Here is a 52,385-nt window from a genome sequence, read left to right as displayed (position 1 = left end):
AAAGAACAAATTGAAAACGAATTAAAGAAATTGAAAAGTCAAATAGATAATGAAAAAACATCTAAAGAAAAAATTGAAAATGAGCTAAATAAATTAAAAGAAGAAATGTCTAAAAAGTCTTCTAATCAAAATGATGAAAAATTAGCAAAATACAAAGAAAAAATCGAAAACAAAATAGCAAATTTATTTGAATATCTTGAAATTCATGAATATCTTGAAATTCAAAAAGAATTAGAAGCTATACAAAATGATCTTAAAAAACAAATGAACAATGTAGTTTCAAAAGCTAAAATAAAAGATAAAGTGGTAAAAGTTTTTGAACAATATGAAAAACTAGAAGAAAAAACAAGTGAAATTTTTGAAAACTTAGTTAATGATATCCTTAAAGGTGTTGATGTTAATTCTGATAATTTTAACAATAAATTAGAAGTAATTAAAAAATTATTAGATAAAGAAAATAAATTTGATGAATTAGAAGTAGATCAAACATTGAAAAATATAGATGAAATTCAAAAGCTAAAAGAAAACTTGGATGGTAGAATTTTAGAATTACTAGTCATATCATCTTCTTTATCACTTCCTTATAATCCGCTTATATTTCCTGAAAATCTTTTCAATGAAATAAGAGGAGAAATTGCTAAAGAAAAAGAAAAAGCTGAAAATGAACTTACAAAATTAATTGAATATTTTAAAAACAATAAATATAGCACTATTCAAAAACAAGTTGAAAAATTAAAAAATGAATTTAATCAATATTTAGATCTTGTAGATCAAAAAATGCAATTAAATCAAATAGCAAAAACAATTGTTCAAAATCAAGGAAAAATAAATAAAATTACAGCAGATTTAATAGAAAACTTTTTATTAAAACAAGAAAAGATTAACAATATTAGTTTAGAAGGTTTTGATAATAAAATCAAAAAAATTGAAGAAGAAATGAAAAATCTTGAAAATTTTGATGAACAAAAATTACTTGAAGCTTTTAAAAATATAGATAAAATCACTGAACTAAAAGAATCAATAGATAAACTTAATAAATTAGTAGACAGTTTAGGTGATGCTTCCAACTCAGAAAAACAAACCAAAAAAGAACAGTTATCTAGTGAAAATAATACTCTTGAACAAAAAATTCAAAGTATTTAATATATTTAAAAATTAAAAACTTTAAAATTAGTAAATAATTTATAGAATTTTATTTTTGAAAAATTTCAAACTATTAAACTTAACTAAAAAGTTAATAAAATAAATGATAACACTAAATATTTTGTACAAATTCAAATTTTAAAAATGTTTTAAATTTAAAGACTATCAAATAAATCAATAACAATCAAAACAATTATGTTAAAAAACCTCACAATTAAAAATTTTTTTAATTGTGAGGTTTTTTAAATTAAAAATTACTAAAAACTTGATATTTTTTTCAAAATAAATAATTAAATTAATTGTTAAATTTTTGTTTTTGTTTTTTATTACTATTAATTGCTTGAATAAATAATTTTAATAAATCAAACTGTTATTTAAATTAACAAATTTTTAATTTTAAAATATGTAGGTTCAATAAATATTAATAATTTTTTGTCATTCAATGATAATTGAATTAAATTTAATTTTAAATGTGAAATAAAAGTTAAATTTATTCCAATTACTTCTTTTTTTTTTTTTTTTATTAACATAAAAACACATTAATTCTTTAAAAAGAAAATGTGGAAAGGAAATAGTAAATGAAAAATTCATTAATTAAATTTTTTTTTAAAACAAAAGTAAAATTTCAAGTTTTTGGTGGATTTTTAGCGGCAATGATTATGCCAATTATTGGTATTTTTATTGCGTGAGGATTGGGAACATCTTTTTTTATTCCTACTGGATGACTTCCAAATAAAGACCTTTCAGGCTTTGTTGGAGTTGGAATTATTTACTTAATACCAATTTTAATTGGTTTCTTAGGTGGTAAAAAAATATATGGAACTAGAGGAGCTGTTATTGGAGCCTTAGTTACAGCATCAGTAATAGCTGCTGGACAGTCAAATATTTACAAATCAATTATTTACAATATTGACATTAAAAACACTATGGAATTAGAAAAACAAGGTGGTTCAATAATGATTTTAGGGGCAATGATTTTTGTTCCACTTGCTGCTCTTACTTTAAAACATACTGAAAAATATTGAATTAAATCAATTAAACCTGGATTTGAAATGCTAATTAATAATTTTTATCTAGGAATTTTAGGATTTATTTTAGTGTGTATATCATTTTATAGTTCAACTTACTCTTTATCTTATCTAACTAAAGGTCTTGGAATTTTAGTGAAGTCCATGGAAAAATACAAGTTATACCCAATTTTATCTTTTATAATCGAACCTGCTAAAGTCTTATTTTTAAATAACGCTATCAATCATGGAGTATTTACGCCAATTGGAACAGAAATTGCAAAAGAAACAGGTAAATCAATTTTATTTTTACTTGAAAGTAATCCAGGACCAGGTTTTGGAATATTAATAGCATATATTCTATTTTCAAAAGATAAAACTAGCAAGGCTCAAGCAGGTTCTTCAGGCATTATTCATTTATTTGGTGGAATTCATGAAGTTTATTTTCCATTTATTTTAGCTAAACCAATGCTTATTTTCGCTGCAATTGGAGGTGGAGTTGTTGGAAATTCTATTTTCCAGCTATTTGATGTTGGTGCAGTAGCTCCTGTATCTCCAGGTTCAATTATTGCACAATTTTTACAAGTAGAAAAAACTGGTCTCTCAGTTTCCGGTCTAGTTATTGGAATTGTATCTTCAGCTACTGCAAGTTTATTTATTTCATTTTTAATTTTTAAATTTCAAATATTCAAAAAGTTTATTTATAAACTTCTCAAAAAGGAATATCATGAAAAAGAAATTGACATTAAGCAAGCAATAAATAAAACAACTCAAATGAAAAATGAATCAAAAAATATCTTAAATTCAACAAAAAAAATTGATTATTCGCAAATTTATTTTGTTTGTGATGCTGGCATGGGTTCTTCAGCTATGGCTAATGGAATTTTGAGAAAATTGCTTAAAGAAAATAACTTAAATGAAATTGAAGTAAAGCACAAAAGCATCACTGACATGAATGGAAATGAAAAAGTAGTTGTAATCAATGAAACTTTATACCAACGTGCACTAGAAAAAAATAAAAATGCTAAGTATTTTATTTTAAAAAATTTTTTAGCAAAAGAAGAATATCAAAAAATAATTGAGCAAATTAAAAATGAAAGCAATTAAAGTTGTTCATTTTGGTGCTGGCAATATTGGACGTGGACTAATTGTGCCATTATTTTTTGAAAATGAAATTGATATTGTTTTAGTTGATAAAAATTTAAATTTAGTCAATCAAATAAATCAAAAAAATAAATATAATGTTAAAAATTTATCTGATGAAATTTTATATAAAATTGAAAACATTAAAGCAATTCAAATTGATGAAAATCAATTATTTAATCAACTTGCAGATGCTGATTTTATTACCACTTCAATTGGGTCTAATAATTTAAAATACTTAATTGATAAATTAACAAAACATTTTTTAAATTCCAATAAAAAGCAAACAATTATTTGTTTTGAAAATGGATATAAAATTTCTTCTCAATTTAAAAAAATGTTTAATTCTAAAATTACACAAAACATTAATTTTGTTGATGTAGTGGTTGATAAAATTATTTCAAATCAAAATTTAAATAATAATTTAAATGTTAAAGGTGAAAATTTTTTTGAAGTAGTATTTGACCAAAATAATTGACCAAGCTCTATTGATAAATTAAAAAAATGTATTTATACAGATAATTTAGATGCCTATGTTAATAAAAAACTTATTTTAGTTAATTTGCTCCATTCCTGTTTGGGATATCAAGGTTTTAACAAAAAAATAATTTACACTTATCAAGTACAATCAAATGCTGAAATTATGACTTTAACTAATGACATTTTTAAAAAATTAATTATTGCTTTAAATAAGGAATTTAAAGAGCTAAGTTTACTAGAATTAAACAAATACTATCAAGTTTCATTAAAAAGAATTTTTGATTTAAATTTAAGAGATAACAATGAAAGATTAACTCGAAATCCAATTTTAAAACTTTCTTCAACTGAGAGATTTGCTTTAGCTTATAAATTGTTAAAAAAACATAATTTTTCTGTTAATGATTTATTAAAAATAATAGCTCATGTAATTATTTATAACAATTTAAATGATCAACAGTCACAACAGTTACAAGAATATATCAATGATACAAACAAAATTGAGGAATTTTTAAAAAATAACACTTTATTTGAAAATTTGGATATAAAGTTAATTGTAAAATACATAAAGGAACTAAGACATGAAACACAAAAGTAATTTTACAATTAATGATATTTTTGTAAATCAAAATTTACAAAATAAACAAGATTGTTTAAAAGCTGTTTTTAATTATTTTTTTAAAAATAATGCTGTTACAGAAGAATATTATAATGAAATGATCTTAAGAGATCAAAAAACATCAGTTGCTCTTGGAAATTATTTAGCAATTCCTCATGGTACAGAAAATTCAAAACAATTCATTAAAAATAGTAAATTAGTTATAATGCATTTAAAAGAAACTATTAAATGAGACAATCAAGATGTTAAAATTGTAATTGGTCTTGCTGTGTTTCCTAATGAACAGATAAACTTTATTTCTAAAATTGGAATTGCTTTTTTAGATGAACAAAAAGTTAAACAATTACTTTTTAAAAAAGATATCAAACCTGAAGATATTTATAATTTTTTGATTTAACAATTAAAAATTAAAAAAACAAAATCTTTTATCCTCTACTTTTCAAGTAGTAGTTTTATGAGATTTTGTTTTTTATAATATATTAAGTTGAAAAACCAAATGAAAATTAAATTATATCTATTTGTTTGTTTTATCTTTTAAATTAAATATCTCAGCACCAGCTGCCATATATTGAGCCACATTAGTTAAATTAGGTGGCAAAATAATTTTAGTTGCTTGTCCATTCCCAAGTTTCCCAAGTTCTTCAAGTGAACGAAGAGTTAAAACATTTGAACTAATTTGAACTGAATTAATCAATTCAAGTGCTTTTCTTTGTCCTTCGGCTTCTAAAATTTTAGCTTGTTTAACTCCTTCAGCTTCTAAAATAGCACTTTCTTTGTTAGCTGAAGCATTCAAAATTAAAGCCTGTTTTCTACCTTCAGCTTCTAATATTAATGCCCTTTTTTCTCTTTCTGCACGCATTTGTTTTTCCATTGCTGTTTGAATTTCAAAAGGTGGAATAATATTTTTTAACTCAACACGATGAACCTTAATTCCTCATGAATCACTTGCTGTGTCCAAAATAGAAGTTAATTTTGCATTAACATTATCTCGCGATGTCAATGTTTCATCCAATTCAAGTTCACCAAGCAAGTTTCTTAATGTAGTAGATGATAAAATTTCAATTGCACGAACTGGATTTTCAGCTCCATAAGCATAGAGTTTAGGGTCTGTAATTTGATAGTAAATTACAGTATCAACTTTGATAGTTGCATTGTCTTTTGTAATTACATCTTGCGCTGGAAAATCAAGTACTTTTTCTTTATAATTTTCTCTTAATATCACCCTATCTATAAATGGTATTAAAACGCTAATTCCTGTTTTTAAAGTTTTATGATATTTACCCATTCTTTCAACAATATAAAAATCTGATTGGGATACAATTTTAATTTTACTTGCAACAATAACTATTATTGCGAATAAAATTGAAAAAAGAATTGATAATCCAATAATTAATCCTATCATTTTGACTCCTGTTTATTTTTGAATTCATTTGCTTTTTTAATAATTAAGGTATTGCCTTTAATTTCAACAATTTGCACATACTCTCCAGCTTTAATAATTCCCTCACCATGTTGAGAAAGAGTACGATATTTTTTGTTATCTAAAATAATTTCTCCATAAATTGGATTTTTTAAACCATATTCATAACTATCTTTTAAAAGTTCGGTAGGAGGTGTATATTCCAAATCTTCAACTGGTCCACGAAATTTAGTTTTATTTAATCGTTTTTTAATAAATTTATAACATGATATTTCTAAAATTAAAACACTGACAATAAAAATAGTAATTTCACCAAAAACTAATCCAATTGAATTATCTGAAAAAATTGCTATAAATAAAGGAATAATTGCACTAATACCTACCAAAAAACTTCAAAAACCCGCAGTAAAAAATTCTAAAATTAAAAATGCAACTAAAATGGTGACTCAAATAACAATTAAAACTATTTGTTGAATTTGCATTTATTATAACCTCTTTTTTATTTACTACAATTATATACAATTAGTTAAACTTAAATAATATTAAAATTATATAAACAAATGATTAATTAAAAAAACAGCTTTGTAGCTGTTTTTAAGTAAATTATTCTACAACTGTAGCTTCATCTTCATTTGGTGAAGCATTTTCATTTGATGTTTCTTCATTTGCTTTAGCTTGTGCTGCATAATTTGCAAAATTTTTCATTACATTTTCAACTTCATAAAGTTTAGTTTTTAAAGTTGGAATGTCTTTTTTATTAATTAACTCTTGTAATTCTTTAACTAATTTTTCAGATTCTTCTTTTGCTTTTGCATCTAATTTATCACCTTGTTCTTTATTTGCTTTTTCAATTTGAGAAATTAAAGTTTCAGCACGCACTATAGTTTCAGCTTCTTCTTTACGTTTTGCATCAGCTTCTTTGTTTTCTTCAGCTTCACGAATCATTCTTTGAATTTCATCATCTGTTAGTTTTGAAGAATTTTGAATGGTAATGGTATTTGATTTATTAGTTTTTAAATCTTTAGCTGTTACTGTAGTAATTCCATTAACATCAATTGAAAAAGTAACTTCAATTTGTGGAATTCCAGAAGGAGCTGGTTCAATTCCTCCTAAATTAAATTGTCCAAGTAATTTGTTATCATCTGCCATTTCTCTTTCACCTTGAACTACACGAATAGTAACTTCAGTTTGATTATCAGCTGCAGTTGAAAAAATTTGTGATTTAGTTGCAGGAATAGTAGTATTTCTTGCAATTAATGGTGATGAAATTCCTCCTCTTGTTTCAATTCCAAGAGTAAGAGGAGTTACATCAAGTAAAAGCACTTCTTCAATATCACCAGCAAGAACAGCTCCTTGAATTGCAGCTCCAATTGAAACAACTTCATCTGGATTAATTGAACGGTTTGGTTCTTTGCCTAAAGTACGTTTAACCAAATCTTGCACTGCTGGCATACGTGTACTTCCACCTACAAGAAGCACTTCATGTAATTCCGCTGCTGTTAACCCAGCTTCTTTCATTGCATCTTCAATTGGTTTTCTTGTACGATCTAAAAGATGCGCTGTCATAGCTTCAAATTCACTTCTTTTAAGTTCAAGTTCAACATTAACTGGACCATTTGCTGTTACTGCCAAGAATGGTAAACTAATAGTTGCAACTGATTGTGCAGAAAGATCAATTTTGGCTTTTTCTGCTGTTTCTTTTAAACGAGCCATTGCCATTTTATCTGATTTAGCATCAAAATCATATTTAGTTTTAATTTCCTTGATCATTCAATCAACAATTGCATGATCTCAATCATCTCCTCCTAAATGATTATCTCCGCTAGTTGAAAGCACTTGGAAAGTTCCATTTTCAAGTTCAAGTACAGAAACATCAAAAGTTCCTCCACCAAGATCATAGACTAAAACTTTCATTGATTTATCAGTTTTTTCAAGTCCAAATGCTAAAGCAGCAGCAGTTGGTTCATTAATAATTCTAAGAACATCAAGTCCAGCTATTTGCCCTGCAATTTTAGTTGCTTCACGTTGAGAATTATCAAAATAAGCTGGAACTGTAATAACTGCTTTTTTAATTTTTTGACCAATTTTTGCTTCTGCATAATCTTTTAAATATGAAAGAATCATTGCTGAAACTTCTTCTGGTTTATAATCTTTATTGTTTGCCTTAACAGTTTTATTTGTTCCCATTAAACGTTTAATTGAAACAATAGTATTTGGGTTGGTTTCTACTTGACGTTTTGCAGCATCTCCAACAATAATTTCTTGATTTTTAAATGCAACAACTGATGGGGTTGTTCTTTTTCCATTTGGATTTTCTAAAACAACTGGTTTTTTATTTTCAATAAATGAAACAACTGAATTAGTTGTTCCAAGATCAATTCCTAATACAATTTCTTTTGCCATTTTAACTCCTTTTTAAAATTTTTTATGTAACTAACAATTTAATTATAACACAATTTTTAGCAGTACAATTATTTTATTGCTAAAAATTATTTAACATTTACTTTTACTTGTGCTGGAACCACTACTCGACCATTTAATTTAAAACCAAATTTTGTAACTTGCAAAATTTCTTCATTTTGGTGTTCTTCACTTGTTACTGTCTCGATTACCTCTTGTTCCTCTGAATTAAAAATAGTGCCAATTTCAGGGTTAATAAATTCCACATTGTTATTATTTAAAGCATTCTCAAATTGTTTAATAACTAAATTGAATCCATAGCAGTAATTTTTTACTTGATCAATTTCAGATTTTTCACCTGCTTTAACTGCTAGAAGTAAATTATTTAAAGGTGTAGCAATTTCTTCAAGCATATTTTGAAGCACAAATTTTTTATTTTCCTCTTTTGAGATTTTATATTTTTCTTCTATTTCTAATTTTTTAGCTTCAATTGTTTCATTTGCTTTTTTAGTTGCCTCCAAAATTTTCTCTTTAAATATAAATTCATTTGCAGTTAACTTTAAATTTAATTTATTTATTTCTTCTTGCAATTGTTTATTTTCATTTATTAATTTTTCATTTTCTTGCTTCAAAGTATCCTCTAAAGATTCTTTGGGTTTTTTAGTAATATTTGCATTTTCAATTTTTAATTTGATTGTTTGTCCAGCTCAAGTTTGTTCTAAATGTTCTTTATCTATTTTGATTTCAAAACTATAACTACGTTTGTATTTTTTACCAATCAATAAATCATCTAATTTAATTTTTAAATCATCATCTCCAATAACAATACTTTTAAATCCTGATAATTGTTCGATTATTTGTTCATTTAGAGTTGCTTTAAAATCTCCATTTAAAACATCTCCAATTTGTATTTGTTTTAATTTCATTATTCTCCTTTTTTAATATATTTTTCAAAAACAAATAGTGCTGCTTTCATTTCTTTAAAATCACTATTTTGTGGTCCAACTACTGAAATTTCAGTAGTTCCATTTGAACTTTTGATTCTTTTTGTAATGAAAGCACTACTATCATTGACTAAAATTTTTAAATCATCTTGTTTGTCTAATTGTTCTTCTATTTTTTCTCAAATTGAAAAATTTTCTGCAAAATCAATAATTTCTTTTACTTGTTCTCTTGTTAACTGTTTGCTTAAAATCAATTCATTGCGACCATAAATGTTATTTTTCTTTTTTATATTAAAAATATTTTCAATAAATTGATTAATTACTGCTAGATAATTTGAAATTTGTTCTTTTAAAATTTCTTTTAATTCTAAAGTTTTTTCAACTAAATCTTCAAGTGGAACTCCCACTAAATAATCTTTAAAAACTCTTACAGCAATTTGTAACTCTTTAATTTTAATTTCTTCTTCTTTAATTGAAATTATTTTCGAATGTACCTCCCCATTTGAAAGCACCATAACAGTAGTAGCTGTAAAATTATTAATTGGAACTAAATCAATGCTTTTCAAAATTAAATTTTTGTCAAATTTAGTAGTAATTAAAGTTAGTCCGGTTACATCTGAAATTGTTTCAGCAGCTTGTGAAATAGTAATATTTGCTAGTTGTTTTTTTTCATAAAAAGTTGTTTTTATTTTTTTCTCAAGTATTTTTTGATTTTCATTAGCTTTAGCTATATATTTTGCATAATAACTAAGTCCTTTTGGTGTTGGAATTCGGCCAGCTGATGAATGAGACTTTTTTAGATATTGTTGTTTTTCCAAATCATTCATTAGGTAGCGAATTTTAGCACTAGAATAAGTTATTCCTTTGCTTTTAATTAGTTTGTCGCTACTTACTGGTTGGTTGGTTTCAATATACAATTCAATGGTTGCACTTAAAATATCTTCAAGCTTAATACTAAGATTGCTCATGTTAAAATTTTAGCATAAATTAGCAAAACCATAATTAAATTGCTAAATTTTTTAAACATAAAAGAATTAACGTTTAATAATAAAAATTGAAAAGTAATATAATTATTAAACAATGAGCTTAGCATTTTAATTAAATTTTTCAAATTTTACATTACAAGCAATAACTTAATAACTGTTGTTGTTTTTTGAATGATTTTTTAAAAATATTTAAAAATACTAAAAACATTTTATTTAAACAGATATTTTTTTAATTATTATTACTATTAGTTTAAAAACTTTTTTATGTTAAATTTAGATTAATAAAAAATATTTTTTAATTTTATTATTTTATTTTTGCAAAAGTACTTTTATATATATTTAAAAAATCACTAAATTTAATAAAAAATAGGAGCACCATGCAAAATAAAATTTTCAAATTTAAATGAAATGTTGGAGCTTTATCTTTGTTATCTTTACTTAAAAATTTAATTTTTGGATTTTCATTTTTCTCAACTTATCAAATATTTACTTTAATTTTCAAAAATGAAAAAAACATTAAAGCAATTTTATTATTTTCATTAATTTCATTAATTTTTATTACATTTAATATACTTTTAAAATATTGATATAAAATTAATTACAAAAAAATATTAATAAAAATTAAATTAGAAATTACAAAAGAAACAATTAAAAACATTTCAACAAACACACCTTTTCAAATTTCTCATAAATCTCAAGAAGAAATTCTTTATTATTCTGAGGAAATTCCACAACAAATTTCAAACTATTTTTATGAACCTATTTTTTTGTTAATTGAAGATTGTTTGAAATTTGCTGTATTAATTGGATTACTTTTTTACTTTAATTGAATTTTGGGTCTTATATCAATTTTTATTGGAATTTTATTAATTTTATATTTTAACTTTACTATTTTTAAAATGTCTCAATATGAGTACCAGACAATTGATTTAGAAGAAAATAATCGATACAAAATTGAATTTTTTCTTAAATTACATAACGATTTTTTTTACTTAAATAAAAGTAAAAAATGATTTATAAAATTATTTAAAAAACTAAAAAATAATCATAAAAAAATTCAATTAAGTAATTTAAAATTTTCATGACTTGATTTTTTTAATCAAATCTTTTTGAGTGTTTGTATTGCTATTCCAATTATTTTAATATCTTATTTTATTCATTTTAAACTTTTTAATTTTACTTTTTCAATTTATTTTATTTCATTTATTTTAATTTCTTCTTGATCTAAAATAATTATAGATATTTTTAGAACCTTCCCTGCTTTTAAAATTGCAAAACAAGTTATAAATGAACTTAATGATTTTTATCAAAAAGAAGAAAAATTAAATACTAAATGAAAAATTGATTTTGAAAATTTAACTCTTGAAAATTTATCATTTAAAATTAAAGAAAAAACACTTAAACCACTAAATTTTAAAATTCAAAAAAATGATAAGGTTGCTTTTATAGGTCCTTCTGGAGTTGGAAAAACTCTTTTAACTAATCTAATAACTAAAAACACAGATTTTTCATTTTCAGGAAACATTTATTGAAATAATTTAAATATTAATGAAATTACAAATGAACATATAGTTCACAACATAACTTTAATTGATTCAGAAAATATTGTTTTAGATGATTCAATTAAAAATAATATAACTTTATTTGATGAATCTGTTAATGATCATGTAATTTATTCAATCTTAGAAAAATTAAATTTAAAAGAATTTAAAAATTTAAATTTAAAAGCAAATGTTTTAAGTGAAGGTCAAAAACAAAGACTAAATTTAGCTCGTATTTTAATGAATACAAACAATAAAATTTTAATTTTAGACGAAGCATTTAACAATATTGATGAAAAAACAACAAAACAAATTAGATCCATTTTAATGAAAAAATCAAAGATATATATTGAAATTTCTCATCATTTAAAAAATGATCTTGACAAATTTAATTTAATTGTGGAGTTACAAAGTGAATAAAATAATTTTGAAAAATAAATATTCATGATTTTTAATACTTTTTATTTTATTTTTAAACTGTTTAGTTTTTTTATCAATTTATTTTCAATTACATGCCTTAAAGGTTTTATTTATATTTTCAAATGATTTAATGTCAAAATTTTTAATTTATCAAGGAATTTCATTAATGATTGAAATTTTTTGACAGTCACTATGAGCAATTGTTAATTTGTTAATTAAAAAACAAATAAATATTCTTTTAATTAACAAAAAAGCAGAAATTTTTAAAAAAATAAGTTTTAGTAAACCAAAATATATTAAAAAAGAAAAAATCACTCAATATATATTTAATTTAGAAGTAAATTTAAATTCATATGTTAATTCTTATTTAAACACATATTACAATATTGTCTGAAATGTTGTTATTTTTATTTCATTATTTGTATTTATTATCGTTCTTTCATTTGTATTATCTCCATGGATTTTAATTTTTCTTGCTTTAGTTATTGTATTAGTTTTATTTTTTTATTTTTTTCCTATTTATTCAACTAAAAAAAATAAAGCAAAAAATAAAATTATGCTAGAAAATAAAGAACGTGAAATATCAAGATTTACTAACCTAATTAGTAATTTTAAAAATTTTTATTGAAATAATAAACTTTATAATTTTCAAGCTCAGTCTTCTAAGTCATTTACTAAAATTAATAAATTAAATCTTCAAATGTACCAAAAAAAATATTATTACAATTTTATTGAACAATTAATCAATGCTACAATCAATCAGTTAAGTATTATTTCTATTTCAATAATTACTTTATTAAATCCAATTAATAAACTACTTTTATCTACTTCTGAACATATTTTTAGTGCCATGAAAACAAGTACTCAAGATACAATTGAAAATGTTAAAGAAATAAAAATTATAAATAATTTAAAAAAACAAATTGAGGAGATTAAATTTTCAAACAATGAAACAAATTGAAATTTTGAACCAATAAATGAAATTAAAATAAATAATTTAAATTTGCAGTTTAATGATAGATTAGTTTTTAAAAATTTTAATTATCAATTTAATTTAAATTATAAATATCTAATTGAAGGAAAATCTGGAATTGGCAAATCTAGTTTAGTAAAAATTATTTTAAATGAATTAACTGAAAAAAACTATAAAGGAAATTTATTATTTAACAACAAACAAGTTACTCAAGAAATGTTTTATAACTTATACAGTCAAATTATCTATTTAACTAATGAAGAGTTTGAATATAAATCTTCAGCTAAAGAAGTGCTTACTTTGTATCAAAAAAATATTGACAAAATAAAACTAAAAAAAGCAGCTCAATTAAGTTGTATTGACTTTGATTTAAATCAAGATTTTGATTTATTATCAACTGGACAAAAACAAAGAATAAAAATAGCTCGCTGATTTTATTTTAAACGTCAAATCTTAATTTTGGATGAAGCACTTTCAGGAATTGATCAAAACACTCGTCTTACAATACTAAAAAATGTTGTTAAAAAAAATAATTCAATAGTTATTGTTATTTCACATCATTTAACTAAAACAGAAAAACAATTGTTTGATCAAATTTTAAATCTAAATTCATTAGAAATTAAAAAATCTTAGTATGAGAATATACTAAGATTTTAATAATATTTAAAGCTTATGGCATCTACGACAACGAGCCTCATATTCGTTATCACCTAAAAGATGAAGTTCTTGAGATTTAACCTTTCGATATGACAGAGATGCTTGTTCATAGCACTTCATGCATACTGCTTTTAATTTGGTTACTTCATCAGCTTGAGCTAATAATTCTCGGGTGATAGTAAAACTGCGACCAGCAAAATCCATATCAAGACCTGAAACAATTACTCTAACACCTTTATTAATTAAAATTGTAATTACTTTTAAAATTTCTTCATCAAAAAACTGCACTTCATCAAAAGCAACTGCTTTAATTTCATTGGTTCAACTATCTCAAACTTGATTACTATTTGAAATTGAAATTGCTTTTAAATTAGATCCAGTGCGACTTACAATTATATCATTCCCAAAACGTGTATCAAAACTTGGTTTGTAAACAATAAATTTAACCTGAGCAATTTTTAGTATAGTTAATCTTTTAATTAATTCAGCGCTTTTGCCTGAAAACATTGGTCCAGTAATAATTTCAAGCGAACCTTTAGTATCTTTTCAAAACATCATTATATTTGTGAGTTTAAAAATCTTTCAACTTCTATTTTACAGTCATCTATAACTGCTTCAACTTGTTCAAATGAATTTATAATAGCTCCTGATGCTCTTTCATGTCCTCCGCCGCCTCATTTAATGGCTACATTTCTCACTATTGGTCCATTTGAACGAAACTCAACCCTAATTTTTCCAGTTTCTTCTTCAGTAAATTGCACTCACAATGGATATCCTTTAATATTGGCGATCAAATTAGGACGAACAGAAGATTGAGGTGTTTTATTAAATTTAATTGTATCTAAGTAACTATTTTGAATATAAGCAACTCCATCACGAGTTTTTAAAGTAGAAAGTAATCAACTTTGAAATTTTAAATCTTCAAGCGAAGTTGCTGCTAAATTTTTATGTATAAAATCAACATTTAAATTATTTTTATATAAATGTGCAACTAACTCTAAAGTTCTTGCACTAGTATTGTTATATAAGAATCTTCCTGAATCAGTGTTAATTCCAAGATATAACAAATTAGCTGCTGCCTCTGTAATAATTCAGTTATTAACAAATGCAATTTCTGTAATCATTTCATCAGCTGCTACATATGAACTATCAACTCAACGAGTTGTATTATCCCCAAGATCATCATCATTTGGATGATGATCAATTCGCACAATTTCAGCAAATAAATTTTCATCAAGTAATTCCCGTGATTCAATTCTTTCTTTAAAATTTGCATCAACAATAACAGCTAATGATTGTTTTAAAATTTTTTTGTTTGGTACTAAATCATGCTTTAAGTTTAAAAATGAAAAAGTATTTTTTGCATCCCCAACACAATATACTTTTTTATCAGGAAAATTCACTTTAATTAATTCAGCTAATCCAAATTGTGATCCTAAACAGTCTCCATCTGGACGAATATGATGAAAAATCACAATTGAATTATACTCAAGTAATTTAGTGGTAACTAATTTTAAAGAACCTATTTGCATATTACTTATTACTTTCATAAGTTTTAATTGCTTGATTTAACTTTTCTAAAACTAATGGGATTTCATTTCATGAATTCAAAGTAATTCCTGCTGCATTATCATGTCCACCACCATTAAATTCATTAGCTACTTTATTAACTAATGGTCCATTTGATCTTAATCTGCCACGAATTTTTCCATCTTCAAGTTGTATAAATAATGCCCAACAAGCATTATCTTCAATATTGGCTAAATCATTAACATAAGTTGCTGCTGTTAAAGAATCCATATTGTATTTTTCAAGCACTTGTGATGTTACCTCAAAGTATAAAACTCTTCCAGATTTTTTAAAATTGCTTAAAATTTCACCTGAAAATTTTATTCCTTTAAATGAACGTTTGGCAAGTTCTTTTAATATTTTTTGCGGATGAAATCCATTTTTCATCAAAAACGCCACTAATTGATGAGTTCTAGCACTAGTATCTGAATAAAAAAATCTTCCCGAATCAGTAACAATGCCTAAATAAATAAACTCAGAAGCTCTTGTAGTTACATTTCACTTGAATTCATGTGCAAGCATTGCAATCATTTCTGCTGCAGCTACATAATGTTCGTCAACTCAAACATAATCATATTCGATATCACTTTCATTTGGATGATGATCAATTCTTAATTTAGCGGTAGTTTTATTTTCATAAAGTAAATTAGCTTGTTCAATTCTATTGCCTGAGGAAGCATCAACTACAATAGCAAGTGAATTGGTGAAATCAATTTTTTCAACTGATGTAAAATTAAAGTTCATAAAATCATAAACTCCAACATTATCTCCAACACAATATACTTTTTTATTTGGATAATTATTTTTAATCAATTCAGCTAATCCAAATTGCGATCCTAAACAGTCTCCATCTGGACGAATATGATGAAAAATAATAATTGAATTATATTTTTCAATGGCTGTTTTGACTATTTGTAAATTTCCTATAATCATTTTTTTCTCCCTTAATTTTTAAATGGATTTTACAGTTATTTAATTTTACTATTTTTTAAACTTTTAATTTTAAAAGACAATAAAAACTCACTATAAAAATGAGCTTTTATTAATTAAAATTGCTATTCTTTTCAAGTAATAACTTCATCTTCCAAAATAATTTTATTTTGATTTTGCAATCTTTCAATTGCTTGGTAAATTAAATCACTTGAAATTGGAGTGATAGTACTAAATCCGCAGTATTTACTAAAGGTAAACATAATTGCATTTAAACTTAAATTTTTCTCTTTCTCTATAAAACTTAATAAAAAGTGTTCAACTTCATTGATATGAATACGAGCAAAATCACGTTTAGTACTATTTTTATTATTTTCTCTAAATTCAATGACTTGATTTTTGATAACAATAAAATTATCAACAATTTCAACTTCATCTTTTTCAGCTAATAAATTTAAAATATCATCATATTCTACTTTTAAAGCATTAGTTAATGTTTTGCGATTAAAAATTTTCGGAATAAATTTCTTTAATTCATCATAATGAATTGGACTTAACTCATTAATTAATTGCAAAACAAAATCAGATTCAGTTTCTGGATGCTTAGATTTAATTTCATCAAATAAATCTGAGTAATTTGGATATGGTGTAAATGAAATATGTTCAATAATTTTTTCTGTAATTTCAACTGGGACATCAATATTTAATGCATCTACTAAATTAGTGGATTTATTTTTAATATTTAATTTACTTAAAATTAATTCATCGATATATTTGGTTAATTTTTCAATTTGTTTAGTTTTATTTTTATATCAATCAGTTGATCACAAACGATAAATATTTCAATTTCGATTTCGAAGAACTTTTTGTCTTAAATCATCTCGATCACGTGCTGAACGAGAAGTTTTATAAGCTGACCCATCACATTCAATACCTAAAATATAATGATTTGGTTTTTTAGGGTGTACTACTGCTATATCTATTTTATAATCTGAAGACCCAATTTTTTTATGAATATTATATCCTAAAGATTTAAGTTCATTATAGACATCATCTTCAAATGGTGATTCAAATTCTGAAAGATATTCCATTGGTTTTTCAAGCATTTTATACTTATCTGCAGCATAGGCGATGTAATTTTTCAAAAATTTAACTCCACGAGCACTTGTTCTTGATAAATCAATATCACTTTCCTTAAATGAAGAAACTACAATAACAGCAGTTTTTGCACGAGTAACGGCAACATTTAATCTACGATAACCATTTTGGTGATTTAATGGACCAAAATTCATCGACATTACTCCCTTAGCATTTGGTCCATATCCAACTGATAAAATAATAATATCTCTTTCATCACCTTGAACTGTTTCAATATTTTTAACAAAAAATTTCTCAATTTCAAAAGCATTAAAAAAATGTTCAAAATCTGATGTTTTTCGTCTTAAGGCATTAATTTTTCGTTCAATTAGATCTCTTTGTTGAGTGTTAAATGTTACAACTCCAATTGTTCGTCGAGTTCCATATTTTTTAATAATATTAACTACTAATTCAACTACTTTATCAGCTTCAACTTCATTAACTGAATCAATAAATTTACCATTAACATATTCATGTGTTACACCTTCAAATTCTCCAATAATTTTAGGGGCTGGAAATGTTACTAAATCATTATAAATTTCTTTGTTTGAAGGTTCAATTAATTCATCAAATTTACTACGATAGTGTCATTTTAATTTGATGGTAGGAAGTACGATATTAGCAACTTCCAAAATAGAATCAAATGCAGTTGTATCTCAATTTGAATTAATAGTATCATCTTCATCTTCATCAAAATGAGCAAAGAAGTCTGTTGGAGGTAGTTGTTCTTTATCCCCAGCAATAATAAATTGTTTTGCTCGTGATAATGCTCCAATTGCGTTTTCTGGCCGAACTTGAGAAGCTTCATCAAAAATAACAATATCAAATTCTAGATTAGAATTTTTCAACAAAGAAGATACAGAAAGTGGAGACATCATTAAGCAAGGTTTTAATTTAGTTATTAAATTTGGAATTTTGTCAAATAAAACTCTAAATGGTAAAATTTTTCTTGATTTGTTAGCTTCAGTTCTTAAAATTGAAACTTCTGAATTAAGACCTTGAATGCTATTGTAATTTGGGATTTTTTCAATAATAGCCATTTCAACTTTTGTTTTAGCCATTGATTGAATAGTAGCTGAAGATTTATTAAATGTTTTTCTAATTGAATCAAGAACTTCCCCATTAAAATCAGGAAATAGCTCATTTTGATATTTATCAATTAAAAGCACATAAAATCTTCTTAAATAAATTCCAAAATAATTATCTTTAATGTTTTCTGCAATTAAAACATCAGCATAAGTTTTTAAATTATTTTTTTCCATTAAATTATATACACGATTAAACTCTAAAATTGTAGTAAGATGCTCTCAATTATTAAAAATTTGTTCTAGTTTTGTATCAAGTTCAGAAAAAGTTAATAATTCAATGTTAAATAAATTTTGATCAAAATCATTTTTTACTTTATCTAGATGTTTTTTAAGTTTTATATATAAAGAATCATATTCATTTGAAAGTTTTTGCATCTTTTCTTTATTTAGCATTGCAAATGAAAATAATTGATAAACAGTATTAATATCTCATTTTAAATAGTAAACAAGTTTTTTAAAAGTATTAAATCAGTCAATTTGTTCATAAGTATTTTTTAAAAAGATAAAATCATCGGTTGGAATTCGATAACTTGTAAGTTTTGCAATGCCTTGCAATTCTTCTTCTAAATCTTGAATTTTTGAAATTGTATTAATTAACTCAACTAATTCAACATAAGAAATTTTCTTTTCAAATTTGTACAAAAGAACTTTTGATTTAATTTTTTTGTATGTAGGTGAAGTAATTCTTTTAAAAAGACTTACATAATTAGCAAGTTCAACACGATATTCTTTAGCAGATATTTTTGTTACTTGTAAATTATAATTTTCTTTAATTGATCTAGAAAGATTTTCAATTTTTTCCTTAATTTCTACCATGCTTTTGTAATGCGAGGTATCTAACTCACTGTTTTTATTATCAAAAATAACTGAGTTAATTGAATTAAGTTTAGTTAAATGTTTAAAAACCTCATTATAAATGCTTGCACTCTTCAAAAAAATATCTTTTTTTACTTTTAATAATGAAAAATCATTTGAAAAATTCATCACTTCATTAATTTTGTTTTTTAGTTCTTTTAGATTTAAAATCATTTTTTCTTTTTCTTCAAGAGAAAGTTCAGTTGCTTTTAATCCATATCAATCATTTTTTGAAATATCAAAATCATTGATATTTAATGCATTATGAAATGAGTCAATTAATTTTCTTCTCCTAATTAATTCTTGTTCAGAAATGTTTTCAACATTTTCAATGTCAAAAATAATGTCAGGTAATTTAGAATACTTAAAGAAAATTCCATATAATTGATAAATATTTTTGTTAATTGGTTGAAAAATGTTTTGAATTGATTTTGGGTAATCTAAAAGTTCTTCATGAGAAGTGTTAAATTTATTTATAGCATCTTGATGAAAATTAGTTTCAATTGAAAGATTGTTTTGACCTTTTTCCAATGTTGAATTTAATTCATCTAAAACAACTTTTTTATCTAATTTAGTATTATGAATTGGTAAAACAAAATCATTTAAACCAATTCTTTTTAAATTATTATAAACAACTTCAAGTGCTGCTTGTTTTTCTGCTACAAAAAGAACTTTTTTTCCTCGTGCAATCGATTCAGTGATGATATTTGTTATTGTTTGTGATTTTCCAGTTCCAGGAGGACCTTGAAGCACAAAGCTTTGACCACTATTGGCTGCTTGAATTGCAATTTCTTGAGATGAATCTGAATCATAAATGTGAAAATATTCATCTGCTTTTACAATTTTGTCAATATCAGCTTCAGTATACTTAATATTTTCAATTGGATGTTCAATTCCTGAGATTAATTGTACAAATTTGTTATCTAATAATTTACTTGTATTTTCTTCAAGATCTTTAACCATATTGATTTTTGAAAATGAAAAAATTCCAAGATCAATATCATCAACAATTTTTCAGCGTTTGTCTCCTAATTTGCTAACTTCATTTAGCACAAAATTTTTATAATCTTTATAAAGGTCAAAATTTGTTTTTTCAGATTTAAATTCATAATTTAAATCAATATTATATTCATTAATTAATTTTTGAACTAATGATTCATTAAGTAAAAATTCATCATCTAAAAAATTAATTTTATAAGGAGATTTATAGGCATCTTTTGAAAGCTCAACTGGAATAAACAAAAGAGGGGCAATTCTTTTTTCATTTAATTCATTATTCTCATATCACTCTAAAAATCCTACAGCAAAATATAGAACATTAATTCCATTTTCTTCTTTAAATAAATTAGAACGTTTCATTAAATTTAATAAATTACGATTTTGAATAGTTTCGTATAAATTTGAAAATAAATAATTTCCTTTATATTTTTTGGTAAAAGCATTAATTAAAGGATTAATTTCATTTTTAAAATAACGTTCTTTTTGTTCTAATTCAATTCCAAATGAAACCCTTTTTCCTCTAACTCTTTTAATGCTTGTTACTTCACCATCTTCATTTTCAACTACTTCTCCAAATAAACTAGCAAATTGTAAATTTTTAAGTCCATATAATTTATTTAGAAAAATCTCAATTCCAGGATAAATAATTTCAACAGTTTGCAATTTAGTTTTACGATAATTAATTGATTGATTTTTCATACTCAAATCAAGTAATCTGTTTTTTCAAATTTCAATGTTTTTTAAAATATTTTTTTTCTTTTTTGTATTCACATTGTCCCTTTATTTTTTTATCTTATAATTTAATATTTTAATTATAAATATAAATATATTTTAAACTATTAAAAACATTAAAAATATGAAATTTTTTAAAATTTTGTACAAAAAAATGCATATAGAAAAATCTACATACATCAAATCTCAAATTAATTTAATATCAAAAAACTTTTTAACTTAAAATTGATCATTTAAGAATTGGAAGTTTAAAACTTTATTTTAAGTAAAAATTTTTTTAAAGATATTTTTAGTTTAAAAAATAATTCATCATATTTTTTAAAAGTTAAAAATGCTTTCCAATTTTAACTCCAACAATAACTCCAATAACTATTCCCAAAAAAATTAAAAATAAAATAAATTTAAAAAGTCATCTTATCATATTTCTCCTAAATATTTTAAATTTAAAAACAAAAACATTATAAATTCACTAAAAAATAAATCAATTTTAAGTGATACTAATTAAAATTTTAAATTATTTATCAAATTTTTTTACTAAATTGTTTCAGCTTTAAAATTTATACAGAAATAGATAATTTTAAAATTAAAATATACTGAGATATACTATTTAAATTTTAAGAAAGTTTTTCTTTAAAAGAATTAGCAGAAAAATAAATAAATTGCTAAATTTAATTTTTTTATTTTTTAATAACTAGTATAATTAGATTAATGATATCCTTAGAAGTAAAATATAAAGAGCGAATTGATAAATACATATCAAACAATAGCCAAATCACTCGAAATGATATAAAAGCTCTTATTGAACAAAGGGCAGTTTTTGTTAATGGCACTAATGTAATTAAGCCTAAATATATTGTTCGTGAAGGGCAATTAATTGAAATTGTCAAATTACTTGATAAAGAAATTAAAATACACCCTCAAAAAATAGATTTAAATATTGTTTATGAAGATGAATATTTATTTGTCATTGACAAACCTTCTGGTCTAATTGTTCATCCAGCTCCTGGTCATTACGATAATACTTTAGTGAATGGATTGTTATATCATTTTAAAAATAATTTATCTAATGAAAATGGATTACTTAGGCCTGGAATTGTACATCGAATTGATAAAGATACCAGTGGATTATTAATAATTGCTAAAAATAATGAAATTCATAAATTATTGGCTGAGGATTTTAAAAAACATCAGATTAATCGTGAATATCTAGCAATTATAGATGGAATTTTAGAAGATAAAAAAATTAAACTTGATTTGCCAATTGGTCGCGATTTAAAAAATAGACAGATGATGACAATTACCAATAATAATTCTAAGCCTGCAATTACATATGTAGAAAATTTAAAAACATTTTACATTGATAAACTTCCTAAATCTCTTGTAAAATGTTCACTTGAAACTGGTAGAACTCACCAAATTAGAGTTCATCTTGCTTATATTAAAAATCCAGTATATGGTGATCCAGTTTATGGAAAAAAAGTTGATGATTTTAATCAAAGGTTACATGCTTATAAATTATCATTTATTCATCCTATTAATAAGCAAAAAATTATTTTATATTCAAAAATACCAAAGCAGTTTGAAATTTGCAACTTTAATTTCGAGCAGCTAAAAGGAGGACAATAATGTTTGGAATGTATGATAGAAGTTTTTTAAAAATAAAAAATGTTAAAGATCTTTGAAAAAAAGAATTGCAGTTTAGAAAATTTATTATTGCAATGATTTTTGTTTTGTCAATTATTTTAATTATTTTTGCAGTAAAAGTAATTTTAACATTTATTTTAAAAAATGACTTTACTCATTTTTTAATAGAATTAGATATTAATGGTAATAAAGTAACCCAAAATGAAGCTAATGGTATTTGATTTAGATCAATTATGCAAGATTTAACTTATTTAATTATTTCACTAGGATTATTAATTTCTTATATTGTAAATATTAAACAAGCTTATAAAATCAAATCTTTTGAAAAAATTTCATTTTTTAGTGTATTTTTTCCTTTTGTTATAATTTTAATTTCTGGATGAGATATTATGAGATATGGTTATTATTTACCTTACTTAAACTTTATTATTTTATCAATTATTAATTTATCATTTAATTTACTAGCCTATATTTTTGTTGTTAATCAAGTTTCTTTAATTCGCAAAGCCTTTGTTGCAGCTTCTCGCTTTGAGGCTCAACAAAAAATATTTAATGAATTATTTAAAAATGCTTCTAATAATTCTCAAGGAAATTCATTTACAAATCCTTTTACTGGATTTCCATTTATGCAACAAAATAATGAAAATGTTCAAAATTCAAATACAAATAATGATAATGTTGATTCAGCTGAAATAGTTGAAACACCTGAAGAAAAAGAGAAAAACAAACAAATTAAAAAACTACTTGATTTACCAAATGAAAAACTATATAAAATGGCAGAGTTAATTGGAATTTATGGATACAAAGAAATGTCTAAAGAAGAACTTGCTGAAAAAATTTATATTTATACACAACAAAATAAAAAATAAGTTTATAAATAAAAAATGTCACTCTTGACATTTTTTATTTTCAATATTGAAAAATAGTGCAATTAAATTGCAAAAAAGAAAAAAAATATGAAATTGCAAGATTTTAATTTAAATTTATCAACTGCAACTAGTTATTTGATAAACAATTAAATTATTTTAAAAAACTGAAAATAATAATAAATGCAAAAGTTGAATTTTCATATTATTCAAATAAACCTAATAATAATTAAAAAATTAATTGATCTTAATAATAAATTTCCAAATATTTTAGTGAATAATTAAAAAATCTAAAAACAATTGTTTTTAGATTTTTTAATTAAATTTAAGATTATTAAATAATTTAAAAGTACAAATATTATTATTAAAAAAACACTATAACCATAAAATTTAAATCATTATTGATATAAAATATTTTTTAAATAAAAAGTTAAAGATTTTTTAATTTTTTGAATATAAATTTATACCATTTTTATAAATTAAAAGTTATCTTTTCTTAAATAATTAAAATATGTGGCTAACATAAATATTAAACTTAAACTAAGCATAAATATTATAATAAAAGTTTTTGTGCTTATTGTTTTTTCTTTATAAACAAAAATTTCATTAACTTCTTTAAACAATTTTTGTTCATTTTCTTTATTGTTTAATAAAATACTAAATTTATGATTATTAATTTCTATTTGATTATTATTATCTAATATCCCCTTAATAAACACTTGTATAAAATTACTTTCTGGATAAACTAAATACAACAATGATAATGTATTTAGAAAAGTTTCATTATCATTTAATAGTTTTAATATTTTTTTATCTTCTAAAAATTTAATTAAAAGGTTTTTTATTTTTGTAAAATCTTTTGTATTGTTAGTTTCTTCATTTAAAATAAATTCATCTCACATTTTTTCATATTCTTCAGTAGTAATTTTTAATTTTTTTGCAAGTTGCTCTTTTAACATAATTGCATTCTTTTTAAATATAGATTTAAATTTTAAATTAAAAAAATATTCAAAAATTTCACTATGAATGATTGTGCTATCTTTTTTAAAACTTAAATAAAAAACTTTATCTTCATCATTTTCTCAATTATCATGATAATTTACAAATGAAATTTTTGCGTTTTTTTCTTCTAAATCAGAACTTAAAAAACTAGAATCAAGAAAATTTCTTTGAGGATAAAATAAAAACTCTTGAGTTGGACTTAAAAATCTAAAAATAAACCTCAATATATAAAGATTATTTCCAAAATTTTGAACTTTAGTTTTTTCTTCTTCTGAAAATGTTTTTCTGTCAATATTATTATCTTCATTTCCAGGAGCAATAATTAATTTTAATTTATCATTTTTATCTTTTATTAAAAATTTTTGCAAACTAATTTCATTATTTTCTTCTTTAATATCAAATCTTTCAAAATTTTCAATATCTCTTTTAAAAGAATTGGCTTTAGTTGGAATTAAACTAGCAAGTGGATTCAGTGCGGAAGATGAAACAAATACACCAGTTAAAATCATTATTGCTGTTTTAAATGATAATTTTGTTTTTAGGAGCATAAAAAATGATCCAAAAAAGAAATAAAAAAGCAAATTTAAAAAAATACTTAAATAATATCAATTTGCATAATTTAAAAGTTTTTCTTTAGCAACTAAAAAAATTATTATTTTTAGTACATACGCAAATAAAGAATAAACAATACCAATACAAATAAAACATAAAAATTTATTTAAAATAAGATTTTTTCTTGTAAATGATCTTGCTATTAGCATAATTTCATTGTTTGAGGTTTTATCTGAATAAAATAATTTTGACACAATTTGTAATGAAAGAAAAATAAATAATAAATCAATCATTGAAATAAGAGAGATTGCAATTATTCCATAATTAAGAATTGATTTATTTCCTTTTGCTTTTAAAATTAAAACAAAAGTGACTGCTCCTACTAAAATTAATAAATGTGAAACTAAAAACAGTATTCAAAAAATTTTTTTACGAAAAATATTTTGTAAGTAAAAATATGAAGCTTGAAAATTATTTAAGGTAAAAATTTTCATGTTTTTTCCTTTCTTTTTTTTATATATTATTAAACTATTTAATTTAAAAATTTACATATAAATTATATCAACATCCCTTTATAAATTACAAATTTAACTAAATACAATAATATATATCAAAAAAAGCAGTAAAACTGCTTTAAATTGAAATTGAATTATAAATCCTGCACTTCTCCACCAGCTGCTTCTATTGCTAATTTAGCTGAAGCTGAAACCGCATGAACTTTAACAATTAATTTTTTAGATAAAGAACCATTTCCAAGGATTTTAATTGGTTTAGTTCTTTTTACTAAATTTTTTGCAAACAAGGATTCAATAGTTACTTGTTCATTATCTTGGAATTTTAACTCTAAATCTTTTAAATTAACAACTTGAAATTCAATGTGATTTACATTGGTAAATCCACGTTTACCAATTCTACGAAATCAAGGAGTTTGACCTCCTTCAAATCCAAGTCTATGCCCTTTACGCTTGTTTTGTCCTGATTGTCCTTTACCAGCTTGTTTTCCTTTTCCTGCAGCATGCCCACGTCCTTTACGATGTTTTTCTTTACGTGAACCTTCAGTGAATTTTAATGTGTGTAATTTAATTGCCATACTAAATTAAATCCTTTACATCTTTATTTCTAATTTCTGCAATTTGTTCAGCTGTTCTAAGTTGTGAAAGAGCTCGTAAAGTCGCTTTAACAATATTAGCTTTAGTACGTGAACCATAAGTTTTTGTTACCATGTCAGTATATCCTGCAAGTTCAATTACAGCACGCACAGCACCTGAAGCAATAAGCCCCTTTCCTTTTGGTGCTGGTTTTAACATTACTTTAGAGGCTAAAAATTTAGCATTAATTTCATGTGGTACTGTTCCATTTACAATAGGAACTTCAATTAAATTATTTTGTCCATCTTTAATGGCTTTTTTAATTGCGTCAGGAACTTCATTTGCTTTACCGTGTCCAAAACCAACACTTCCTTTTTTATTCCCAACTACCACAAAAGCACTAAAACTAAATCTTCTTCCACCTTTAACAACTTTAGTAACTCTAGCAATGTTTACTACTTTTTCAGTAAATTCTGAAACTGGTTGTTCAAAATTACGATTTCTTCTTGGACGATCATCACGATTTGGACGTTTACCATCTCTAGTTTTAGTGTTTCTGAAATTTCTTCTTTCTTCAACTGGGGCTGTTTGAGGTTTATCTTTACGTTGAACTGGACGTTCTAATTTAATTTCGGTTGTTCCAGTAGTCTTTTTTTCTTTCTGGTTTTCCATTAGAATTTAACTCCTTTTTCTCTGACAGCATCAGCAAAAGCTTTTACTCTTCCATGATATAAATATCCTGAACGATCAAAAACAATTTCTTTAATTCCTAGAGCTATAATTTTTTCTCCCATTTGACTTCCAAGTTCTTTAGCATGTAAAATATTTCCTTTGTATTGACCATTCTTAACTAAAGTGCTAACACTAGCTAAAGTATGTGCTTTTTGATCATCAATTAATTGAGCATAAAAATTTTGGTGAGATTTAAATACACTTAAACGTGGTCTGGTTGCATTACCATAAATATCTTTAGTTGCACGAATACGAACATGTTTTGCCTTACGAGCAGCATTTCTTGATAATTTTGCCATAATAATACTTTTCCTTCTAATTATTTAGAAGATGTTTTCCCTTCTTTGCGTCTAAGTTTTTCATCTCTGTATGAAATTCCTTTACCTGAATATACACTTGGTTTTCTTTTAGCTCTAACAATTGCAGCAAAATCTCCAACACTTTGTTTTTCGATTCCAGTAATGATAATTTCAGTTGCTTTTGGCACTGTTACTTTAACATCTTCTGGAACAATTAAAATTTCTTCATGACTTTTACCTACTGAAAGAACTAGCTTATTCTCAGTTAACACAGCCTTGTATCCAACACCTTTTATATCAAGTTCCTTTTTAAATCCTTGTGAAACACCAATAATCATATTGGCAATATGAGCATTAGTAGTTCCATGCAATTGTTTAGTTATTTTTTCTTCATTAGCACGAATAGTTGTTACTTTATCATCTTGAATTGATATGGCAATTTTTGAACTAAATTCTCTTGAAAGAGTTCCAAGTTTTCCTGTAACAGTTACCTTGGTTCCTTCTACAGTAATAGTTGTTCCAGCAGGAATGGTTAAAATACGATTTCCAACACGAGACATACTAATACCTATCAAATGTAGGCAACAATTTCGCCACCAACATTTTCCTTTTTAGCTTCTTTACCAGTCATCAATCCTTTTGAAGTTGAAATAATAACTGTCCCATATCCTGATAAAATTGTAGGAATTTCTGATGATTTAACATATACTTTGAGTCCTGGTTTTGAAACTCTTTTAATTCCAACAATTGCTGATTGTGAACCTTTATATTTTAATGTAACAACTAATTTTTTATGAATTCTTTCGCCAATTATTGCATAACTAACAATATAACCTTGTTCTTGAATTAATTTTAAAATTGCTTCTTTTTTATTTGAGAAAGGAATTTCTACAGTTTTATGTTTTCTTGCATTAGCGTTCTTAATACGAACTATTAAATCTGAAATTGGATCTGTAATAAACATAACTATCAGCTCGCTTTCTTAATACCTGGAATTTTTCCTTCATGAGCAAGGTTTCTAAAACAAATCCGGCATACTTTATATTTTCTTAAAACTGCATGAGGACGCCCACATAATTCACAACGTGTATAGCCACGAGTTGAGAATTTAGGATGACGTTTTGCTTTTTCAATAAGTGCTTTTCTAGCCATTATTTATCTCCTTTTTTCTCAAATGGAATTCCAATTAATTCAAGTAATGATTTTGCTTCCTTATTGGTTTGTGCGGTAGTAACAATAATAACATCAAGTCCTTTGTTGCGTGAGATTTTATCATATTCAATTTCTGGAAAAATAATTTCTTCTTTGATTCCTAAAGAGTAATTCCCTCTTCCATCAAAAGCTTTTGGATTAGCGCCACGAAAATCACGAATCCGAGGCATTGCAACATTGATTAATTTATCTAAAAATTCTCACATACGTTCTCTACGAAGAGTAACTTTACCCCCCATAGGCATTCCTTCACGAAGTTTTCATGAAGCATTTGATTTTCTAGCTTTAGTTTGAAATGGTTTTTGTCCTGTAATAAGCTCAAGTTCTTTTAAAACTGCTTCAATTGCTTTGGAATTTGATACTTCTTTACCAGCGGTCATATTAATGATAACTTTTTCTATTCTTGGAACTTGCATAATTGAAGAGTAATTGAATTTCTCTTTTAAAGTTGGAATGGCTTTTTCTAAATAAATTTTCTTTAACATAGATTTAAATTTCCTTCTTTGTTTTTTTAATTACTCTAACTTTTTTTTCATTTTTATCAATTTTATATCCAAGTTTTGAAAATTGTGCTGGTTTGTCTTTGGTTTCTTTTTTAACAAGATATGCTACATTTGATACATGAATTGGAGCTTCAATATTGGTAATTGTTCCATCTTGATTTTGTTGAGATGGTTTGTTGTGTTTGGTTACTAAATTAAGACCTTTGATAATAAGTGCATTTTTACTGTGAAGTATTTTTTCAACAGAACCGGTTTTACCTTTTTCTTTTCCTGCAATAACTATAACTTCATCGTTTTTCTTAAATTTTATTTTCACAAAAACTCCTTGTTATAACACCTCAGGTGCTAGAGAAACTATTTTTGGATATTTCTCACGAATTTCACGAGCAACAGGTCCAAAAACACGAGTCCCTCTTGGTGTACCATCTTCTTTTAAAAGAACTACAGCATTATCATCAAAACGAATGTATGAACCATTATCTCTAGCAATTCCATAACGTGAACGCACAACAACAGCCTTTACTACTTGTCCTTCTTTAACACCACCATTTGGAATGGCTTTTTTAACTGAACAAACAACAACATCACCAATTTTAGCTGTTTTTTTCTTTGAACCACCCAAAATACGAATTACGCCAATTTCTTTAGCACCAGAATTATCTGCCACATTTGCTTTTGAAAGTTCTATGAGCATTATTTATCTCCTTGAAATGTGGATTGTTTAACTGATAACAACCTAAAACGTTTGGTTTTTGAAAGTGGGCGTGTTTCCATAATAGTTACCACATCACCTAATTTTGCTACATGTTCTTCATCATGAACTGCAAAACGTTTGGTTGATTTAAAACGTTTAGAGTAAAGAGGGTGTTTTTTGTATGTATCAACAGCGACAATAATTGTTTTTAAAGTTTTATGAGCTGAAACAACGGTACCAACTAATGTTTTTCTTGTGTTTCTTTGCATAATTATTTAGCTCCTTTAGCATTTAATGCAGTAAGCACTTTAGCAATATCTTTTTTAATAGCATTAATCTTGTGTGTTTGATCTAAATTACCTGTAATATTTTGAAATCTTAAAGTTCAAAGTTCTGCTTTAAGATCTGTTGAAAGTTGTTGAAGTTCTTCAATTGATTTATTTAACAAATCTTTATATAGCATTAGTTAGTCCCTTCTTGATTTTTAGTAATAATTTTTCATTTAACAGGCAATTTATGTCCAGCAAGTCTTAAAGCATCTCGAGCAATATCTTCAGCAACTCCTGATACTTCAAACATTATAGTATTAATTTTAACAGCAGTGTATCATTTTTCTGGAGCACCTTTTCCTGAACCCATACGTACTCCAATTGGTTTTGAGGTTTTAGCAAAGTGAGGGAAAATCCGAATAATAACTTGCCCTTCACGTCCCATTCTTCTGGTTGCAGCAATACGAGCTGATTCAATTTGACGAGAATCAATTCATGAGCTTGTAATTGCCTGCAATCCAAATTCACCAAAAACAACAGTATTTCCTTTAGTTGCTTTACGTTTATCATGTTTAACTAAAAATGGTTTTCTATATTTAGTTCTTTTTGGTTGAAGCATTATGATCTCCTTCCAAAATTTCGCCAAGTGAAATTCAAACTTTTACTCCAATTGCACCATATGTAGTTCTTGCAGTTGCAGTAGCATAATCAACATTTTGTCTTAAAGTATGAAGTTTCATTTCTCCTTCTGAATATCCTTCAGTACGAGCCATATCAACTCCATTTAAACGTCCTGAAACAGCAGTTTTAATTCCTTTTGCTCCTGAGCGCATTGCATTTTTAATAGCGATTTTTTGAGCTGAACGGAAACTTTCACGATTTTCTAATTTTTGTGCAATCATTTCAGCTAATAATCTTGCATTTAAATCAGGATTTTTAAGTTCAACAACTTGTAAATTAAGATCAAGGTTGCGATCTTTAAGTGATTTTTTTAACTTTAATGTTAATTCTTGGATATTTTTACCTTCAGTACCTAATATTACAGCAGGTTTTGCAGTATAAATTAAAACATTAACTTTATTTTTTTGATTTCTTTTAACATTAATTTTACCAATTTGATATTCACGTACATACTTATCAAAAAATTTGTAAATTTTAGCATCTTGAACTAAATAGTTTCCAAAGTTATCTTTATTGGCAAATCAAAGTGAATTGTGTGCTTTAGTAATTCCATAACGGAATCCATTTGGATTAACCTTTTGTCCCATTAGTTTTTCTCCTGTAAAATAATTGATAAATTAGATGTACGTTTAAAAATTGAATAAGCTCTTCCTTGACTTCTTGGTTGAAATCTCTTTAAAGTTGGACCTTCATTAACATAAACTTCTTTAACATACAAATTTGATGCATTCATTGCATGATTGTTAGTTGCATTTGCGATGGCTGAATTAAGTAATTTTAAGAAAATAGGGGCTGATTTTTTAGGGGTGTTATGTAAAATTGCAAGCGCTGTTTTAATATCCTTTCCTCGGAAAAGATTAGCTACTAATTTAGCTTTTGAAACACTTACTCTTTGTAATTTAACATGTGCGACTGCTTGTTGCATTATTTTTTCTTACCTTTATCTGCACCATGTCCAGAGAATGTTCTTGTTGGTGAAAATTCTCCTAACTTATGCCCTACCATATCATCACTTACATAAACTTCATTAAATACTTTACCATTGTGAACTAAGAAGGTCAATCCAAGAAAATCAGGGAAAATAGTTGAACGTCTAGATCATGTTTTAATAGGTTTTTTTGGAGCTTTACCATCTAAAATTGCTTGAACTTTTTTAAGTAAATGTTCATCTGCAAATGGACCTTTTTTAAGACTACGTGCCATTATTTAGCATCCTTTCTTCTTCTGATTATAAGTTTATTTGAAGATTTTTTAGTTTTTCTTGTTTTAACTCCAAGAGCTTTTTTCCCTCAAGGTGTAAGAGGAGCTTTACGTCCAACAGGTTGCTTTCCTTCTCCTCCTCCATGTGGGTGATCTACAGGGTTCATAACTGAACCACGCACTGTAGGTCTAATCCCTTTGTAACGATTAATTCCAGCTTTTCCAACATTAACAAGTAAATGTTCTTCATTTCCAACAAAACCAATTGTTGCACGACAACGAGCTAAAATACGACGAGTTTCACCTGATTTTAATTTTAAAACAACATATTTTCCATTATCATCTTTTCCAAGAATTTGTGCTGAAGCTCCAGCTGAACGAGCAATAATAGCTCCTCCTCCTGGTTGCATTTCAATATTATGTACAAATGTACCTTCAGGAATATTTGCAAGTGGAAGTGCATTTCCAATTACAATATCAACATTATCTCCTGAAATAACTTCTTGTCCTAATTTAATTCCTTTAGGAGCAATAATATATCTTTTTTCTCCATCTTTGTATGTTAATAAACAAATATTGGCTGATCTATTTGGATCATACTCAATTGTTTTAACAATAGCTGGAATATTATCTTTATTACGTTTAAAATCAATTAAACGATAAAATCTTTTAACACGTCCACCATGATGCCTAACTGTTATCTTACCTTGGTTATTACGTCCTGCATTATTTTTTAAAATCACAAGTAGTGATTTTTCAGGAGCGTGACCTGATAAGTTCTGTTTGAAATCAAGAGTTGACATATTTCTTCTACCATTGGTAGTTGGCTTGTGTTTTTTAATAGCCATTTTATCAAATCTCCTTTGCTTAAAAATAGTTGCGGCTTATTTCTTCTAAGCAATATTTAAAAATTTCCGCGATTACTAAATAAATTGTGTTTTTTAAACTTAAAAATTATTCCCCACCTACTTTTCTATGAGTTGTTTTATTTTTAACAACTTTTTGTGTTGAAGGTGTTTGTTGTTTTTTGTTGGCTAATTTTGCTGCAACACGTTTTTCAATATCTGAAGCTAATGTTTTCTTAGCTTCTTTGTTTGCTTCAGATTTGTTTTTTTCTTCTTTTTCTTTAGCTTCTTCGTTAGGGAATAAATTAATTTCATAACCTGGAGCTAAAGTAATAATAGCTTTTTTATATCTATTAGTAAATCCATGAAAACGTCCAACACTTTTTGGTTTTTTTTCAACTTTAATTGTATTAACTTTTTCAACCTTTACTTTAAAAATAAGTTGAACAACTTGTGCAATTTGATATTTATTTGCGTGATAATCAACTTTAAATGTATACACACCATTACTCATTTGTTGATAAGTTTTTTCTGTTAAAACGGGAGCTTTAATAACATTTGTTAATTCCATTATTTAGCCATCCCTTCTAAAATTTTTAAACTTTTATGTGAGATAATCATCACATCTGCACCAATTAACTCTTCAACACTAAGTGAATTTGCTTTTGATGTTTGAACATTTGATAAATTTTGAGCTGATTTGAAAACTGTTAAATCTTCAGTAACAACCAAAATATGTTTTAGATTATTGATTTTAAAGTTTGTAAGTTTTTCATTAAGTTCTTTAGTTGAAATTTTTTCAAGTTGTAAGTCATCAACCAAAATAGATTTGTCTTTTGCAAGTAATGTAAGTGCTGATATGAAAGCATTATATCTAACTTTTTTGTTAACTTTAAGAGAGTAGTTTTTTTCAGATTGAGGTCCAAATGCCCTACCTCCACCAACTCAAATAGGTGAACGTGTTGAACTATGACGTGCTCTCCCAGTTCCTTTTTGTCTTCATGGTTTTTTCCCTGAACCTGAAACTTCAGCACGATTTTTTACTTGATGAGTACCTTGTCTTCTTGAAGCTCTTTCTGATAAAATTGTGTCAAAAACTGCTTGTTCATAAATTTTTTCACTTGCAAACAATTCTTTAGGTAAAGTTGCATTAAATTGAACTTTAGTTATTTTTTTATCTTTAATTGTAACAACTTTAGAAGAAGTATCTTTAACTTTGGTTTTTTGAGCCATAATTATTTTTCTCCTACTTTTACTTTTGCTTTTTCTTCAGCTTCTTCAATTAATTTTGAAAGTTCTTCTACATTCATCCCAACAGTAACTTCAACATGGTATTTTTTAGCTTTTTCAACTAATTCATTCATAAGTAAAACATCTTTAATGTTAACAAGTGTTGTAGCTTCTTTATTTGGAAGACCTTTAATTGCTTCCTTAATAATAACAAGTGATTTTTTAGGACCTGGAATAGATCCTTTAACTAATAAATAGTTATTTGTTGCGTCAATTTTAATAATTTCTAAGTTTTGAATTGTGGTTTTTACATTTCCTAAATGTCCAGGCATTGTCATACCTTTATAAACACGATTCCCTGAAATATCTCCAAGAGATCCAGTTTGTCTAACAGGCTGACTACCTCCTCCACCACCATGAGATTTAGGACCAATGTGTTGATTGTGTCTTTTAATTGCTCCTGCAAATCCCTTACCTTTTGAAACACCTGTAATATCAACTAATTCTCCAGATTTAAAAATATCAGCTGATATTACTTGTCCATATTCATAACCTGACATGTTACGAATTTCTTTTATGTAGCGCTTAGGTGTTGTATTGGCTTTTATAAATTGTCCAGCATCTGGTTTGTTAACACGAGAAGCCTTTTTATCAAAAGTAGCTAATTGTGTTGCTACATAACCATTTTTTTCAACAGTTAAAACTTTTGATACAACATTTGGTTGAACTTCAACTACAGTGACAGGAATTGAACTTCCTTTATCAGTGTAAATTTGAGTCATTCCAACTTTACGTCCTAAGATTCCTTTCATTTTTTACTCCTTATTTTTTTGGAATTTCAACAAGTTTAATTTGAATTGCAACTCCTTGAGGAATTTCAAGTCTTTTAAGTTTGTCATTAAATTCAGCAGAATTTGATTGTACCACTAAAAGTCTTTGGTGAGTTCTGCTTTCAAATTGTTCACGAGATTTTTTATTAACATGAACTGATCTAAGAATTGTAATTTCATCTCTTTTTGTTGGAAGTGGAATTGGTCCACTTACTTTAGCTTTAACAGTCTTTGCAGTTTCATAAACTTTTTTTGCTGTGCTATCAACTAGAGCATGATCAAATCCTTTAACCTTGATCTGTAATTTATTCATTTGTTGTCTCCTTTGTTCTTTTTTGAACTTAACTAACTATAAAAACCTAATCATCCCTTGACAACTTTTGGACAATTAGCAACCTTATAGATCATTGTTATAGTTGCTTTTCTATTATAGGTATTTTTTTAAAAAACAGAAACAAAAAAATGGGTTTTTTAAAAAATACCCCATTTCTTTGTGTATCATAGTTTTTTTAAAAAAATTAATCTATTATAAAGCTTAATCTACTTGCTAACTGAAAGCCTTTTTTCAATTCACTCAACCAAAACTTCTTCAGGAATATAATTATATCCACGTTCAAAAATTTCATCATTTTGAACTAAAATAAATGTAGGAGAAATAATTACTCTTCATTTATTAAGTGGATTTTTATAAATTCCTGATTCTAAGGCATCAATTTCAAAAAAACGAATGCTTTTAACTAGTTTATATTTTTGTATTAAATTTTTAATTATTGTTCGCATCATTTTACTTTCAACACAATTAGGTGTGCTAAAAAATAAAAAAATAATGTTGTGTTTTTTATTATTGTTTAAAACTTGCTGAACATCTTTTCAAAGAGTTTGTTTCATTTATTTATCACTCCAAATTGGGGAAATTTCATCTCACATTTGTTGATCGTTTACTTTTGCATTTGCTTCAGAGATATCATCTAACTGTGAATTATTTTTTTTAATTTTGTTATTTTGATAAACTAAATTTAAATCAAATTCTGTTGTTTTAAACATATTTTCATTTTTACTATATTTCACATTTAAATTATTGGTGTTATTCAATTTTAATAAATTGTTATCAATTTTAACTTCATTAGTGTTTAATGAATTTAAATTTTCTTTGTAGGTAATTAATTTAATAATTTTTTTAATTTCATTTTTGTTTTTAATTCTATAAAAAATTTCCTTTTCTAATTCTGAAAAAAACAAATGCTGATAAGAAATTTTATAAAATCTTGCAGCTGAAAATAAAAAATCCAAATAAAATAAACTATCAACTGTATCAATTAAAATGGTATTTTTATTGGTAATTTTTTGAATATATTCATTAATTGAAAATTTACGTAATTTAGTAATTGGTTTTTTTAAAAATGATAAAAAATACAATTCCAAAAAAATAAAAACTAAAAGCAAAATTAAAAAAATAACTGGCACTACTGAACTAAAACCAATATAATAGATCATATTAAAACAAAACTCTAATATAAAACCAATATGATTAAATGAAATTTCATCGCTTGACATTAAAGCACTATTTTTTCAAAATCCATTTAAAAATAAATATTTTCCGTTGTGATACTGAAATTCAAAATTTTGATAAGTTTGATTAACAAAATAAACTATTATATGATCAAACAAAGCAAAAGCAATAAAAAAAAGTGCAAGAAATTTTTGTATGGCTATTTTAAAAGTAGTGAAATTAATTTTTTGAGTTTTAACAAATCATGTAATTGCTTTATTATGTAATCATTTTTCACTTAAAAGTAAACCAAATCAAGCTAAAAGAAAAAAAGGAATTACAAAAGCTAAATTTCCTAATGGAATATTAATAAAAAACTTATACAATAAAGTTAATCATTTAACTTTTAAAGTCATTACTAAAATAGTAGTCATAAAAATAAATGCTGCAACAACTAAAATAGCTATTAAAAATCAAATATTTATTTTTTTGAAATTATTTTGTCAATGCATTGGTAATTCTTCAATTAATCTAAGTTTTAAAAATTTAACAAGATCTTTTTTTCTAATATTTGCTTTATATTTATTTTTTTTAAGCATTATTAATTCCTATAATCACCATTGGATCTTTTTCAGTTAATTTATAAATTTTTTTTCGAATAATTTTTCTTAATTTTTCATTAAAATCTTTAAGATTTAAAAATTCATGATTTTCTAAATTATCAATAATGATATTGAAAATAATATCATCTAGATAATCTTTATCACTTTCATCAATTACTCCTACATATTCAATATGCATTTCTGAAGCTATTTTTTGAGTTTTAGAGTTGTATAAAAAATTAATGATAATAACTCCTTCTCTACCAAGAGAATCACGTTCAGAAATAACTTCTGATGAAATATCTCCAATTCCAAATCCATCAATAATTACATCACCAATTTGTGATATTTTTCCATTTTGAGAAAATAATTTATCATCAATAAAATGGGCTATTTTTCCATTTAAGAGCATTAAAGTTTTTGTATGTTTTGAAAGTTGTTTATCTTCATTGATATAATTGGCTACATCAACCAAGTAACGATATAGTCCTTGTGCAGGAATAAAATATTTAGGTCTAAGATGACTAACAAGATTGTAAATATCTTCTTTACTTGGATGATGAACAAAAAAATTACCTTCACTAATATTAAAAATTCTTGGGCTAATTTTAGCAATTTCATCTAAAGTTGCTGCTGCAAGTGATTCAAGTCCATTAATTGGATGAGCCATCATAATCACCGTATCAGTTTTTTTAAGTTTTAAATAAACATCTTTTTTACTTGTTATTCTTACAAATCTTAAAAATAACCTTTCAACTGATCCAGTAACTAAAACAATAACATTTTCATGTTTATTTATCATACGATAATCAATTAATTTTGGTAATTGTAAATCAGGGGAGACTTTAGTGAGTAAATGTAAAAGTTGTCCATAAGTTTTTCCATATGCACAAACAGGACGATTAGTTTTTAAAGCAATATTAAAAATTTCTTGTAACTGAAGCATATCTTCATCATATGCGCCAATTACAATTCTACTATTTGGGTTAGTTTTTAAAATCGCTTCTTCAATATGCTCTGGAAGTCCTAAGCGATCAATTGCTCGACCTGAAAAATTACTTTTCCCAGAATCACAAATAATAGCATTAATTGGTTTTTCACTAAAAAATTCCTTAAGTTCTTGAAAATTTGTTTTTCCATAATATTTTATTTCACCTTCAATAAAATTGAACATAAATAAATAGTTTCCAGTTAAAGTTTCAAAATTATATCCAAGTGAAAATGGAATACTTCAAGCTAATTTAATTGGATGAACAGTCAAACTCTCAAATTTAACAGGTGAATTAATTACTTCAATTTTATAATCACTGGAGTTGATTTTATATTTTTGCAAACGATCAATAATAATAATTTTATTAAAAGCACTAGTGTAAATTTTAATACCTGGAATTTTCATAATTAATCATGGCAAGGCACTAAAACTTTCATTTTTAATATCAGTAATAAAAATTCCTTTAATATGTTTTTTAAATTTTTCTAAATAACTAAAATCCGGAATAATTCCATCAACTCCATTTTGAGTATTAATTGGAACTTTAACTCCGCTATTGATTATAAAAATATCTGAATTGTACTCAAAAACATAACAATTTTTTCCATTTTCATCTTGACCACCAAGAGCAAAAATATTAATTTCTTCCATAGTCCTCCTTAGATATAGATAATATGATTAATTGAAAATAAAGTTCATTAAATTTATTAAATTATAACAAAGAAACTATTTTTTATATTTGCTCTAAAAAATAAAAAAACCTTATGACTAAACATAAGGTTAGATTCAATTTACTTAATTAAATTTAGTAACTAAAACATTATTTTGTAATTTATTTGTATCTTTAATTTGAGCAATTGTAGATGAACTAACTGTTGCCATTGCAGCTGCATTTGCATATTTAAATGAACTTGAATAATCTAAAGTTTGCAAATATTTGGCGCAAAAAATTGATATTAAAGTATCCCCTGCGCCTACAGCTGAAATAACATCAATTGATTCAATTGGATGTGCTTGGTAAAAATGATTGTTTTCATCTAAAAGATATGATCCATCTTTATCAAGTGAAACAATTAAATTTTTAACACCAAGTTGTTTTACTTTTTTCATTGCATAAAGTAAATCAGTTTGATTTTTAATTATTAAATTAAAATTAGTTTCAAGTTCATAACGGTTTGGTTTAATAGCAAATGGTTTATACTTTAAAAATTTTTTTAAATTTGGTGAATCAACATCTAAAGCAAAAAGAATTTTCTTTAAATTTAGAAATTTAATAATTTTCAACATTAATTCCTCAGGTCCACGTCCCATAAGCACACAAAATCATTAGAAGTTAATTCTTTAAGTTCATTAAATAATTGATATTCTTGGCTATTTGAAATAATAGAAATTGGTCCATTTAACTCAAAATTGAAATTATAAGGATTGTTTTGATTGCATTTGAAATTAATTCGTGTTGATTCTTTTGAATTTATATTAACAAAAGAAATTTTTTCTTGTTTAAAAAAATTTTCAAATTTTTTGTAACTTAATTGATCAAAAAAACTAATAGCTTTTGTTTCAAAATTATGTCTAGCAAGAGCTAGTGAAGCATTAATTCCTTTCCCTCCGGGAAACAATTGAGATAAATCATAACGATTAGTTTTATTTAAATTTAATGTTTCACAAGAAAAATAGCAATCAAGCGAAGGAGCTAATGTAATAGTTAAAAATTTCATCAATTAATTGTTTTCATTTACTTTAGATTCTTGTTTAGAATAGTAAATACTTAAAAAATAAGTAACTAACATTTGTACGATTGCACCAACTAAAATAGCTCCAATTCAAAATAAAATTCCAAATCCAATTTGTAAACTCAAATTATCAAATAAATTAGTGCGAGCTAAAAATGATACAAATAATCCACCATGAGGAGCAATTATATTAACTCCAAGTAAAGATGAAATAATTCCTGCAATAGCTCCACCTGCTATATTTGCCGGAATTAAAATTTTAGGTCTTCTTGAAGTGTAAGGAATTGCTCCTTCAGAAATAAATGAAAGTCCAAAAACAATATTTGAAATTTTTCCAGCTTCAATTTCCTCTTTAGTTCACAATTTTCTATGAATAAACATTGACAATGAAATTCCAAGAGGAGGAACCATTCCTGCTGCCATTATTGCTGCCATTGCAATAGAAGAAGTTCCATTTGAAATAGTTAATATTCCAAAAATATAAGCAGCCTTGTTAATTGGACCACCTAAATCAATTGCCATCATTGCTCCCAAAATAAGTCCAAGTAATCATGCTAAATAAGGTTTATCTTGAAAAAGTTGTAAAAATAAAACAAGTCCTAAATTTACAAAAATTAACACAATGTTAACAGCTCAAAATACTAGTGCAATTGTCAAGGTACCAAACAATGGAATAAATAAAATGTTTTTAATCCCTTGAAGAGTCTTTGGAGTTCTTCCAAAAATATATTTTTGAAATACAATAATCATTGCTGCAGCAAAAAAAGCTCCTAAAATTCCTCCAATAAATCCTGATCCTGTTCCTAAAAATTTGCCAGCATCAGCAATTCCAGAATTTTGAATTGCACCAGTTAGAAATCCATAGGTTCCTGAAAGTTGTCCACTAGCAATTGCACCTACAACAAATCCAGGTAAAAGACCTTGTCGTCCTACTAGTGAAAAAGCAATATATGCTGATAAAATAGGAACCATAAGTCCTAAACCAATTTTACCAATATTAAAAATTAAATTTGAAACAGAATGATTAAATCCAAAATTTGCCAAAAAATCTTTTGAATTAATTTCTTGGCCATTGCTAAGACCAATAATGATATCAATAATAAAACCAAGTGCAATTAAAATTCCTCCAAAAACAACAAATGGAAGCATATGTGAAATTCCTGTCATGAGGGATCTATACATTTTTTTACCAAAATTATTAAATCCAATTTCTTCAGATGTGTTTAACTCTAAATTATTTGAATAATTTGATGATTCAATTTTATTTCCTTGATTATTTAAAATTTTTTTAATTTGCTCTTCAGGTTTGTGAATTGCTTTTTGAGTTGAAATTTCTAGTACATTAGAAGAATTAACAAATCGATTTTTTTCAATTTCACGATCAATTGCTAAAATAACTCCTTTAGCTGATTTAATTTCTTCATTTGTTAATGTATTAGTTATTCCATCTGCTCCTTGAGTTTCAACTTTAATATTTAAATTCATTTTTAAAGCTTGTTTTTCCAAGCTTTCTTTAGCTAAATAAGTATGCGCAATTCCAGTTGGGCATGAAGTTACTGCTACAATATCATATGTTGTTTCTAAATTGATTTTAGAATTTTTTGTATTTTTATTTTCATATTTTTCAATTAATTGTAAAAATGAATCCGCATCTAAAACTAAATCTAGTTCTTTTTTGAAATTTTCATTTACAAGTAATTGTGATAATTTAGAAATAACTTTTAAATGTGCGTTTTCTCTTTCGTGATTTGAAAACGCTATTCCAAATACATATTTAACTGGTTGGTTATCAATTGAATTTCAGTTTAAATTATTTACTTTAGCAAAAAGTAAAACTCCTTTTTGCATTAATGAGCTATTTAAATGTGGAATTGCAATTCCTTCTCCAATTCCAGTTGAACTTTGGTTTTCGCGTTCAATAAAAAGTTCGTACAATTGTTTTTGATTTTTTCCATAACCTTTTTTAACTAGTTCATTAGAAAAAAAATTAAGCACATCACTTTTAGACTTAAAAATTTCATTTAAATAAATAGTATCTTTTTCACTAAAAAAATTTTTTAAGTTCATTTAATTTTCCTTTCTTTTACAATAAATATAACTTGTTTTTTTAGTTATAAAAAACAAGTTTAATTGTATTATATATAAAATGCAATAATTTATGGTAAAAATTATAAATATTACTTAATTTTTTAAACAGTTTGAATTTAACTATTAAATGATTTATTTTATTGTTTTTTATTTTTTTAATTTTGCTATAATTGTTTTGCTTATTTATATTAACTATATAATATCTAGATAGAAAGGAATAACATGGCAAGAAGAGACGCTTTAACCGGTAAAGGCCCTCAATCTGGTAACAAACGTTCGCATGCAATGAACGCTTCAAAACGTAAGTTTAATGTAAATTTACAAAAAATTAGAGTTGTTATTGCTGGAGAGAAAAAAACTCTTAGAGTTTCAGCTAAAACTATTAAAACTCTTAAATTAAAAGGTTTAGCATAAATTTATAATAATATTAAAAAATAATAAAAAAACAGTCTGATCAACTGTTTTTTTATTAAATTAAAAATTATTTCTTAAAATAAAATCCAAAAATACCATGATATCTCTGAGCACTAGTTCATAACCTACCATCTTGGTGGGTATCTTTAAAAATAAAGAAATCACAAATATAAGCAATTGCAATTGCACATATAATAATAAATATAATGATTAAAGTTATATAAATAATTCTCCAGATTTTACTTTTTTTAGTTGACACAGCAACTGTTGAAGTTATTACTTGCTCAACTGGTGTGGGTTGCATCATTACAGCTGTTGAATTTGTTTGATTCATAGCTGCCATTTGAGGAGTGTCTTGAACTTGAGGGATCACATGTACAATAGGTGCTTCAACTTTAAGTTCTTGTAAATCTTGCTCAGTAGTTTTTTTGTTAGAAAACCTTGAAACATAAATTCACATACTTAACTTTTTAATTAATTCTTTTCTTGTATGATCATTAAGAATAAACGCTTTTCTTTTTCGAGTATATAATTCTACAATTTCCTTGGTTTCTTTCATCTTTACATCCTTAAATTCATTCTTGATTAAAGTTTTATTATTTTTCACAAAAACAAACTTTTAATAATTATACACTAAAAATATAAATTTTATTCAATTGATTTTTTATCTAAAAGTCAAGCAATTTCTTGTTTGTAAATTGGTCCATTTTCAGTTCATGGAGTTTCCAGAATAATTGGAATATTATCAAAATCAGGATCATAAACAAATTTTTTTAAAGTTTCATATCCAATAAATCCCTGATTAATATTTGCGTGTCTGTCTTTATGGGAATTAAGTTCATTTTTTGAATCATTTAAATGAATTACTTTAACATCTTTTAAAAGATCTAACTCCTTTAGTTTATTTTTGAATAACTGATAGTTTTTTAAATCATATCCAGAATCTCACATGTGACATGTATCAAGACATACAGCTAATCTTGGAGAATTAACTCAACTTAAAACATACTTTATTTGTTCGAAATTAATTCCTATTTCACTTCCTTTACCACTCATAGTTTCAATACAAATAATTACATCTTTAGTTTTACTAATGATATATTTTAAACTATCAACTAGAGTATCAAGTGCTTCTTGAGGTGAGTAAGTAGTATACGCTCCAGGGTGTAATACTAAATATTTTGCTCCTATGTAATTCATTCGCTCTATTTCTTGAATTAAAAAATCACATGAAAAATCTGCTTTTTCAGGGTTAGCAGGATTAACAATGTAAGGAGCATGGACAATAATATCTTCTTTAGGGATATAATTTTGAAATAATTCTTCATATCTTTTAAGCTGATAATGTTCAACATTTACTCGTAATGTAGTTTGTGGAGCTCCTAAATAAATCATCAATGTATTTGCACCATTTGAAAGTGATTCCCCTACTGCACCAACTAAATAACCAGGCTTTTTAAATGAAATATGTGATCCAAGCTTAATCATTTTACTCCTTAATTTGATTTTTATTAATGTGACTTTGTAAATGCTGTAAAAAAGCTCCAGCAATAACTGCAGAAGGAATTGCAATAACAGCAATTCCCATAATTGAGATAATAATTACTAACATTTTAGCAGTAACTGATTGTGCAGAAAAATCTCCATACCCAATTGTTGTTAATGTAATGGTTGTAAAATATAATGAATCTCAAAAATTGGAAACAGCATTGCTTGGTATTTCTGGATAATTAAATCCTAATCATTTTAATTGTTCAATACTATAATGTTGTAGTATATTATAAGTTTTTCCTTGAATATATCCTTTTGCGTTTGGAAATTGTTGTAAAAATTTATTTGTAAATTCTTGTTGTTTTTGATTAAAAAAACTAATTTCTGTATTTCAAATTACTAAAGCAAATAAAAAGATAATCACTAACACAATAAAAAAAACATTAATTAATACCTTTTGTTGCGATTTACAAACTAAAAAAATAATTTTAAAAGGTGCAAATACTTGTAAAACTAAAAATAATCTCAAAATTCTTACTATTGAAAACCCAGTTAAAAAACTTAAAAATTTTTGATTTATTTTTTCTAAATTAACAAATAATCCAATTAAATTAATTGATGCTAGAATACATAAAATTATTACAATTGAATGATATGTTATTAAAAACCTCAATCCAGTTAAATAGCTTTTACTATTTTTTTGATAATGAAATTGATATGTAATTAAGTGTAAAATAAAATCAGCACTAAAAATAAATATAACAGGTATTTGTCCAATTGTTATAATTGTTTTAACTGATAGTGAAACTTCACTTCCAGTAGGTATAAATACATTTGCAAATGAAATTAAACAAGCAAAAATAATTATTGTACTATAAACATATCGTCAAAATTTTATTTCTCTAGTTTCTTTATCTGTAAGCGAACTAATATCATAATTAACTCATACTATTAAGCTAAGTTTTTTTAGTGTTTCTTTTAAAAAATTTTTATTGTTATTTAATTTAAGCATATAACAAATAATATCACATTGAACATTAAAAACTTTGCAAATTAAATTTTAAAATTAATTTAAAATTATTCTTCATGAATTAAAGCAAATTCTTTACTTTCTTTTTGATTCATTTTAGATAATTTAAATCTAGTATTAGCAATGTAGTCATCAATTCTCATGCAATGATGACTAATTCTTTCTAATGAACGTAAAACTAAATCAAAATCAAAACCTTTTTTCAATTGAAGTTTTTGTGATTGTTCATTTTTAAGTCGCTGCAAATTAATCTTCAAGAAATCATGCGATAACGCTTCAATATTGTTATTAATTTTTTTAATCGCTCTACTTTCTTTAATATTATGCTTATCAATTTGAGTGGTTACTTTTTTAATCATCATTCTTAAAAGAGATAATATTTCTCTTGTTTCATTAATTAACTCTGAATCAACATTAAAAAAAAGTTCTTTTTTAGAATTAAAAACTTTTTCAAATTCTTTAATAACTTTCAAACCCAAATTCATAACCTTATCAATTGAGCGAGAAGATAGAATTAAAGAAAGATGAAGTTGTGCTTCTTCTTTTGATAAATTATTAGCGCTAATTTTAACTAAATAATTATAAATATCAGTGCGTGTATTGTCAACAATTCTTTCAAGTTCATTATAACGGTTTAAAATCTTATTATTTCCTGTTTTTAAATAATTTGCAATAATTTGCAATCCCTCTGTAGAAATAATAGATAATGTGTAAATTGCTTTTTTAACTGCTTGAAGCGATAAATAAGTATTTTCTTTAATTAATTCATCAGGTAAAATAATTTCAAATTCTTTATCAATTTTTGATTTACCTTTAACAATAAAATTAACAAATTTTTCTAAATAAGAAATAAGTCAGATAAAAATTGATACTAAAATAATATTAAATAAAAGGTGTCCTACTGAAAGTTGAAATGATTTAATATCTGGATTAGAATCTGGAATAATTAATTTAACAAAATCTGAATATCATGATAATGGATATAAAAATGGAAGTAAGATAAATGATATTGAAAAATTAGTGATGCCCCAAATTATAGCTATTTTTTTTGAATTACTATTATTTGAAGCAAATGATACAATTAATCCAGTAATAGTAGTTCCTACATTAGCCCCAAGCACTAGACCAAGTGCTGAATTAAGTTTGAGTGCACTTTCTCCAGCACTAAATAAAGTCTGATAAAGAGTGACAGTAGCACTTGAAGATTGTAAAATTCCAGTAAATAAAAATGAAATTAAAAAAGCACTTCAAGGATTCTTGCCCATTACTACTAAAATATCTCTAAAAAAATCTTGTTTAATTAATTGTTTAGATTGACTAGATAAAAGTTTTAATGAAAAGAAAATTAAACCAATTGAAAAAATAATCATAAAAATAGTTTGTCATTTAATTTTTTTGGTAATTAAAAATCCAAAAACACCAATAAACAACAATAAAATAAAATACTGTGTAAAACCAACTGAAGGTTCAAGTGCCACAACAATTGAGGTTGTTGCTGTTCCAATATTTGCTCCAAGTAAAAAAGCAATAGCAATTCTTAAATTAATTAATCTTGCTGCAAGTAGGCCCATAATAAGAGCAACTGCTCCATCTGAAGACTGAATCATAGTAGTTACTAACATTCCAATAAGCATAGCGATAAACCTATTTTTACTAATAAATTTCATGATTTTATTAAATTTCACATCACCAATTGTTTTAAGTGATGTTGAAAGTGTTTTTGTTGAATAAATAAAAAGTGCAAGTCCTGCAATCGCAAATAAAATAGTTGTTGCCAAAGATGATCCACTTTGAATTGATGATACTTGATTTTTTGAAAATAGTGATGTTAACATTGTTTACTAAAAATACTAAATTATACTTAGTTTTTTCATCCCTTTTTATTTTTGTTATATTATTAATTTCAATATAAATACAATTATCAAAATAATAATAAAATTAGTTATAACTTCATTATTATAGTAAAAAAATTAAATTTTTTAGTTTAATAAAAATAAAAAAGCTCAAATTATAAAATTACTAAATAATCTTACAATTTGAACTTTTATATTATCTTAAAAATTAAACAAGTTCAATAATAGCCATTCTAGTTGCATCACCTAAACGTCTTGGAAGTTTAATAATTCTTGTATATCCTCCATTGCGTTCAGTATATTTTAATGCCACCTGATCAAATAACACTTTTAATGCGCTTTGATTGTCTTTGTTTTTAATATCACGTAAATATCCAGCAGCTGCTCTACGATTTGCCAATGTAGGATTTTTTGCTTTAGTGATCATTTTTTCAGTGTGTCTTCTTAATTCTTTAGCTCTAGTTAAAGTTGTTTGAATTCTGCCATTAATAATAAGTTCACTTACAAGTGAACGCATTACACCTTTTCTTCATTTTGTGTCACGTGAATAAATTTGTGTTGGATTTGCCATATTACTCATCCCCCTCTTTTAATGAGAAACCATATTCATGTAATTTTTCAATGATTTCTTCAAGCGATTTTTTACCTAAGTTTTTTGTTTGTTCTAATTCTTCATAAGTCATTTTAGCAACTTCGCTTAATTTAGTTTTCTTAATCTTTTTAAGAGCATTAAGTGAACGTACTGATAAATTAATTTGATTGATATCAATTTCAGGTTCTTGAACTACTTCTTCTTGTTTTTGCTCTTCTTTAAAAATATTAACATCAACTTTATCAACTTCTCCAATAACTGAGAAATGTCCAATTAAAATTTCTGCTGCTTGTTTAATTGCTTCTTTAGGAAGTACAGTTCCATCTGTTTTAACAGTAAATTCGAGTTCTTCTTCAATTTGTGATGAAACTGAATTTAATTCTCTAACAAAATAATTAACTTTTTCAACTGGTGAAAAGTTTGAATCAACAGCAATAAATTTACCTTTTTTAATATTTGATTGTAATTGATCTTCAATTCTATTAACTAAAAGTTTATTTTCTTCAAAAGAAGCAAAACCTCTACCTGCTCGAAGAAAAATTTCTAATTTTAAAGCATTTTTAGCTTGAACAGTTGCAATTTCAATGGTTGGATCAACCACTTCAATTTTTGGATGACTTACTACTTTAACTGATTCAGCATGAATTTTTCCAGTTGATTCAACGACAAGTTCTGCTTTAACAATATCATCTTCTGAAAGAATGTCAGGAAGATAATTAAAACGAACTTTTCTTAAATTCATTAGCAAACTTGGTACATCTTCAACAACATCTTTGATAATTTGAAATTCATGTTCAACACCTTCAATTTTTACACAAAAAGGAGCAATTGAAGTAATATTTGATAGCAAAATTCTTCTAAGTGCAACCCCTAATGTGTTTCCAAAACCTCTTTCAAGTGGTTTAATTTGATATGTAGTGTTAAATTCGCTTTCATTATTTGTTGATGTTTTTTGTAGGTACTCTAGTTTTTTCATTTTTTCCATGTTTACCTCAATTTGAAACTATTTTTTAGCGCGTTCACGTTTTAACACACGTTTTGGTGGTCTAGTACCATTATGAGGTACTGGAGTGACATCTTTAATTTCAGTTACTGTAATTCCTGAAACTTCAATTTGTTTTCTTGCTGCATCTTTTCCTGATCCAAGACCTTTAAGTTCAACTTTAACTGATTTTACACCATGCTCTTTTGCACCTTCTGCTGCTGCTGCTGCTGCAAGTCCTGCTGCATAAGGGGTTTTCTTTTTAGTTCCTTTGTATCCAATTGCTCCTGCACTACTTCATGCAATTACATCTCCTTTTTCATCTGAAAAGGTAATAATAGTGTTGTTATTTGTTGAATGAATATGTGCAATAGCTGTTGTGATATTTTTTTTCTTACTTTTACGAGCCATTATTATTTACCTTTCTTTCCAGCTACAGTTTTTCTTGGACCTTTACGAGTACGTGCATTTTTTTGAGTTGATTGTCCACGTACTGGAAGTCCTTTTCTGTGTCTAATTCCACGATAACATTTAATTTCCATTAAACGTTTAATATCTAAAGTAACTTCTCTTCTAAGATCACCTTCAACTTTTAAATTAGCTTCATTTAAATATTTGGTTGCAGCTTCTCTAATTGTAATTAGTTGTTGTTCTGTAAGGTTTTTGACACGTTCATTAACATTAATATTTGCTTTTTCACAAATTTTTTGTGCAGTTGTTTTTCCAATTCCATAAATGTAAGTAAGTGAGATAACTACACGCTTATCATTTGGAATTTCAACATTTAAAATTCTTGCCATTATTTATTTCCTTTCTAACCCTGTCTTTGTTTGTGTTTTGGATTAATACAAATAACACGAATAATACCTTTACGCTTAATAATTTTACAGTCTTTGCACATTGTTTTAACACTTGCTCTAACTTTCATTTGTTATCTCCTTTTATTTGTGACGATATGTAATTCGTCCTTGAGTTAAATCATAAGGACTAACTTCCACATCAACTGTATCGCCTGGTAAAATACGAATGTGATTAACTCTCATTTTACCTGAAATATGAGCTTTAATTGTGATTCCATTTTCTAATTCAACTGAATATAAATCAGATGAATAAGCTTCTTTAACCACAGCTTTAAATTTGATAGCATCTTTTGCCAAATTAAATTCCTTTCGTTAAGACTATTCCACGTCCATTTTTAATTAAAACAGTGTGTTCATAGTGGGATGTGTTGCTTTTGTCACTTGAAACAATTGTTCATCCATCTTTTAACGTTTTGATATGTGGAGTTTGGGTAATCATTGGTTCAATACATATTACCATTCCATCATGAAGTAACATTCCAGTACCTTTTTGTCCATCATTTGGAACATTTGGTTCTTCATGTAGATCTTTTCCAATTCCATGTCCACAAAATTCTTCTGGAGTATAAAAACCCTCTTTTTTGATATAACTTCCAATTGCATGTGAAATATCACCAATACGAGCTCCTTTTTTAATTGCTTTTAGTCCTGCCTTAAAAGCATTTTGAGCTACATCAATTAATTTTTGATTTTCAGGTGAAATATTTCCAACACCCATTGTAAAAGCACTATCTGAGTGATATCCCTTTCATTTGCATCCAAGATCTACACTAAGTAAATCCCCATCTCTAAGTACATAATTACTTGGAATACCATGGATCAATTCATCATTTACAGATATGCAGGCTGTAGCGGGAAAACCATAAAGTCCGAGAAAGGCAGGTATAGCTCCCCTTTTATTTATTTCATTAAAAGCTAATTGATCAATTTCTTTTAATGAAACACCTGGTCTTACAAAGTCATAAATAATTTGCTTGACTTCTGCCAAGATTTGACAACTTTTTGTAATTTTATAAATTTCACTTCTTGTTTTAATTAATGATTTCTTCATATAAAAAAATATACTTTTAAAAAGTATATTCATTTTATCATTTTATTGAATTTTTTCAAGAATTTTTCTAGCTATTACTTCAGGATTATCAACTGAATTTAACTGAATTAAATTTCCTTGTTGTTTATAATACTCAATTAAAGGCTTAGTTTGTTCATTATATAAATTCAATCTTAACTTAATAGCTTGTTCTTCATCATCCTTACGAATAATTAATAAATTATTATCATAATTGCACAAATTAGGAATTTTTGGAGGTTGAAATTTAATGTGATATCCTGTTTTGCATTTAGGACAATATCTTCTTCCACTAAGACGTTCTAAAATAATTTCTTCAGAAGCTTTTAATTCAACTACAACAAAATTTAGATCTTTAAGAGTATTTAAAAATTTAGCTTGTTTAAGAGTTCGTGGATATCCATCTAAAATAAAATTTTGATTTTGAGATTGTAATTGTTCAATAGCATTTTTTACAATTAAATTAGTTATTTCATCAGGAACATATCCACCAGTAGTTACAATTCTTTCAACTTCTTTACCTAAGGGACTTTGATTTGCAATTTCTTCACGAAAAATATTTCCAGTTGAAATGTGTTTTAAAGAACTTAATTTAGTAATCAAATTTGCAACAGTCCCCTTTCCAACACCAGGTTGGCCCATGAAAATTAAATTTTTGTTTATCATAATAATCCTTTTGATTTTTCATTTTCATCATCACTATTAAGATAAATAATTGAATTAAGTTTAGCTTTTGAAAGCTTACTTGATTTATGGCGAGCAAATAGTTGTGCTACTGTTTCAAGTGAGACTGATACTAAAATCATAAGTGAAGTACCACCAAATGAAATACTTGGATTTAAAATACCTGTTAAAATTTGGATAAATTGAAATGAAGCTACAATAACTAAATAAAATGCTGAGAATAAACTCAATCTAAAAACAATTGAAATTAAATAATCTTGAGTTTCTTCTCCAGGTCTAATTCCAGGAATAAAAGTTGAATTTTTAGCAAAATCTTCTGCAATTTTATCAACTCTTGATTGTTGCAATCCCAAAATAATTGAAAACACAAAAGTGATAACAATTAATAAACTAAGACCGATTGGTTGAGTAAATTGCATGTTTAAAAGAATTCAATTCTTTGATGGAGAAGATTCAGGAAGCAAATTAGCAATCATATTCGGAAATGAAAGTACCATCATTGCAAAAATAATTGGCATAATTCCGCCTGGATTGACTTTAATTGGTAATTTACCCATTTCTTTAATATTTTTACTTCTACCAACTCCAATTTGTTGGATTGGAACCAATCTTTCAGCATTATAAACAATTGATAAAACTACAATACATAAAATATAAATTAAAATATAAGTTAAAAAATTAATCACTCCAACTAAAGCTCCACTTGAATTTTTTAAATCTCCTACAAAATAATTAAATGCACTTTGAAATTGAAATGGCAATCTTGCTGAAACTCCAACAAAAATAATTAAACTTGTTCCATTCCCAATTCCTTTATTGGTAATTTGTTCAGAAATAAATAAGGCAAATAATGATGCTGAAGTTAAAATCATTGGCACAATAAATCATTGTAATAAACTAACAGAAAAACCTATATCTTGAACAATTTCAATAAATGGAGTTCTTCCAGTTGTAAGTGAACGCATTAAAAATACCGCTTGTGGATAGGCAATTATAAAAGTTAAGGCTCGAGTTATGATGTTAATTTTTTTTCGACCATGTGGTCCTGATTGAGACATTTTATATATTGGAGGACAAATTCTAGTTTGCAAAATAGTCATAATAAGAGATGCATTAATAAACGGACTAATACCAAGCGCAAACAATGAAAACTGCCTTAAACCTCCTCCTCCAATTAAGTTTAAAGTACTGACAAAAGAATTTTGATCATTAAGTAAATTTGGATTGGTTAATCTAATGAATGGTGCAGTAATAGTGGTACCCACTACAAAAATACCTAAAAGCAAGAAAGTATATAAAATCTTTCTTGTTATCTCTTTTGAATTTCAAAAACTTTTTCAGTTATTTTTAACTGTGTAAAATAACATAGATAAATGATATAAAATATTTTTCATTAAGGGTTTTTTCACCTTTCTAAAATACTTTTTAATTATACAAAAAAAGTCCAAAAATAAATGCTTTTTATTAACTAAAATTGATTATCTTTTTTTTTTTTTTAAAAAAAAAAAAAAAAAGCACCATGTGGTGCTATGCACTTTGAAAACTGAATAGTAAACTAATAATTTATTAAAATGTCTGTTGAATTCATCTTAACTTTTAAACCTATCAATTTATTAGTAATGGTCAGCTGAATGTATTACTACACTTACACTTCCATCCTATCAACCTCGTAGTCTACAAGGAATTTCAAGGGAATACTTATCTTTGAGGAGGCTTCCCACTTAGATGCTTTCAGCGGTTATCCTTTCCGTACTTAGCTACCCAGCTATGCTCCTGGCGGAACAACTGGAACACCAGTGGTACGTCCACTCCGGTCCTCT

The 52,385-nt window shown here is 25.5% G+C and carries 58 protein-coding genes and 1 rRNA gene; 9 read left to right on the top strand and 50 right to left on the bottom strand.

Going from position 1 to position 52,385, the window contains the following annotated elements; translation table 4 throughout:
- From U744_RS0102095 to U744_RS0102075, 4 genes are all read left to right on the top strand, one after another.
- A partial coding sequence (locus tag U744_RS0102095) for a hypothetical protein (protein ID WP_025755442.1) occupies positions 1-1,143 on the top strand: 1,143 nt, incomplete at its 5' end.
- A 578-nt stretch (positions 1,144-1,721) separates the two neighbouring features.
- On the top strand, positions 1,722-3,257 hold the full coding sequence (locus tag U744_RS04210; RefSeq protein WP_025755441.1) for a PTS mannitol transporter subunit IICB: 1,536 nt from the start codon (positions 1,722-1,724) through the stop codon (positions 3,255-3,257).
- Positions 3,244-4,368 carry a mannitol-1-phosphate 5-dehydrogenase gene (locus U744_RS0102080; protein WP_036431781.1) on the top strand — a complete coding sequence of 375 codons (1,125 nt, stop codon included), beginning with the start codon at positions 3,244-3,246 and terminating at the stop codon, positions 4,366-4,368. Before U744_RS04210 ends, U744_RS0102080 begins: the two co-directional genes overlap by 14 nt.
- Entirely contained in the window at positions 4,352-4,786 is a 435-nt protein-coding gene (locus U744_RS0102075) for a PTS sugar transporter subunit IIA (protein WP_025755439.1), read from the top strand. The genes U744_RS0102080 and U744_RS0102075 overlap by 17 nt, the downstream gene beginning before the upstream one ends.
- A 117-nt stretch (positions 4,787-4,903) precedes the next feature.
- On the opposite strand, the gene U744_RS0102070 is transcribed toward U744_RS0102075, so the two are convergent.
- The 5 genes from U744_RS0102070 to U744_RS0102050 all read right to left on the bottom strand — a co-directional run bounded on the left by U744_RS0102070 (position 4,904) and on the right by U744_RS0102050 (position 10,121).
- Positions 4,904-5,791 (bottom strand): SPFH domain-containing protein, encoded by an 888-nt coding sequence (locus U744_RS0102070; RefSeq protein WP_025755438.1) that lies wholly within the window; start codon positions 5,789-5,791, stop codon positions 4,904-4,906.
- Positions 5,785-6,291, bottom strand: coding sequence for an NfeD family protein (locus U744_RS0102065; RefSeq protein WP_025755437.1), 507 nt, complete (start codon positions 6,289-6,291; stop codon positions 5,785-5,787). The genes U744_RS0102070 and U744_RS0102065 overlap by 7 nt, the downstream gene beginning before the upstream one ends.
- A 121-nt stretch (positions 6,292-6,412) precedes the next feature.
- Positions 6,413-8,212 (bottom strand): molecular chaperone DnaK, encoded by a 1,800-nt coding sequence (gene dnaK, locus U744_RS0102060; RefSeq protein WP_025755436.1) that lies wholly within the window; start codon positions 8,210-8,212, stop codon positions 6,413-6,415.
- 86 nt (positions 8,213-8,298) lie between these two features.
- Positions 8,299-9,135 carry a nucleotide exchange factor GrpE gene (gene grpE, locus U744_RS04510; RefSeq protein WP_025755435.1) on the bottom strand — a complete coding sequence of 279 codons (837 nt, stop codon included), beginning with the start codon at positions 9,133-9,135 and terminating at the stop codon, positions 8,299-8,301.
- The gene (locus tag U744_RS0102050) at positions 9,135-10,121 is read right to left on the bottom strand and encodes a hypothetical protein (RefSeq protein ID WP_025755434.1); all 987 of its coding nucleotides are present in this window, start codon (positions 10,119-10,121) and stop codon (positions 9,135-9,137) included. Before U744_RS0102050 ends, grpE begins: the two co-directional genes overlap by 1 nt.
- A gap of 395 nt (positions 10,122-10,516) precedes the next feature.
- On the opposite strand from U744_RS0102050, the gene U744_RS0102045 reads away from it, so the two are divergent.
- Both U744_RS0102045 and U744_RS0102040 read left to right on the top strand, forming a co-directional pair.
- Complete coding sequence (locus U744_RS0102045; RefSeq protein ID WP_025755433.1) at positions 10,517-12,100, top strand: ATP-binding cassette domain-containing protein; 1,584 nt, start codon at positions 10,517-10,519, stop codon at positions 12,098-12,100.
- Between the two features lie 130 nt (positions 12,101-12,230).
- Positions 12,231-13,706, top strand: coding sequence for an ATP-binding cassette domain-containing protein (locus tag U744_RS0102040; protein WP_156921617.1), 1,476 nt, complete (start codon positions 12,231-12,233; stop codon positions 13,704-13,706).
- Between the two features lie 30 nt (positions 13,707-13,736).
- Here U744_RS0102040 and U744_RS0102035 read toward each other — a convergent pair whose 3' ends face one another.
- The 4 genes from U744_RS0102035 to U744_RS0102020 form a co-directional block, all read right to left on the bottom strand.
- Positions 13,737-14,285: a thymidine kinase gene (locus U744_RS0102035; protein ID WP_025755431.1), complete on the bottom strand. Its 549-nt coding sequence runs from the start codon at positions 14,283-14,285 to the stop codon at positions 13,737-13,739.
- Positions 14,286-14,287: 2 nt separating this feature from the next.
- Positions 14,288-15,262, bottom strand: coding sequence for a DHH family phosphoesterase (locus U744_RS0102030; RefSeq protein WP_025755430.1), 975 nt, complete (start codon positions 15,260-15,262; stop codon positions 14,288-14,290).
- A 1-nt stretch (position 15,263) separates the two neighbouring features.
- Entirely contained in the window at positions 15,264-16,232 is a 969-nt protein-coding gene (locus U744_RS0102025) for a DHH family phosphoesterase (protein ID WP_025755429.1), read from the bottom strand.
- Positions 16,233-16,354: 122 nt separating this feature from the next.
- Positions 16,355-21,079, bottom strand: a complete 4,725-nt coding sequence (locus U744_RS0102020; protein WP_025755428.1) for a DUF4011 domain-containing protein — start codon at positions 21,077-21,079, stop codon at positions 16,355-16,357.
- A 669-nt stretch (positions 21,080-21,748) separates the two neighbouring features.
- Here U744_RS0102020 and U744_RS0102010 point away from each other — a divergent pair.
- Positions 21,749-22,666 (top strand): RluA family pseudouridine synthase, encoded by a 918-nt coding sequence (locus tag U744_RS0102010; protein ID WP_025755427.1) that lies wholly within the window; start codon positions 21,749-21,751, stop codon positions 22,664-22,666.
- The gene (locus U744_RS0102005; RefSeq protein WP_025755426.1) at positions 22,666-23,553 is read left to right on the top strand and encodes a hypothetical protein; all 888 of its coding nucleotides are present in this window, start codon (positions 22,666-22,668) and stop codon (positions 23,551-23,553) included. Before U744_RS0102010 ends, U744_RS0102005 begins: the two co-directional genes overlap by 1 nt.
- Positions 23,554-24,029: 476 nt before the next feature.
- Here U744_RS0102005 and U744_RS0102000 read toward each other — a convergent pair whose 3' ends face one another.
- From U744_RS0102000 to U744_RS04195, 27 genes are all read right to left on the bottom strand, one after another.
- Positions 24,030-25,598, bottom strand: a complete 1,569-nt coding sequence (locus U744_RS0102000; RefSeq protein WP_025755425.1) for an ABC-2 transporter permease — start codon at positions 25,596-25,598, stop codon at positions 24,030-24,032.
- A 155-nt stretch (positions 25,599-25,753) separates the two neighbouring features.
- Positions 25,754-26,194 carry a 50S ribosomal protein L15 gene (gene rplO, locus U744_RS0101995; RefSeq protein WP_211234161.1) on the bottom strand — a complete coding sequence of 147 codons (441 nt, stop codon included), beginning with the start codon at positions 26,192-26,194 and terminating at the stop codon, positions 25,754-25,756.
- Position 26,195: 1 nt separating this feature from the next.
- Positions 26,196-26,864: a 30S ribosomal protein S5 gene (rpsE, locus tag U744_RS0101990; protein WP_025755423.1), complete on the bottom strand. Its 669-nt coding sequence runs from the start codon at positions 26,862-26,864 to the stop codon at positions 26,196-26,198.
- A complete protein-coding gene (gene rplR / locus U744_RS0101985; protein ID WP_025755422.1) occupies positions 26,864-27,223 on the bottom strand; it encodes a 50S ribosomal protein L18 in 360 nt (119 codons plus the stop codon). Before rplR ends, rpsE begins: the two co-directional genes overlap by 1 nt.
- A 20-nt stretch (positions 27,224-27,243) precedes the next feature.
- Complete coding sequence (gene rplF, locus U744_RS0101980; RefSeq protein ID WP_025755421.1) at positions 27,244-27,783, bottom strand: 50S ribosomal protein L6; 540 nt, start codon at positions 27,781-27,783, stop codon at positions 27,244-27,246.
- An 8-nt stretch (positions 27,784-27,791) separates the two neighbouring features.
- Entirely contained in the window at positions 27,792-28,187 is a 396-nt protein-coding gene (rpsH, locus tag U744_RS0101975) for a 30S ribosomal protein S8 (RefSeq protein WP_025755420.1), read from the bottom strand.
- A gap of 2 nt (positions 28,188-28,189) precedes the next feature.
- A complete protein-coding gene (locus U744_RS0101970; protein ID WP_025755419.1) occupies positions 28,190-28,375 on the bottom strand; it encodes a type Z 30S ribosomal protein S14 in 186 nt (61 codons plus the stop codon).
- A complete protein-coding gene (gene rplE / locus U744_RS0101965; protein WP_025755418.1) occupies positions 28,375-28,920 on the bottom strand; it encodes a 50S ribosomal protein L5 in 546 nt (181 codons plus the stop codon). The genes U744_RS0101970 and rplE overlap by 1 nt, the downstream gene beginning before the upstream one ends.
- Positions 28,921-28,924: 4 nt before the next feature.
- Positions 28,925-29,254 (bottom strand): 50S ribosomal protein L24, encoded by a 330-nt coding sequence (gene rplX, locus U744_RS0101960; protein ID WP_025755417.1) that lies wholly within the window; start codon positions 29,252-29,254, stop codon positions 28,925-28,927.
- Positions 29,255-29,266: 12 nt separating this feature from the next.
- Positions 29,267-29,632 carry a 50S ribosomal protein L14 gene (rplN, locus tag U744_RS0101955; RefSeq protein WP_025755416.1) on the bottom strand — a complete coding sequence of 122 codons (366 nt, stop codon included), beginning with the start codon at positions 29,630-29,632 and terminating at the stop codon, positions 29,267-29,269.
- Entirely contained in the window at positions 29,632-29,901 is a 270-nt protein-coding gene (rpsQ, locus tag U744_RS0101950; RefSeq protein ID WP_025755415.1) for a 30S ribosomal protein S17, read from the bottom strand. Before rpsQ ends, rplN begins: the two co-directional genes overlap by 1 nt.
- A gap of 2 nt (positions 29,902-29,903) precedes the next feature.
- On the bottom strand, positions 29,904-30,095 hold the full coding sequence (rpmC, locus tag U744_RS0101945) for a 50S ribosomal protein L29 (RefSeq protein ID WP_025755414.1): 192 nt from the start codon (positions 30,093-30,095) through the stop codon (positions 29,904-29,906).
- Positions 30,095-30,520 (bottom strand): 50S ribosomal protein L16, encoded by a 426-nt coding sequence (rplP, locus tag U744_RS0101940; protein WP_025755413.1) that lies wholly within the window; start codon positions 30,518-30,520, stop codon positions 30,095-30,097. Before rplP ends, rpmC begins: the two co-directional genes overlap by 1 nt.
- The gene (gene rpsC, locus U744_RS0101935) at positions 30,498-31,169 is read right to left on the bottom strand and encodes a 30S ribosomal protein S3 (protein WP_025755412.1); all 672 of its coding nucleotides are present in this window, start codon (positions 31,167-31,169) and stop codon (positions 30,498-30,500) included. The genes rplP and rpsC overlap by 23 nt, the downstream gene beginning before the upstream one ends.
- Positions 31,169-31,507, bottom strand: a complete 339-nt coding sequence (rplV, locus tag U744_RS0101930) for a 50S ribosomal protein L22 (RefSeq protein WP_025755411.1) — start codon at positions 31,505-31,507, stop codon at positions 31,169-31,171. The genes rpsC and rplV overlap by 1 nt, the downstream gene beginning before the upstream one ends.
- Complete coding sequence (gene rpsS, locus U744_RS0101925; RefSeq protein WP_025755410.1) at positions 31,507-31,785, bottom strand: 30S ribosomal protein S19; 279 nt, start codon at positions 31,783-31,785, stop codon at positions 31,507-31,509. The genes rplV and rpsS overlap by 1 nt, the downstream gene beginning before the upstream one ends.
- Positions 31,785-32,630: a 50S ribosomal protein L2 gene (rplB, locus tag U744_RS0101920; RefSeq protein ID WP_025755409.1), complete on the bottom strand. Its 846-nt coding sequence runs from the start codon at positions 32,628-32,630 to the stop codon at positions 31,785-31,787. Before rplB ends, rpsS begins: the two co-directional genes overlap by 1 nt.
- 106 nt (positions 32,631-32,736) lie before the next feature.
- Positions 32,737-33,198, bottom strand: coding sequence for a 50S ribosomal protein L23 (rplW, locus tag U744_RS0101915; protein ID WP_025755408.1), 462 nt, complete (start codon positions 33,196-33,198; stop codon positions 32,737-32,739).
- The gene (rplD, locus tag U744_RS0101910) at positions 33,198-33,860 is read right to left on the bottom strand and encodes a 50S ribosomal protein L4 (protein WP_025755407.1); all 663 of its coding nucleotides are present in this window, start codon (positions 33,858-33,860) and stop codon (positions 33,198-33,200) included. Before rplD ends, rplW begins: the two co-directional genes overlap by 1 nt.
- 2 nt (positions 33,861-33,862) lie before the next feature.
- Entirely contained in the window at positions 33,863-34,669 is an 807-nt protein-coding gene (gene rplC, locus U744_RS0101905; protein WP_025755406.1) for a 50S ribosomal protein L3, read from the bottom strand.
- A 10-nt stretch (positions 34,670-34,679) separates the two neighbouring features.
- Positions 34,680-35,000: a 30S ribosomal protein S10 gene (gene rpsJ, locus U744_RS0101900; protein ID WP_025755405.1), complete on the bottom strand. Its 321-nt coding sequence runs from the start codon at positions 34,998-35,000 to the stop codon at positions 34,680-34,682.
- A 227-nt stretch (positions 35,001-35,227) separates the two neighbouring features.
- Positions 35,228-35,575 carry a thioredoxin family protein gene (locus tag U744_RS0101895; protein ID WP_025755404.1) on the bottom strand — a complete coding sequence of 116 codons (348 nt, stop codon included), beginning with the start codon at positions 35,573-35,575 and terminating at the stop codon, positions 35,228-35,230.
- On the bottom strand, positions 35,576-36,775 hold the full coding sequence (locus U744_RS0101890) for a hypothetical protein (protein WP_025755403.1): 1,200 nt from the start codon (positions 36,773-36,775) through the stop codon (positions 35,576-35,578). It abuts the gene before it with no gap.
- Positions 36,768-38,420: an MBL fold metallo-hydrolase RNA specificity domain-containing protein gene (locus U744_RS0101885; RefSeq protein ID WP_025755402.1), complete on the bottom strand. Its 1,653-nt coding sequence runs from the start codon at positions 38,418-38,420 to the stop codon at positions 36,768-36,770. Before U744_RS0101885 ends, U744_RS0101890 begins: the two co-directional genes overlap by 8 nt.
- Positions 38,421-38,564: 144 nt before the next feature.
- Positions 38,565-39,080, bottom strand: a complete 516-nt coding sequence (locus U744_RS04505; RefSeq protein ID WP_084644109.1) for a PfkB family carbohydrate kinase — start codon at positions 39,078-39,080, stop codon at positions 38,565-38,567.
- Positions 39,056-39,487 (bottom strand): carbohydrate kinase family protein, encoded by a 432-nt coding sequence (locus tag U744_RS04500; protein WP_051449493.1) that lies wholly within the window; start codon positions 39,485-39,487, stop codon positions 39,056-39,058. Before U744_RS04500 ends, U744_RS04505 begins: the two co-directional genes overlap by 25 nt.
- 3 nt (positions 39,488-39,490) lie before the next feature.
- Positions 39,491-41,569, bottom strand: coding sequence for a PTS fructose transporter subunit IIABC (locus U744_RS04195; RefSeq protein WP_036431772.1), 2,079 nt, complete (start codon positions 41,567-41,569; stop codon positions 39,491-39,493).
- A 243-nt stretch (positions 41,570-41,812) separates the two neighbouring features.
- Here U744_RS04195 and rpmB point away from each other — a divergent pair, with 243 nt between their 5' ends.
- On the top strand, positions 41,813-42,004 hold the full coding sequence (gene rpmB / locus U744_RS0101870; RefSeq protein ID WP_025755401.1) for a 50S ribosomal protein L28: 192 nt from the start codon (positions 41,813-41,815) through the stop codon (positions 42,002-42,004).
- 67 nt (positions 42,005-42,071) lie between these two features.
- On the opposite strand, the gene U744_RS04820 is transcribed toward rpmB, so the two are convergent.
- The 14 genes from U744_RS04820 to U744_RS0101800 form a co-directional block, all read right to left on the bottom strand.
- Complete coding sequence (locus U744_RS04820) at positions 42,072-42,563, bottom strand: hypothetical protein (protein WP_025755400.1); 492 nt, start codon at positions 42,561-42,563, stop codon at positions 42,072-42,074.
- Between the two features lie 89 nt (positions 42,564-42,652).
- Positions 42,653-43,492, bottom strand: a complete 840-nt coding sequence (locus U744_RS0101860; protein WP_025755399.1) for a deoxyribonuclease IV — start codon at positions 43,490-43,492, stop codon at positions 42,653-42,655.
- 1 nt (position 43,493) lies between these two features.
- A complete protein-coding gene (locus tag U744_RS0101855) occupies positions 43,494-44,507 on the bottom strand; it encodes a potassium channel family protein (protein ID WP_025755398.1) in 1,014 nt (337 codons plus the stop codon).
- Between the two features lie 65 nt (positions 44,508-44,572).
- Entirely contained in the window at positions 44,573-46,360 is a 1,788-nt protein-coding gene (locus U744_RS0101850) for a Na/Pi cotransporter family protein (RefSeq protein ID WP_025755397.1), read from the bottom strand.
- 226 nt (positions 46,361-46,586) lie between these two features.
- Positions 46,587-46,949, bottom strand: coding sequence for a 50S ribosomal protein L17 (gene rplQ / locus U744_RS0101845; protein ID WP_025755396.1), 363 nt, complete (start codon positions 46,947-46,949; stop codon positions 46,587-46,589).
- A gap of 1 nt (position 46,950) precedes the next feature.
- Complete coding sequence (locus tag U744_RS0101840) at positions 46,951-47,955, bottom strand: DNA-directed RNA polymerase subunit alpha (protein ID WP_025755395.1); 1,005 nt, start codon at positions 47,953-47,955, stop codon at positions 46,951-46,953.
- Between the two features lie 18 nt (positions 47,956-47,973).
- Positions 47,974-48,363: a 30S ribosomal protein S11 gene (gene rpsK / locus U744_RS0101835; RefSeq protein WP_025755394.1), complete on the bottom strand. Its 390-nt coding sequence runs from the start codon at positions 48,361-48,363 to the stop codon at positions 47,974-47,976.
- A gap of 2 nt (positions 48,364-48,365) precedes the next feature.
- Positions 48,366-48,752 (bottom strand): 30S ribosomal protein S13, encoded by a 387-nt coding sequence (rpsM, locus tag U744_RS0101830; protein WP_025755393.1) that lies wholly within the window; start codon positions 48,750-48,752, stop codon positions 48,366-48,368.
- A gap of 14 nt (positions 48,753-48,766) precedes the next feature.
- A complete protein-coding gene (gene rpmJ, locus U744_RS0101825; RefSeq protein WP_025755392.1) occupies positions 48,767-48,880 on the bottom strand; it encodes a 50S ribosomal protein L36 in 114 nt (37 codons plus the stop codon).
- Between the two features lie 13 nt (positions 48,881-48,893).
- Complete coding sequence (gene infA, locus U744_RS0101820; protein WP_025755391.1) at positions 48,894-49,109, bottom strand: translation initiation factor IF-1; 216 nt, start codon at positions 49,107-49,109, stop codon at positions 48,894-48,896.
- Position 49,110: 1 nt separating this feature from the next.
- Positions 49,111-49,863, bottom strand: a complete 753-nt coding sequence (gene map / locus U744_RS0101815; protein WP_036431769.1) for a type I methionyl aminopeptidase — start codon at positions 49,861-49,863, stop codon at positions 49,111-49,113.
- Positions 49,864-49,905: 42 nt separating this feature from the next.
- Positions 49,906-50,547, bottom strand: a complete 642-nt coding sequence (locus U744_RS0101810) for an adenylate kinase family protein (protein ID WP_025755389.1) — start codon at positions 50,545-50,547, stop codon at positions 49,906-49,908.
- Positions 50,541-51,959 (bottom strand): preprotein translocase subunit SecY, encoded by a 1,419-nt coding sequence (secY, locus tag U744_RS0101805; RefSeq protein WP_025755388.1) that lies wholly within the window; start codon positions 51,957-51,959, stop codon positions 50,541-50,543. The genes U744_RS0101810 and secY overlap by 7 nt, the downstream gene beginning before the upstream one ends.
- A gap of 198 nt (positions 51,960-52,157) precedes the next feature.
- Positions 52,158-52,385: ribosomal RNA gene (locus U744_RS0101800) — 23S ribosomal RNA — on the bottom strand; the annotation flags it as partial.

This window comes from Mycoplasmopsis cricetuli ATCC 35279 (genome assembly GCF_000526955.1).
Classification (GTDB): Bacteria; Bacillota_I; Bacilli_A; order Mycoplasmatales; family Metamycoplasmataceae; genus Mycoplasmopsis; species Mycoplasmopsis cricetuli.
Note: the sequence above shows the minus strand (reverse complement) of the source record. Positions and strands in the feature narration are given on the sequence as shown.